Below are 55,964 nucleotides of genomic sequence, written 5' to 3'. Positions count from 1 at the left end.
CAGATAGATGGCGGCGCGACCGACCGGACCCGTGCGCTCGACAACGCCCAGACGGCCGCCGATGGCCAGGGCGTCCCGCCAGGCCTTGGGCGCCGCGGCGACGGCGCCTTCGCAGATGATCACGTCGTAGGAGCCGGCCGGCACGGCCTTCAGGTCGTCGCCCTCCAGGCGGGTGACGGCCAGGCCCATGGTCTCAAGCACGGTCGCGGCGTAGGGCGCGGCGATGGCCAGGGCCTTCTCGCCCTCGCGAGGCTTGAGGGCCTGCAGCAGCTTGCCGACCTCTCGCGGGCGCAGCAACCAGCGGCCGGGCGCGTATTCGATGTCGGCGTCGGCATAGGCCAGATAGGCCTTCGAAGCCGGCACGACGCTCTCGCGCGCCACCACCCGCAGGGCGTCCTGCAGCGGCAGGTCGGTGACGTCGGCGGTGCGAATCTGGCTCTCGACCATGTTCAGCCGCGCGGCGGCGAAGTCGGTGCTCATGGAATCCCTCGAAGGACTGGACTTTCGAGCAGGCTTATAGGTCCGCGCCCGGCCGAAACGCAATGCGATCGGAGGCCGCGCGCGTTCGCCCATCGCCCGGTAAGCGCCTTAAAAGCGTCATCGCCTTGTGGAGATATGCTTCCAAAGATCAAAAGGCGGTCATCGGCGCCTATGACGGCGACTGTCACGTAACCTCGATTGATCAGCTTCGCCGCATGGTAAATAAGCGGCTCTCGGCGGTTCGCCCGCCGTATGGGGAGGAAGCCTGAACCTTAGGCTTCATAGGAAACCACCATGTTGAGTGCGCCCGTTGTGATCGTGGCGACGATCTGCGCTCTGATCGTGATCTATTTCCTGCCGCGGCTGACCTCGATCGGCCGCAAGCTCTATGGACGCTATCGTCGGCGCCAGCGCGCCTTGCGGCAGGAGCGCGAGCGTCAGGAGCAATTGCAACGCCGCGCCCAGCAGCATTGAGGCCGCAAGAGGGCGAGCTTTGGAACCAATAGCGGCGATCGGAACTGATCTGTGGCGGACCCGCGCCGCGTTCCAGTTCCCTCCCCGTCAAGGTCCGCGCCATGAAGATCGCCCAGGTCACCCCCCTCTACGAAGCTGTTCCGCCGCGTCTTTACGGCGGCACGGAACGCGTTGTCGCCCACCTCACCGACGCCCTGGTCGACCTGGGTCACGAGGTCACCCTGTTCGCCAGCGCCGAGGCCCAGACCAAGGCTCGGTTGATCGCCGTTCGTGACCAGGCCATCCGCCTGGACCCCGCGCCGCTCAAGTCGGATCTCGCCTCCCACCTGACCCAACTGGCCGAAGTCCGCGCCCTGGCCGACCAGTTCGACATCGTCCACTTCCATACCGACATGGTGCAGTTCCCGTTCTTCGCCGACCGGGCCGAGAACACCCTGACCACGCTGCACGGGCGCCTGGACCTCAAGGACCTGCCGGCCGTCTACAAGCGCTGGCCCCAGTTCCCGCTGGTCTCGATCAGCGACGACCAGCGCCGCCCCCTGCCCTTCGCCAACTGGGCCGGCACGGTGCACCACGGCATGAACGCCGACATCTACGCCTTCTCCGAGAAGAGCCAGGGCTACCTGGCCTTCCTGGGCCGCATCTCGCCCGAGAAGCGCCCCGACCGCGCCATCAACCTGGCCAAGCGCCTGGGCAAACGCCTGAAGATCGCCGCCAAGGTCGACTCCGCCGACCGCGCCTATTTCGACGACGTCATCGCGCCGATGATGCGCGGCGAGCCCTTGATCGAGTTCGTCGGCGAAATCGGCGACAGCGACAAGTCGGCCTTCCTGGGCGGCGCCGACGCCCTGCTCTTCCCGATCGACTGGCCCGAGCCCTTCGGCCTGGTGATGATCGAGGCCATGGCCTGCGGCACGCCCGTCGTGGCCTATCGCTGCGGCTCGGTGCCCGAGGTCATCGAGGACGGCCTGACCGGCTTCATCGTCGAGAATGACGACCAGGCCGCCGACGCCATTCTCAAGGTCGAAAACCTGGATCGAAAGCGTGTCCGCGCGCGTTTCGAGGAACGGTTCTCGTCCGAGGCGATGGCCCGCCGCTATGTCGCCCTCTACGAGCGGCTATGTGATGGCGCGGCCGTCTACCCGTCCTTGGTCGATATGGCGGCTAGCGCATGAATTGAAGGAGGGGCCATGGAGAGTCTTGCACCGGCCATGGAGGCGCCGGTCGACTACGGCGTGACGGCGGAGGTCCGCGCGCCGCAGAATCTCTATGCGCTCAAGGACAAGGACACCTTTCTCGTCGCCGATGAGTTCGGGGACATCGCCGGCCAGGGCGACGGGTTGTTCCACAACGACACCCGCATCCTGTCGCTGTATCGGCTGACCCTGGGCGGCCGCATGCCATCGCTGCTGTCGGCGGCGGTCGCTCACGACAACGTCTTCTTCACCTGCAACAGCACCAATCAGGCCCTGCCCTATCCCGGCGAGCGCATGGGTCCGCCCGGCGTGCTGCACATCGAGCGCAAGCGCTTCCTGTGGGGCGAGCGCCTGTTCGAGCGCATCCGCTGCGTCAACTACAGCCGCGACACCGTGCTGCTGCCGATGACCATCGAGTTCGACGCCGATTTCCGCGACATGTTCGAGGTGCGCGGCAGCCATCGCGCCAAGCGCGGAACCAAGGGTCCGCCGCGCGTCGATGGCCGGCGGGTGGCCTACAGCTATCTCGGCCTCGACGACGTCGAGCGAACCTCGTTCATCGCGTTCTCGGACGCGCCGTTCCGCCTTTCGGCCCACAAGGCCGAGTTCATGTTCTCGCTGCACGCCGAGGGCCAGACCGACCTCTATATCGAGATCGGCGTGGTCGATGGCCATATTCCCAGCCGCGAGCGGTTCCGCGACGCCGCCGCGCGGGCCCGCTGGGACATGCGCGCCCGCCGCCGTCATGGCGCGCGCCTGAACAGTTCGGGCCGCCTGTTCAACGAGTGGCTGGGCAAATCGCGAGCGGATCTGGCCCTGCTGACCACCAAGATGGAGACCGGCCCCTATCCGTATGCCGGCATCCCCTGGTTCTCGACCGCCTTCGGGCGCGACGCGATCATCACGGCCTGGCAGATTCTGTGGTTCGAGCCGTCGCTCGCCAAGGGCGTGCTGCGCTATCTCGCCGCCCACCAGGCCAATGAGCGCTCGACGTTCCGCGACAGCGCGCCTGGCAAGATCATGCACGAAACCCGCAAGGGCGAGATGCCCGCGTTGGGCGAGGTGCCGTTTGGCCGATACTACGGCGGGGTCGACACCACGCCGCTGTTCGTGGCCCTGGCCGGCGCCTATCAGGAGCGGACCGGCGACGACAGTCTTATCGAGGAACTGTGGCCCGCGCTCGAAAAGGCCATGCGCTGGATCGAGAACGACGGCGACAGCGACGGCGACGGCCTGATCGACTACGCGCGCGGCCAGGACAGCGGCCTGTCCAACCAAGGCTGGAAGGACAGCGAGGATTCCGTCTTCCACACCGACGGCCGATACCCCACGGGGCCTATCGCCCTCGTCGAGGTGCAGGGCTACGCCTTCGCCGCCTATCGCGGCATGGCCCGGCTGGCCGAACGCCGGGGCGAGATCGGCCAGGCCGCGATCTGGCGGCAAAAGGCCGAGACGCTGCGCGAGAAGGTCGAGACGCTGTTCTGGATGGAGGAGCGCGGCTTCTACGGCATCGCCGTCGACGGCCAGGGCCAGCTGTGCCGGACGCTGTCGTCCAATCCGGGCCACCTGCTGTTCTGTGGCCTGCCCTCGCCTGAACGGGCCCGCAAGGTCAGCGACCAGTTGCTGTCGGCCAGCTTCAACTCCGGCTGGGGCGTGCGGACCCTGGCCACCGGCGAGGCCCGCTTCAATCCGATCAGCTATCACAATGGATCGGTCTGGCCGCACGACACGGCGCTGTGCGTCATGGGCCTGTCGCGCTACGGCGAGCGCGACGGCGTGGTGAACCTGACGGCCGACCTGTTCGAGACCGCCAGCCGCATGGGGATGCGCCTGCCCGAACTGTTCTGCGGCTTCCCGCGCTCGCCCGGCGAGCCGCCCGTAGCCTATCCGGTCGCCTGCCTGCCCCAGGCCTGGGCGGCGGGTTCGGTGTTCATGATGCTGCAGGCGTGCCTGGGGATCACCATCGACGCCAATCGCGGCCAGATCGTCCTGGTGGATCCGCGCCTGCCGATCGGCATAGATCGTCTGGCCGTGGAACGATTGCGCGTCGGCGCCCTCACCGTCGACCTGATCTTCGAACGCCAGGGAGAACGCGTCGCCGTGCGCACCGAGGGCGACGTGCCGCTGATCATCCGGTCAAAGCCCTCGTGGGACTGACGCTTGGCTTGAGCTTTATGGAAGTCTTCGCATGCGACCTAGACTTGCCAGGACCGAACATCGCCGGTCGCAAGTCTGGAAAGAGTGGCTCCGCGGGTAGGATTCGAACCTACGACCAGCCGGTTAACAGCCGGCTGCTCTACCACTGAGCTACCGCGGAACAGGTCGCTCTTCAGAAGAGGCCGGGTGATAGCCTTCGCTTCGAGTCGATGCAAGCGATGACTTCGACGCGTTTTGGGCTCGAGGCGCGCGACCGCAGCGTTGCGAAACGCCAAGCTGATTTTGTCGAAAGCTTCCGAGCGAACAGAAGAAAGAGTGGCTCCGCGGGTAGGATTCGAACCTACGACCAGCCGGTTAACAGCCGGCTGCTCTACCACTGAGCTACCGCGGAACAGGTCGCTCTCAGAAGAGGCCGCGTGATAGCCGCCTCCCCTCGCCGATGCAAGCGCCGAATTTCAAAAAAGCAGCCCGGCTTGCGGCCGGGCTGTTGAAAGTCAGTGATGGTGGGCGCCTTCAAAGAAGACACCCCGAAACTCGGACTTTATGGTGAACGAGATCTTAATTCTTAACACCCCGGCCATTTGGTCGCAGGAGTCGCACCCTCGCGACCGAGAGCCCGCCTAGGGACGCTTGGGGATCTCCAGGCCGCGCCGCACGGCCGGACGGGCCAGCCCCGCCTCCAGCCAGCGCGGCACGTGCTTGAGCGACGCCCAGTCGACCAACTCGCCCGCCCCGTAGAAGCCCACGAGGTTGCGCACCCAGCCCAGGGTGGCGATGTCGGCGATGGTGTACTCGTCGCCCATGATCCAGGCGCGGGTCGCCAGGCGATCCTCCAGCACGCCCAGCAGGCGCTTGCTCTCGGCGACGTAGCGATCGCGCGGGCGCTTGTCCTCGTAGTCCTTGCCGGCGAAACGGTGGAAGAAGCCCAACTGGCCGAACATCGGGCCGATCGCGGCCATCTGGAACATCACCCACTGCAGGGTTTCATAGCGGGCCGCCGGATCGGCGGGCAGGAACTTGCCGGTCTTCTCGGCCAGGTAAACCAGGATCGCGCCGCTCTCGAACAGGCCAAGCGGCTTGCCGCCCGGACCGTCGGGATCGATGATCGCCGGAATCTTCCCGTTCGGATTCAGCGACAGATACTCGGGGACCCAGGTCTCGTTGGCGCCGATGTCGATCAGATGCGGCTCATAGGCCAGACCCGTCTCCTCCAGCATGATCGAGACCTTCACCCCGTTGGGCGTCGGCAACGAATAGAGCTGGATACGGTCGGGATGCTGCGCCGGCCAGCGCTGGGTGATTGGAAAGGCGGACAGATCCGACATCGGAAACCTCGTTCACGGCGCTCGTAACGGCGCCGGTTGCATTTGGGGCGTCCGCCCCGGTTTTCCAGAGCCCCCCAAAACGAGGAAGCGACGCATCGGGCCATTTGATCCGAGCGCGAACATCGCTATCCGAGGTGCGAGAGGCGCTCGGGGGGGCGAAAACGACATCATGACCACCGCGGACGATCATTGGCCGACCACTCTGGCGCGTGTGACGGGAGCGCTCGATTTCGAAGCGGGGTCGAAGAACGGCGTCCATGCCAGGCCTCGCGGCGACATCAGCCAGTTGCCGGCCCTGGTGAACCTGGCCGTCCACGCGGCGATCGCGCTCGACAAGCGCGTCGCGGCCTCCGACACCGAGGCGCCGGTCGACCGCAAGGCCATCCTGGCCCGCAAGGACCTCAGCCGCGCGATGCTGGACGGCCTGGCGGCGACATTCATCACCGGCTACGCCGCCGCCTATCGCGTGGAGCTGGCCCGCATCCTGTGGGCGGGCATCGCCGACGCGCCGCGCCGGCGACTGGAAGAAATGGCCCGCCCCCGGCCCTAGAGCATTTTCCGATAAGCGCGAAGCCGCCATCGGATCGAAAAGGGCTCTAGGACCTACCAGGCGCCCGTGTTGGGCATCGAGGCCCACGGTTCGGCGGCGGGCAGATTGCCATCCTGCAGCAGCTCGATCGAAATGCCGTCCGGCGAACGCACGAACGCCATATGGCCGTCGCGCGGCGGGCGGTTGATCGTCACGCCCATGTCCATCAGACGCTGGCAGGTCTCGTAGATGTCGTCGACGCGATAGGCCAGGTGACCGAAGTTGCGGCCGCCCAGATACTCCTCGTCGTCCCAGTTGTACGTCAGCTCGACCAGCGGAGCCTTGCGCTCCTTGGCCAACTCGACGTCCTCGGGCGCGGCCAGGAAGACCAGGGTGAAGCGCCCCTTCTCGTTCTCCATGCGGTAGGCTTCCTGGAGCCCCAGGCCTTCGCAATAGAACCGCAGCGAGGCGTCCAGATCGCGGACGCGGACCATGGTGTGCAGATAGCGCAAGGCGAAGCTCCTTCAGAGAAACCGATGTCGGTATAGCCCCCGGGCGGGACCGGAGAAATCCACTAAACGGGCTCTCGCTCGCGGGTCTGGCGACGCCACAGGGCGGCGTATTCGCCGCCGGCCTCCAACAGGGCCTCGTGACGGCCGCGCTCGACGATCTTGCCCCGCCGCAGCACCACGATCTCGTCGGCGTCGGCGATGGTCGAGAGGCGGTGGGCCACGACCAGGGTCGTGCGCCCCGCCCGGGCCTTGCGCAGGGTCGCCTGGATCGCCGCCTCGGTGCGGCTGTCCAGCGCGCTGGTGGCCTCGTCCAGGATCAGCACGCGCGGCTGGGCCAGCAGGGCCCGGGCGATGCCCACGCGCTGGCGCTCGCCGCCGGACAGCTTGAGGCCGCGCTCGCCGACCTTGGTGTCCATGCCCTCGGGCAGGTTGCGGATGAATTCGCCGAGCTCCGCGGCCTCCGCCGCCGCCCATACCTCGGCCTCGCTCGCGCCCGGACGGGCGAAGGCGATATTCGACGCCAGGGTGTCGTTGAACAGCGCCACGTCCTGCGGGACCAGGGCCACGGCCCGGCGCAGGGAGGCCTGCTTGAGGTCGCGCAGGTCGTGGCCGTCCAGGGTGACGCGGCCCGCCTGCGGATCGATCATCCGCAGCGCCAGGCGCACCAGGGTGGTCTTGCCCGCGCCCGAGGGCCCGACAATGGCCACGGTGGTTCCCGGCGCGACGGTCAGGGACACGTCGGAGAGGCCTTCGGAGCGCGCGCCATGACGGAACGAGACATTCTCGAAGGCCACGGCGCCGCCGCGCTGGTCGGCGCAAGGCGGCAGGTCATGAGCGTTGGGCGCATCCGCGACGTCGGCCGTCTGGCGACGCAGCTCCAGCATCGCTTCCATGTCGATCAGCGACTGGCGGATCTCGCGATAGGCGAAGCCCAGAATGTTCAGCGGGGCGTAGAGGTTGATCAGGATCAGAACGGCGGCGGTGACGTCGCCCGGGCCGATCTTGCCCGCGGCGGCCTGCGCGCCCGCCAGCACGGCCATGGCCCCTAGCCCCAGGCTCATCACCGCCGACTGGACGATGTTCAGCAGGTTCAGCGAGTTGGTGGCCTTGATCTGGGCCTGGCCATAGATGTCCAGCGCCTTGCCATAGCCCTCCACGGCCCGCGTCTCGCCGCCGAACGACTTGACGGTCTCGTAGTTCAGCAGGGCGTCGACGGCCCGTCCGGCGGCCTCGGCGTCGGCCTCGTTCAGCACCCGGCGATGGCCGATCCGCCAGTCCGAAATGGCGAAGGTCGCATAGCCGTAGACGGCCACCGTCAGCAGGGCCACGGCCGCGAACCGCCAGTCATAGGCCTTGGCCAGGACGATGGCGGCCATGATCAGCTCGACGCCGGTCGGGGCGACGTTGAACACCAAGCCCCGCAGCAGAAAGTCCATCGATCGCGCTCCGCGATCGATCGTCCGCGACAGCGCGCCGGTCCGCTTGGACTGGTGAAAGTCGATCGACAGCGACAGGGCGTGGGAGAAGGTCTCGACCGCCGCGCGGTTCTGGGCGGCCTGGGCCACGGGCGTGAACACCGCGTCGCGCGCCTGAGGCGCGGCGGCGGAGATGAAGCGGACCAGGGCCCAGCCGCCCGCCAGGCCCGCGAAGGCCCAGGTGACGGCCACCGCGGCGCTTTGCCCGGCCGACAGCTGGTTCACGGCCTTGCCCAGCATCAGCGGGGCCAGCACGCCCAGCGCCTTGCCGGCCAGGGTCAGCAGCAGGGCCACGGTCACGCGCCAGCGCAGACCCGGGGCCTCGGAGCGCAGCACCAGTTGCACGAGGTCGCCCATGGCCCGCCAGAAGCGGACCGGCTGGTCGGCCTTGGCGATGCCGCCCGAGACCGCGGCGCGACCGGCCGATGGCGGCCCGCCCATGCCCCTCACGAGGCGGCGCCAATCAGGTAGGTGGTCTGGATTCCGCCGCCCGGCGTCATCCAGTCGACCCGCCAACCGGCCGCCGTGCGATCCGCGCGGACGGGACCATTGACCAGAGGCGCGGCCGGCGAGACCGCCACGGCGATGGCGGTCTCGCCGCCCTCCCCGGCCACCTGGATGTCGTGAACGCCCGGCGCCAGCGCATCGGTCAGGGAAATATCGAAACGACCGTCGTCGCCGGTGCGGGCGCCGCCGCGCGTGACGCGGTCGACGCGGACGTTCAGGCCCGCGCCGGGGCTGGCGACGCCGGACACGACCGCCCCGCCCTCACGGTCGACATCGACGGTCAGGATGCGCGGCGAACTGGATTCGGCGGCCAGGCGACGCGCGCCCGCACCGGCCCGCAGCAGCGCGACCTCACCGCCGTCGGCGACCATCACATAGCCCTCGGCCTGGACGGTGCGGCCGTCCTGGATGGACGAGAGGCCAAACAGGCGAACGCCGGGCGCGTTGGGCACGGTCACGCTCCACTGTCCCAGGGCGTCGATCTTGCCCATCACCACCTCACCCGTCGGCGCGCCCAGGCGCAGGTCGGCGTCCGGCGCCCCTTGGCCCGAGATGGCGATGCCGTTGGCGACACGACGCGCGGCCTCCAGGGTTGGCGGGGCCAGATAGCCGGCCTCGGCGCTGTCGGGCTTGTCGGCCGCTTTGGACGCCACCGGCGCTCCGGGTTCGCAGGCCGCCAGCAGCAGCGCGGTCGCACTCACGGCGAGGATCGGCGACTTGAAAGCCCGGAGGCGTATCCTGATCATGCGGCCTCAGATAGGAACGGGCGCGCGAAACCGCGCGCCTTTTTGTGGAGTGGACGACGATGCCCAACGAGTCTAGCCGCCTGGGCTCCGTCTGCGTCTATTGCGGATCATCCAACGACGCCGATCCCGGCTATATCGCCGACGCCTTCACGATCGGAGAGAGCTTCGCGCGCGCGGGGCTGAAGCTGATCTATGGCGGCGGCGGCGTGGGGCTGATGGGCGCATCGGCGCGCGGCGCGCATTCGGCCGGAGGCAAGGTGCTGGGCGTCATCCCGGACTTCCTGCGCGGCCGCGAGCAGCCGTTCGACGATGTCGAGACGGTGATCGTCGACAACATGCACGAACGCAAGATGATGATGTTCGAACAAGCGGACGCGTTCGTCGTACTGCCGGGCGGCATCGGCACGCTTGAAGAAATCGTCGAATTGCTATCTTGGCGTCGTTTAGATCTTCACCAGAAGCCAATCGTGTTCCATAACCCCGGCGGCTTCTGGGATCCGTTCTTCGCGCTGATCCAACACACGATCGAAGCGCGCCTGACCCCGCCCGCCCTGGCCGACGCCTGGCGTTCGGTCGAGAAGGCCGAGGACGTCACCCCGGCCCTGCTGGCCTGGGACCAGGAAACCTACCTGACTGGCGCGCCGGCGACGCTTCGCCCATTGACTTAGTTTTCAAAAGAAACGCACTATAGGCTTGAGCCGCTGTTCGCCGAACGGCGCGCTCGTGCGTCGGAACTCCCATCCGGCGCGGGGATAGGAGACCAAGGATATGCGTACCGCTGTTTTCGCGGGCCTGACGGCCTGCGCCCTGATGTTCGCGGGTTCGGCCAACGCCGCCGACACCCAGAGCGCCTCGCTGAAGCTGAAGGCCGCCGCCACCACCGAGCAGTTCATCCACGAAGGTTCGGTCTGGCGCTGCAAGGACGACTCCTGCAGCGCGCTGACCGTGCCATCGCTGCCGATCGCTCGCGCCTGCCGCCGCCTGGCCGGCCAGGTGGGCGAACTGACCGCGTTCAGCTATCGCGGCAAGACGCTGGACGAAGCTGGCCTCGCCGACTGCAACACGGCCGCCAAGAAGAGCTGAGGCGCTCACGGGGCGTCGAAAAGCAAAGGCCTCCGCCGTTCGATGGCGGAGGCCTTTTTCTTGGGGTGTGGGACCCTTTACGCGCGTGACCGCCTAAAGTGGACGCCGGTTTCGGCGACCGTCACGCGCCGACGCTTCAAGCACTCACTTCCGTCCAGACTTCGCGGACGACGACTTGGGCGGCTTCGTACTGGGCCGACCTCCCACCAGCATGCCGCCCATCAGGGCGAACGAGAACATGGCGTGGTTCATCTTCGATACGTTCATGGCGGCGTCTCCCAGACATAGCCGTTAGGACCAGGAGACGCGCGCGGCTTACAGGGGCTCTCACCCTCCTAGTCGTCAGCGCGTCGACGACAAAGGTGGTCTCAATAGCGGCGTTCGCAAGCGATTTTTATCCGTATAAGGATCATATCAGCGTGCAGACAAACCCGGTTTCGGCACGTTACATTTAGTCCTTATACAGATAATTATCGCCCAGCGCCTTGTGCACAAAGCCTTTGCGGACAAGGATTAACGCCGCGAGGCCGATTTCCAGAATGTCGCGCGCCGAACGGGCGGAAGCATAAAAAAATCGCCCGCGTCGGCGTGACGCAGGCGATTTCCCTGGGTTGGATCGATCGTCCGTGGGCGTCGCCGCCCCAGGCTTACGCCGCGGCGTCGAACGACAGCGATTCGTAGCGCTTCAGGTGATGATCGACCGAGCCGAACAGGCCTTCGATCAGGGTGGCGCGCTTGAAGTAGTGGCCGATCGCCAGTTCGTCGGTCATGCCCATGCCGCCATGGATCTGGATGGCGTTCTGGCCCACGAACTTGCAGGCGCGGCCGATGCGGACCTTCATGGCCGAGACGGCCTTGGCGCGCTCGGCGGCGCTCTCCTCGACCTTGATGGTGGCCATGTAGGTCATCGACACCGACTGCTCGACCTCGATGAACATGTCGACCATCCGGTGCTGCAGCACCTGGAAGTTGGCGATGGCCGTGCCGAACTGCTTGCGCTGCTTGGCGTAGTCCAGCGTGCCCTCGTGCAGCTTGCGCAGCACGCCCACGGCCTCGGCGCCGACGGCGGCGGTGGCCTCGTCGATCACCTGGTTGACCAGGTCCAGGCCGCTCTCCGAGATCAGGGCGTCAGCCGGGACCGAGACGTTCTCGAAATAGACTTCCGACGCGCGGTTGCCGTCGACGGTCGGATAGTCGCGGGTGACCACGCCCGGCAGGCTCTTGTCGATCAGGAACACACCCACGCCGCCGGCGTCGCGCTGAGCGCCGCCGGTGCGCGCCGTGACGATCAGGTGGCTGGCGAACGGCGCGCCGACCACCACGGCCTTGTGGCCGTTCAGGACCCAGCCCGAGCCGTCCTTCTTGGCCGTCGTCTTCAGATCCTGCCAGGTGTAGCGCGCCTGCGGTTCGGCATAGGCGAAGGCGATGGTGGTGGTCCCACCGACGATGCCCTCGATCACCGAGGCCGCGCCGGCGTAGCCGGAATGCTTCATGAAGCCGCCGCCGATCACCACCGTGCCCAGATAGGGCTCGATGACCAGCGCCTTACCGAACTCCTCCATGATGATCATGTTGTCGATCGGACCGCCGCCCAGGCCGCCCAATTCCTCGCTGAACGAAGCGCCCAGGATGCCCAGCTCCTCGGCGAAGGCCTTCCAGTAGTCGGCGCGCCAGCCAGCGTCGGAGCTGACGATCTTGCGGCGGGTCTCGAAGTCGTACTTGTCCTGCAGGAAGCTCGCGACCGTGTCGCGGACCATCGACTGCTCTTCGGTGAAGTTGAAATCCATCCCTGGGTTTCCGTTCTTCTGTCGCCCGGCATCAGGGCCGGGTCGTTGAAATCATGAGAAAGCGAAAGTCCAGGCCGCTCGGCGGCCTGGAACGTTATCGCGGGCGCTAGAGCCCCAGCACCATCTTGGCGATGATGTTGCGCTGGATCTCGTTGGAGCCGCCGTAGATCGACGTCTTGCGGACGTTGAAATAGGTCGGCGCCGCGCGGTGGGCGAAGTCGGGCCCGATCGGATGGGCGTTGTCGCCGTCCTTCGGAAAGCCGCGGAAGTACGGTGCGCCGTAGTGGCCGGCGGCTTCCAGCACCAGTTCGGTGATCCGTTGCTGGATCTCGGTGCCCTTGATCTTCAGCACGCTCGACTCCGGACCCGGGCCCTTGCCGGCCGCTTCGCCGGCCAGGGTGCGCAGCTCGGTGTATTCCAGGGCCGTCAGGTCGATCTCCAGCTCGGCGACCTTGCGCTTGAACATCGGATCCTTGATCAGGGCGTCGCCGTCGTCCGACAGCTCGACCGAGGCGATCTGGCGGATGCGCTCGATGCCGCGCTTGGAGCGGGCCACGCCGGCGATGCCGCTACGCTCGTGGGCCAGCAGGAACTTGGCGCAGGTCCAGCCCTTGTTTTCCTCGTAGATGCGGTTCTCGACCGGCACCTTGACGTTCTCGAGCCAGACTTCGTTGACCTCGTGCTCGCCGCCCAGGGTGATGATCGGCCGCACGGTCACGCCCGGCGACTTCATGTCGATCAGCAGGAACGAGATGCCTTCCTGGATCTTGGCGTTCGGGTCGGTGCGAACCAGACAGAAGATCCAGTCGCCGTGCTGGGCCAGGGTGGTCCAGGTCTTCTGGCCGTTGACCAGGTAGTATTCCTTGCCGTCATCGCCGGTGAAGCGCTCGGCCTTGGTCTTCAGGCTGGCCAGGTCGGAACCCGCGCCCGGCTCGCTGTAGCCTTGCGACCACCAGATGTCGCCCGACAGGGTCGGCGGCAGGAAGCGTTCCTTCTGCTCGGGCGTGCCGAACGTGTAGATCACCGGGCCGACCATGTTGATGCCGAACGGCAGGATCGGCACGCAGTCGGCGCGGGCGGTCTCTTCCGACCAGATGTAGCGCTGCACCGAGGTCCAGCCCGGACCGCCGTACTTCTCCGGCCAGGCCGGGGCGACCCAGCCCTTCTTGGCGAGGGTGCGGTGCCAGGAGAGGAAGTCCTCCTTGGCCATCTCCTCACCCTCTTCCTGCTTTTCCCGCAGGCCCGCCGGATAGTTCTCGGCGATAAAGGCGCGAACCTCGTCGCGGAAGGCGAGGTCCTCGGGCGAGAAGTCCAGATTCATGGCGGGCTCCCGTTCAATCGGCCCCTCTGAGGGAGGCCGTTATTGCGTTTCAGGCGCCACGATAGATGTCGAACGGACGTTTGGAAAGATGACGTTAGCGTCAACGGAAGCGAATGTTATCCGCGTTCACCTAACACCCGGAAATCCAGCCTAACGCACCTCGCAGGCCAGCTTGACGAGCGCCAGGGCCGAGGCGCCGCCGACCCCTTCCTCGTCGACCGTATCGAGCGCCAGAAGCGGTCGCTTGTCGAGGATTTCGAGCAGGCGCGCGTGCCCCTTGTTCGGACTGACGTGGGCGGCCAGACAGTGGTCGATGGCGCCCGGCTCGACGGCGCGGACGATGGCGGCGGCGGCGCAGGCGGCGTAGCCGTCCAGCAGCACCGGCACCTTCTGGACACGCGCGGCCAGGATGGCGCCGGCGACGGCGGCGGTTTCGCGCCCGCCCAGCTGACGCAGGATCTCCAGCGGGTCGGAGCCCATGCCCTCTTCCCTGGCCCGCGCGACGGCGGCGGCGATCGGCTCGGGATCGTCGCTCCAGTCAGAGGCCTCGCCGCCGAACAGGGCCAGGCAAATGGCGGCGGCGGTGCGGGCGGCCTCGGCGACGATGACGCCGGGAATCAGCAGGTCGGGCTGCTTGGCCAGGGCCTCCATGCCGAAGGCCATGGTGGCGGCGGCCTCCTTCTCGCTCATCGAGGGCTTGTCGATGAAGTCCGGCGACGGGCGGTCGATGGCGAGGTCAAAGGCTTCCAGGCCCGCGCCCTGCGCGCCGGCCAGGCGCGAGACGGTGGCCCCGCCCGAGGCGATGGCTTCCAGACGGTCGCGGGCGTAGCCGCGCGGTCCCACGCCCTGGCGCGCGCCCGCATAAAGCGCCACCACCGGACGGTTCACGACCGGCGGGGTCTTGCCGCTCCACGCGGTCAGCCAGGCGGCGATCTCGGCCAGGCGCCCGCCCTGCTCAAGCGTCGGAGACGGCCCCGGCGTGGGCGGCGAGATGGCGAGTTGGCGGATGTCGGCGAAGGGAGAAGCGGTCATGGTCGCGGACTTAAACCCGTCCACGGCCAAAGCAACCCCCGAGGGCCACGCTTGCGCGCCGCCGCCAGAGCGGGGATGCTGAAAAGGATGAGCACCGACGCCCCCATGAGCGCGCCAGCCAAGCCGCCCCGCCCGATCGCCACGCCCTGCGTGAAGGTCTGCGCGGTCGACGGCGCCAGCGGCTATTGCCTGGGATGTCGGCGGACCCTGCCGGAGATCGCCGGTTGGGCCAGACTCACCGACGCGGAAAGGGCGGCCATCATAACCGCCCTCCCCGATCGTCCGGATCCGATGATCGCCTTGATGGCGGCCTCCGGGACCCGGCCTTGACGTAGGGCCTTAGCGCGAGGCCTGGGCCGCGCCGATGAACGGCGCGCAGACCTGATCACGCTCGGCGATCAGCTTCAGCTTGGCGTTGCCGTTGGCGGAGTCGGCCTTCTTGCGGGCGTTGTTCATCTTGGTGACGGCCTCGATGCGGGTCGACTGCTTCTGCTCGGCGGCCGAATTGCGCAGGAAGGCGTCGACGGCCGAGGTGTCCAGCTTGCCCAGGTTTTCCGAGGCCGCCAGGGCGCTGCAGCGCGAGGCTTCGACGAACTGCTTGTCGGTGGCGCCGGCGTGAGCAACGCCCGCGATGGAGCCAGCGGCGACGAGCGCGATAAGGACGGCTTTCATGGCGATAATCCCTCTTTAGCCATTTGTTCTATGGCCGGGAGAGATAGCGCCAAGCGAAAGCTTTCCGAAGTTAATTCCAAGACATGAAAAGCATTACGTCGACGTAATGTTTAATATTAAATCGATGTAATGCAGGCGATATTCAGTACAGAGATATACTTGTTACGATATTGGTAACCATGACGTGAAAATCGCCTTGTCGATTCACGCCTTGAAAACGCCTGCCCGGTAATGATCTAGGCAACGGCCGCAGAAGCGGTCTCAAAGCCGAGACGGCAGGGTGTCTTTATGTTGAGGTTCGCGGCGATCGCACTCGTGGGGGCCCTCTCGGCGGTGGGGGCGGCCAAGGCCGTCGTCTCGCTCGACGATCTGCGCCATCCGGAGCTGCGCGCCCCCTCGGCCGCGGCGGCCACGCTCGGCGGCGCCGAAGGCGGCGCGGCTCAGCTGACCAAGGACCGCGACGGCCACTTCTGGGCCCAGGGCTCGGTGGACGGCAAGGCCGTCCGTTTCCTGGTCGACACCGGCGCCACCGCCGTCTCGCTCAGCATGGCCGACGCCCAGCGCCTGGGCATCGACACCAGCAAGCTGAACTACGACTACAACGTCATCACCGCCGACGGCCGCACCCGCGCCGCCTCGGTCAAGCTGGCCACCGTCGCCATCGCCGGCGCCAAGGTCCGCGACGTCGACGCCCTGGTCATCGAGAAGGGCCTCGAGAACTCGCTGCTGGGCATGAGCTATCTGGGCCGCCTGTCGCGCTTCGAAGCGACGCCGACCTCGCTGATCCTGCATCCTTAAGACTAGGACCCGGACCTAGGCCGCCGGAACTTCCGCCCGCTCCTCGCGCGCCGCCCGCGCCAGACGCACGGCGTCCAGCGCCCGATCCACGACATCCAGGCCCGCGCCGGCCTTGACGCCCTCGACCGTGAGGATGCGCCGCCACGCCCGCGCGCCCGGCAGGCCGTGGAACAGGCCCAGCATGTGCCGGCTCATCGCCGCCAGATGCGTCCCCGCCGCCAGCTCGCGGGCCAGGTACGGCTTGTAGCGCTCGACCGCCTCGAAACTGTCGACATCGGCGACATCCAGGCCGAACACCCGCCGATCGACCTCGCCCAGCAGGCCGGCCTCATGATAGGCCGCGCGCCCCAGCATCACCCCGTCGACGCCGTTGGCCAGATGCTCCAGCGCCGCATCGACGCCGGGCACGCCGCCATTGATGGCGATGGTCAGGTTCGGCCGCTCGCGCTTGAGGCGGTAGACCAGCTCATAGTCCAGCGGCGGGATGTCCCGGTTCTCCTTCGGCGACAGACCTTTCAGCCAGGCCTTGCGCGCGTGGACCACGAAGCCCTCGATCCCCGCCGCGGCGCTGCGGTCGACCAGGGTGAACAGCGCCTCTTCGGGGTCCTGGTCGTCGACGCCGATCCGGCACTTGACCGTGGCGGGGACCTTCACCGCGCCCTTGATCGCCGCCATGCACTCGGCCACCAGGTCGGGCTCGCGCATCAGGCAGGCCCCGAACCGGCCGCTCTGCACGCGATCCGATGGGCAGCCGACGTTCAGATTGATCTCGTCATAGCCGTAATCCTCGGCGATCCGCGCCGCCTGGGCCAGCTCGGCCGGATCCGATCCGCCCAGCTGCAGCGCCACCGGGTGCTGCGCGGGGTCATAGCCCAGCAGCTTTTCGCGATCGCCATGTACGACGGCCCCGCTGGTCACCATCTCGGTATAGAGCAGCGCGCGGCGCGACAGGACCCGATGCAGCGACCGGCAGTGCCGATCGGTCCAGTCCATCATCGGCGCGACGGACAGTCTATGCGGCTGAAATTCATGCATTTCTATAGCAACACCACGAGACCAAGCCGCTCACATACGCATCAATGTTGGGGCCAGATTTCGGGCGTGTTCCCGAAAATCGATCGCTGGCCGCGCGCATAGAGCACACGAAATTGGCCACCCTCCAAAACAGAAATCAGGACGCTGTTGCGCCCAAGTCCCTCGCAAGGGTCGCTATCTGGGGGAGAGCTTCACCCTACGCAAGGACGCAGAAAGCCGGGCCGGCCGGAAGGAGCGGCGCCGCTCGGCATGGATCGAAGCGACAATCGCATCTGATGATCCGCGACGCTGCGGCGCCCAGCCCCTTTTGGAGCTGGCGCGCGCGCTCGCGCATGCGGGTCCGCTCCCTCAATTCCCGCCCGTGGAAGAACTACCGGGAAAACCGCGCGGCGATGAAGTCGTCGACCGCATCCGTATAGGCGCCGGGCAGCCCCAGCGTGCGATTGACGTCGGCATGGGTCAGATCCAGAGGCAGAACCGGCATGTCGCGCCCCGCCGCTTGCGCCTTGGCCTGGAACCGGCGGGCATCGGCGCAGGGATCGTCTGGTCGCCTGGTCGAGCAGGTCAGCATCATGGGCACGGCCCGCGGCGTCCACTGGTCCATCGGAGAGGCCTTGGCCCAGTAGGCGGGATCGGCGCCGAAGGCTTCGTCATAGAAGCGAGGATGGCGTCCCGCCATGGTCGTCGAGACCTGCATCGTGGCGGAATCCAGCACCACCGTCCCCGCCCAGGCCTTGCCGACCATGTCGGGGCGCGAGGACAACAGCGCCACCAGATGGGCTCCGGCCGAGTGACCCATCAGGATCACCCTGTTCGGATCGCCGCCCCAGCCGTCGGCGTGTCCCTGCACCCACCGCACGGCCTGGGCGACATCCTGAGCCTGCTCATAGGCCATGGCGTCGGGCAGCATCCGGTAGTTGACGCTCACCACGATCCAGCCCTTCGTCAGCCAGTGCTTGAGCTTGTTCTCGACCGGGCCTGTATTGGCCTTGTCGCCGATCTTCCACGCGCCGCCATGCACCATGATCAGAATCGGCGCGTTCCGAGCGCCCGGCGGGAGGTAGACATCCAGCCGCTGGGCCGCGTCGCTCCCGTAAGCGTCGGTCTGCTTTCGAGCGCCCGGCATAATAGCCCGCAGGTCGATGGGCCGCGCCTCCTCGGCCTTCCTTTCCAACAGGCGCTGGCGAAGCTGTCCGCGCATGCCGAGTCCCAGTTGGCGGGCCTCAACGACGCCGGCGCCCATCACGGCCAACGCCGCCACGGCGATCGCCGCTGTGGTCAGGGGTTTGATTTTCATTTCAGGGCCTCGAACTGGTCGCGGGCGGCGGCGATCTCGTCCCGGGACAGGCGCCCATCGTGGTCGCGGTCCGCGCGATCGAACAATGGGGCTGGTCCGTCCACGAACTCGGAGCGGGTCACGCGGCCGTCGCCGTTGCGGTCGGCGTGGGTGATGACCGTCTTCAGCGCCTTGGCCTTGGAGCGGTTCGACTTGGCCAGGCGGGGGAACTCCGACAGCGTCACCAGGTCATCGCCGTTGCGATCGAGGCGGTCGAACTGGGTTGATCGAGCGGCCTTGAACTCCTCGGGGGTGACATAGCCGTCGTGGTTGGCGTCGGCCTTTTCCAGCCCGCCGCCGAACGTACGGGGAGCCGCATGGGCTCCCGAGACGGCCAGGGCCAGGGCGGCCGACAGGATCAAGATCTTCACTTTCAAACTCCGGAAAGAGCGGCCCGCCGCGCGGTTTGGGGGCAATGGCGCGGCGGGCCGGGACGCGTTCGGTCAGGGGTGGGTGATCAGGGGCGGTTCACCGTTCCGCTGACCGACCGCGTGGCGCCGTCATAGCCGGTGCGCGAATGGTCGTAGCTCACCGTGCCGTCATGGTTGTCGACCACATGGGTGCTGCGGCTGGCCGAGGCGCCGTTGTTGAAGGTGCGGGTCGCCCCGCCCTGATAGGCGCCCTCGCCCCAGCTGGCGCTGCGATTGCTGGCGACGCCGCGGCCCGAATTGGTCTGGGTTCCGCGCGACACGGCGATCGCGCCCGGCTGACGGCTGACATCGCGGCTGTGGACATAGCCGTGGCCGCGCGCGCCCTGAACGCTGACGAAGCGGCCGTGCTGGCCGGCCTGGGCGGGCGCGGCGATCATCGCGGCCAGCACGGTAAGGGTCGAAAGGCCTGCCGCCAGGATGGAAGTCTTGCGCATGATAGCTCCGTTGATTGTGTCGGTGTCCCTCGACGCCGCCACCTGACCATGGTCGTGCAATCGCCTGTTTGCGCCTGTCCGACGAACTGTATCGAAGTGTAAACGGGCCTGGTGGCGACTTCCGCCCAACCCGGGCTTGGGGCATTGGCTTGTCATGGCCGACAACACGCTGATCGCGGTCGTGGAAGACGACGCCGAAATTCGGGACCTGACCCTGGGGCTGCTGCGCCGAGAGGGCTACGAGGCGGTCGGCTGCGAGGACGCGTCCGCCTTCGACCGGCTGGCCGCCCGCCGTCGGGTCGACCTGGTCCTGCTGGACATCATGATGCCGGGCGAGGATGGCCTGTCGGTGTGCCGTCGGCTGCGGGCGGGCGGCGAGGTCGCGATCCTCATGGTCACCGCCAAGGGCGATGATATCGACCGGGTGATCGGGCTCGAGATCGGAGCCGACGACTATCTGGCCAAGCCCTACAATCCGCGCGAACTGCTGGCGCGGGTGAAGGCGATCCTGCGCCGCACGCGCGAGATCCATCGGGTGGCCAGCGCCCCGTCCGGCGAGGTGCTGGCCTTCGCGGGCTGGCGACTGGACACCGCCAGCCGCGACCTGACCGATCCCGAAGGCCAGGCCGTGGTTCTGACCGGGGGCGAGCATGACCTTCTGATGGCCTTCCTGCGCCATCCCCAGCGGGTGCTCAGCCGCGACCAGCTGCTGGACTGGACGCGCGGTCGCAGCGCCGAGCCATTCGATCGCGCCATCGACGTCTTGCTGAGCCGCCTGCGTCGCAAGCTGGGCGCGGGCGCTGGCGGATCGGCCTTGATCAAGACCGTGCGGGGCGGCGGCTATCTGTTCAGCGCCCCGACCGAGCGGGTCTGATCATGCTGCTGGCCGACAATCTCTCGACCCGAATGACGGCGATCCTGCTGACCGGCCTGGCGGTGATGCTGTTGATCGGCGCGACGCTTCTCGTCTGGCCGCAAGGCGGCGGCGAAGGCGGCGTGCGCTTCTATCAGCTGCCTCGCCCGTCGGAGGCGCGGGCCATCGTCGAGGCGGTGGAAGCCAGCCCGCCGGCGGCCAGGACCAAGGTGATCACGGCCCTCGACACCGGGGTGATCCGCACGACCCTGCGGCCCGACTTCCCTCCTCTAAGGCTTCGCGCCCGGATCGCCGACGACCGCGACCCCGGCTATCAGGCCTATCGCGCCGCCCTGGGCGGTCGCGAACTGCGCATCGACATCCGTCGCGGCGGCCGGCTCAGGGACGGCGCCCTGCCCGGTCGCCACGCGCTGCTGCTCTCGGTGCGGCTGACCGACGGCGAGGTGCTCGTCCTGCGCCGCCGCGCGCCCGAGACCGCCCGCCTGTTCTTCGGTCGCGTCTCGCTGGCGGCCGCCGCCCTGCTGGCGGTCACCCTGCTGATGCTGACCCTGGCCGTGCGCCAGACCACCCGGCCCGTCACCCTGCTGGCGCGCGAGGTAGCCCGGTTCGGTGACGACCTGAACGCCAAGGTCCTGCCGCTGCGCGGTCCGCGCGAGCTTCGCGAGCTGTCGGCGGCGTTCAACACCATGCGCGACCAGATCCGCGGCCTGATGGACGAGCGCACCCGGATGCTGGCCGCCATCGCCCATGACCTGCGCACCTATCTGACCCGCCTGACGCTGCGAGCCGAGTTCATCGCCGACGAGACCCAGCGGGCCAAGGCCGGCGCCGACCTGGCCGAGATGGCCCAACTGCTGGACGACACCCTGCTGTTCGCGCGCCAGGACGCGGGTCGCGGCGACGGGGCTCGCGCGATCGACCTGCGTCGCGAACTGGAAACCCTGGTCGCCCTGCGCCGAGAGATGGGCCAGACGGTCGTCCTCGCGCCAGATATCGCCGCCAGGGTCTGGTCATCGCCCCTGGCTCTGCGGCGGATGCTGGACAACCTGATCGACAACGCCGTCCGCTATGGCGGCGCGGTCACGCTCGACGTTCGCCGCCAGGAAGGCCAGGTCGAGATCATGGTGCTGGACGATGGTCCGGGCCTGCCAGCCGAGGCGCTGGCGACCCTCACCGCCCCGTTCGAGCGCGGCGAGTCCTCCCGCAACCGCCGCACCGGCGGCGCCGGCCTTGGCCTGTCCATCGTCCAAGCCCTAGCCAAGGGACAAGGGGGGCGGCTGATCCTGAGCAACCGACCAGAGGGCGGCTTGGCCGCGACAATCACTCTCCCGTCCGACACGCCCTGATCCGCGGGTCGGCCCTGGGCGCCCAAGCCGCGCCCGGCCAGGAAGCGCCGCCTCATTGACCGTGCAGCAGCGCCTCGAGCCGATAGGCCGAGACCGTCACCTCGCCACGCGTCGCGACCAGGGCGCTTTGCGCGGCCAGGGCCTCGCGCTCGGCGTCGAGAAGATCCAGAACGGGTTTTTGGCCCACCCGCACTTCATTGCGGACGCTGTCGAGCGCGCTGGTCGCGGCGCTGGCCTGGTCGGTGGCGGCCAGCATCACCGCGCGCGCGGTGACCACATCGCCCCAGGCGCCGATCACCGCCTCGCGCACCTGAGCCCGCGCCGCGTCCACGCCCGCCTGGGCGCGGCGAAGTTCCGCATTGGCCTCGTCGACGCGGCCGCTCACCGCGCCGCCTGAAAATAGCGTCCATCGCCCCTGCACCCCGACGGTCACGCCGTCGGCGCGGTAGCCGGGAAAGAACTGATCGCGCGCCGTGCTGGCGGTCGCGGTCAAGGCCAGGCTGGGCAGGCGTTCGGCGCGGGCGTAGCGGACCCCGGCCTGGGCCGCGCGCTCGGCCGCCTCGGCGGTCAGCAGTATGGGGCTGGACCGGGAAGCCATCGCGATCGCCTCGTCGAGCGAGGCGGGCGTCGCGGGAGGCGCGATCGCCGCCTCCAGGCTGTCGGGCTCCGCGCCGACCACCGAGACGAAGTGGGCCCGGCTTCTGGCCAGTTGTCCTTCGGCCCGGGCCAGCGCCGCACGGCTCTCCGCCTGACGGGCCACGGCCTGGTCGAGCTCGGTGCGGGGGATCTCGCCGCCCTTGAAGCGAAGCTTCGCCTGGGCCGTGATGGTGTCCATCTGGACGACCTGGGCCCGGCTCAGAGCCAAGAGGTCCTGGGCGCTGAGGACGCCGACATAGGCGGCCGCGACCTGCGCGCTCAGCATGGAGGTCGCACCGCCAAGCTCGGCCCGGGCGGCGGCCTCGCCTTCGCCGGCGCGAGCGATGGCGGCGCTGACGCCGCCGCCGGTGAACAGGGGCAGGCGCAGTTGCAGCGACGCCGCGCGGGGCGACACATCGCTCTGGCCAAAGCCGAAGAAGCCGCCCAGATCGGTCGTTCCGCTAGCGCCCTCGCCGGACAAGATCAGACTGGGCAGGCGGCCGGCCCGAGCCTGAGCGAGGCGCGCCGAAGCCACGTCGGACCGCGCCCGCGTCTGGGCGAGGTCGGCATTGGAGCGTCGCGCCAGGGCGATGGCCTCGGGAAGCGTCATGGCCGACGCGCCCCACGGCGCGGCGACACTGGCCAGCAAGGTCAGAACCAGGACGGCGCGCACGGTGCTCACCGGAACGCGACACCCGGCTTGACGCCGAGCTTCTTGAAGATCATCGCGGCCGGGCAAAAGCCGGTGAAAGCCGCCTGGATCATGTTGAGACCGGCGAAGATCGAGAGGGCGATCCACCAGGGGTGAACGAAATGGGCCAACCCGACGCCCAGGAGAACGACAAAGCCGGCGAACGCCAAAACCATACGGTCGATAGTCATGATCAACCTCCTCTAGCGGCTCAGGCGCTTGCCTGGGCCAGGGCCTGGCGCGTCCAGGCGACGATCTGGGCCGCGCTCATCGGCCCGGCGGACCGGGCGATGACGGCCTCGGCCAGCCCTCAGGGCTTGATTTTGTGGATGCCCATGACGTCCAGGGCGAGCTTCTCGTAGAAGGGCTCGCTCTCGCCGCGCTTGACCTTGGCCAGGAAGTATTTCTCGAACCCGACCTTGGCCAAGTGCACCCACTTGCCGCTGGCCGACCAGTTGACGTTGCGCGGCGGGATCTGGGGCTGGGCGACAAAGGCCACGCCGCCGTCGCCGAAATCGGCCAGGCAGATGGCGTTCCAGGTCGCCTCGCGGGTGGCGGGGTGACCGTTCACCATGTCCTTGAGATTGTGCGCGATGGCCGTGACCATGCTCTCGATCATGAAACCGGTCTTGGGCACGCCCACGGGCACGGGCGTCTTGCCGGTGGGCGCGATGGCCACGCAGACGCCCAGGGCCATGACGTTCTGATAGGTCGGATTGCGCTGGTGCTTGTCGACGATGATGAAGCCGCGCGGATTGGTCAGGCCGTTGACCCCGTGAACGGCCGCCACGCCTCGGAAGGCCGGCAGCATCATCGAATAGGCGAACGGCAGATCATGGGTCGCCTTGACCGCGCCGTCCTCGGCGATCTCCTCCACATGCATCACGCCCGCCTCGACCGAGGCGACCTTGGCGCTGGTGATCCACTTGATGTGCCGCTGGCGCATCTCGCTTTCCAGCAGTCCCTTGGTGTCGCCCACCCCGTCCAGGCCCAAATGGCCGACATAGGGCTCGGAGGTGACGAAGGTCATGGGAACCTTGTCGCGGATCTTGCGGCGCTTGAGCTCGGTGTCGAGGATCATCGCGAACTCGTAGGCCGGACCAAAGCATGAGGCGCCCTGCACCGCACCGACGATGATCGGCCCGGGGTTTTCGACAAAGCGATCGAAGGCGGCGGCGGCGGCCTCGGCATGGTCGACATGACACACCGACTGGGTGAAGCCGCCGTGCGGGCCAAGACCCGGGATCTCGTCGAAGGCCAATTCCGGCCCCGTGGCGATCACCAGGTAGTCGTAGTCGAGCAGTACGCCGTCGGTCAGTTCCAGCTGGTTGCGCTCGGGCATGACCTTGGCCGCCCCCACGCCTCGAAAGGCGATACCCTTCTTCTGGAACACAGGCGGCAGCTTGACCTCGATGGCCTCGCGCTTGCGCCAATGAACGGCGACCCAGGGGTTCGACGGCACGAAGTGGAAGGTGTCGCCTTGGGAGACAACCTCGACCTGCGCCTTGTCGCCGACGGCCTGCTTGATCTCGAAGGCGGCGATCGCGCCGCCTAGTCCAGCGCCCAGAATGACGATGCGCGGCTTAGCCATGATCTCGTTCCTCCAACGCCCTGGTTTGGAGCCGAGACTGGCTCATTCCGGGCGGCTCACTTTGACGAGGATCAGGTCCGGCCCCGAACGCTCGGGATAGCGTCATCCTGATCGATGCTTGACTAAATATGCATAAAGTCGCATATACGCAACCATGAATTTTGAACCTCACGCCCTCAAGGCTTCCGCGGATGACGCCTGCGCCCTGCTCAAGGCGCTGGCCAATCCGCATCGGCTGATGATCGTCTGCGCGCTGGTCAACGGCGAGCAGTCGGTGGGCGCGCTCGCCCAGGCTCTGGGGGTGCGCGAAACCTTGACCTCGCAACACCTGGGGCTGCTGCGCCGCGACGGCGTCGTCTCGGCCCGTCGCGAGGGCCAGACCATTTTCTACGACCTTCGCAGCGGCCAGGCCCGCGCCCTGGTCGAGACCCTGTCGCGTCTGTTCTGCGCGGTTCCCGAGACCCCCGCCTCGCCCGCCCCCTTCAAGGAGACCCATTGATGTTCGGATCGCCCAAGACCAAGGACCTCACCGCCCACCAGGTGAAGGCCGCCCTCGACGCCGACAAGATCCTGCTGGTCGATGTGCGCGAGCCCGCCGAGTTCGCCGCCGAGCGCATTCCCGGCGCGGTCAATGTCCCGCTCTCGAGCTTCGACCCCAACGCCCTGCCCGACGCCGGCGACAAGGCCGTGGTCTTCAGCTGCGGCTCGGGCAAGCGCTCGGCGACCGCCGTGGGCCACTGCCAGAAGGCCGGCCAGGCGCTCGACACCCACCTGACCGGCGGGATCATGGCCTGGAAGGCCGCGGGCCTGCCGACCGTCCGCTAGTGTGCTGGATTTGAAGTTCGCCCGCACTTGGATCAGGCTCCGAGCGAACTTCAAATCCAAAAAAGCACATTAGAAACATAAACTTACTAGTGCCCCCATCGATTCCGAAGTTCGTCGGAGCTTGCCACGAACGCTTGCGAACTTCGGAATCGGGACACTGGCCGACCATCACAAGAACATCTGGAGGGGACGCCATGACGGCCCGGCCATATCTGATCAGCGCCTTGGGCGCGGCCTTGCTGCTCAGCGCCTGTGGCGAGCCCAAGGAGGCGGCCACGCCGACGATCAGGACGGCGCCCGCCGCCGGACGCCTGACCATCCGCGCCCAGACCGTGGCGGACCTCAAACCCGTGCCCGGAACCCTGACCACGCGGGACATGGCCGAGGCTCGGGCGCGGATCTCCGGGACCTTGGCGGCCTTGAGCGTCAAGGAGGGCGACATCGTCCGCCAGGGCCAGATGATCGGCCGGATCAAGGATGACCGGCTAGCCCTGCAGACCGGGGCGTTCGACGCCCAGGTCGCCGCCGCCGCCGCCGAGGCGGCGCGCGCCCAGGCCGATCTGGCCCGCACGCGCGATCTCTTCTCGCATGGCGTCTACGCCCAGGCGCGCCTGGATCAGGTCGAGGCCCAGGCCAAGGCCGCCAACGCCAATCTGACGGCGGCCCGCGCCCAGCGCGGCGCCAGCGCCGAACTGGGCGCCCAGGGCGCGATCCTGGCTCCGGCCGCCGGCCGGGTCCTGGTCGCGGACGTACCGGTCGGTTCGGTGGTCATGCCCGGTCAGTCGGTCGCCAAGATCACCGCCGGCCCGCTCGTCGTGCGTATCGAGCTGCCCGAAGGCCAGGCGCGCGCGCTCAAGGTCGGCGACCCCGTCGACCTCGCGGCCGATGACCTTCACGGCGTCGCCGCGGGCGGAACCATCGCCCAGATCTACCCCGCGATCACCGCGGGCCAGGTCACCGCCGACGTCACCGCGCCCAACCTGCCCGGCGACCTGATCGGCCAGCGCGTGCGCGCCGCCATCAAGATCGGGGAGCGCCAGGCAATCGTCATTCCACGACGCTATGTCGCCACCCGATTTGGCGTTGACTACGCCAGGCTGGTCGACGCCAGCGGCGCGATCTCCGAAGCGCCGATCCAGACCCGCCCCGCCGCCGCGGCGGACGCGGTCGAGGTTCTGTCCGGCTTGCGCATAGGCGACGTTCTGACCCCGGCGGAGCGCGCGCGATGAACCTGGGCCTTTCCGGGCGCCTGACCAAGGCGTCGATCAAGTCGCCCCTGACGCCCCTGATCCTGCTGGCGGCGATCGCCGTGGGCCTCTTGGCGCTCGTCTCGATCCCCCGCGAGGAGGAACCGCAGATCAGCGTGCCGATGGTCGACATCATGGTCGCGGCCCCCGGCCTGCGCGCGCCCGACGCCATCGAACTGGTCGGCAAGCCGCTGGAGACCATCGTCAAGAGCGTCGCCGAGGTCGAGCACGTCTACACCTTCGCCGACGACAACCAGGTGATGGTCACCGCCCGCTTCAAGGTCGGGGTCGACCCGGACGCCGCGGCCGTCCGCATCCACGAGAAGATCCGCGCCAACTATGATCGCATCCCCGCCGGCATCGCCGAGCCGCTGATCCAGACCCGCGGCATCAATGACGTGCCCAGCCTGGTGCTGACCCTGTCGCCGAAGTCCGGCGCGGCCGGCCAGTGGACCGATCAGGCGCTCCATGAACTGGCGGGCAAGCTTCGGACCGAAGTGGCCAAGGTCGACAATGTCGGCCTGACCTTCATCGTCGGCGGCCGGCCCGAGGAGATCCGCATCGCGCCCGATCCGGCGCGCCTTGCGCAACACGGCGTGTCGCTTGGCGCGCTGATGGATACGGTGCGCCAGGCCAACCGCGCCTTTCCCGCCGGCCAGGTGCGCGGAGGCGGCCAGGCGATCGACGTCACGGCCGGCCGCAGCCTGACCAGCGCCACCGACATCAGCCTGCTGGCCCTGCCCTCGGCCAGCGGCCAGGCGGTCTATGTCCGCGACGTCGCCGACGTCGCACAGGCTCCTCGCGAGGATCAGGCGCGCGTCTGGCGCTACGCCCGCGTCGATGGGGTTTGGAACCAAGCGCCCGCGGTCAGTCTGGCCATCGCCAAGCGCAAGGGAGCCAACGCCGTCGTCGTCTCGCAGGCGGTTCTGGCCCGGGTCCAGACCCTGAAGGGCTCGCTGCTGCCCGACAGCCTGGACGTGGCCGTCACCCGCGACTATGGGGCCACGGCCAACGAAAAGGCCAATGAGCTGCTGTTTCACCTGGGCCTGGCGACCCTGTCCATCGTGGTGCTAATCGGCCTGGCGATCGGCTGGCGCGAGGCGGCGGTGACCGCCGTGGTCATCCCCACCACCATCCTGCTGACCCTCTTCGCCTCCAATCTGATGGGCTACACGATCAATCGGGTCAGCCTGTTCGCCCTGATCTTCTCGATCGGCATCCTGGTCGACGACGCCATCGTCATGATCGAGAACATCGCCCGCCATTGGGCCATGAACGACGGCCGAAGCCGGATCGACGCGGCGGTCGACGCGGTGGCCGAGGTGGGCAATCCCACGGTGGTGGCCACCCTGACCGTGGTCTCGGCCCTTCTGCCGATGCTGTTCGTCTCGGGCCTGATGGGCCCCTACATGGCCCCGATCCCGGTCAACGCCTCGGCAGCCATGGTGTTCTCGTTCTTCGTCGCCGTGGTCATCGCGCCCTGGCTGATGGTACGCTTCGCCCGCAAGACCCTGGCGGCTGGCGGTCATGACCATGACGGCGAAGGCAGGCTCGGCGCGCTCTATCGCCAAGTCGCCGGCCGGGTGATCGCCACGCGCAGGAGCGCCTGGACGTTCCTGATCGGCGTGGGCCTGGCCACCCTGCTGGCCTGCGCCATGTTCGCCACCAAGACCGTGACGGTGAAACTGCTGCCGTTCGACAACAAGTCCGAACTGCAGGTGGTGCTGGACATGCCGGAAGGAACCTCGCTGGAGGCGACCAGCCGAGCGTTGTCCGACGCGGCCGCGATCACCCGCACCCTGCCCGAGGTCACGGCGATCGACGCCTATGCCGGAACCGCCTCCCCGTTCAATTTCAACGGTCTGGTCCGCCACTACTATCTGCGCGGTCGCCCGGACCAGGGCGATCTGTCCGTCGCCCTGGCCGAGAAGGGCGAGCGCAAGCGCTCCAGCCACGTCATCGCCCTGGACCTGCGCGAGCGACTGGCCAAGGTCGCCCTGCCCCCCGGCGCATCGATCAAGGTGGTCGAAGCCCCGCCCGGACCGCCGGTGATGGCCACCTTGCTGGCCGAGATCTATGGACCCGACGCCCAGACGCGACGCGCCGTGGCCGAACGGGTCAAGGCCATCTTCAAGGCCGTGCCCTACATCGTCGACGTCGACGACAGCTACGGCCAAGCCCGCCCCGGCCTGCGTCTGGTCCCCGATCGCGATCGGCTCGAAGCCCTGAAGGTCGATGACCGGCAGGTGCTGGACTCGATCGGCGCGGCCTTCGGCGGCCAGGTCGTCGGCTACGCCCATCGCGGCGAGGGGCGCGACCCTCTGGAGATTTCGGTGCGCCTGCCGCAATCGGCGCGCAGCTGGGGCGAAGGCCTGGCGGCCCTGCCCGTGGCCCAGAGCCAAAGCGGCCGCCTCGTCGAACTGGGCGAGGTCGTCACCGCTTCCCAGGAGCCCGGATCGACCCACATCTTCCGCCGCGATGGCCGCGACGTCGACATGGTGATGGCCGAACTGGCCGGCGCCTACGAGGCGCCGATCTACGGCATGATGGCTGTCGACAAGGCCATCCGGACCGCCGATTGGGGCGCGCTACCCAAGCCCGACATCCGCATGAACGGCCAGCCGACCGACGAGCGCAGGCCCACGGTACTTTGGGACGGCGAATGGGAGATCACCTGGGTGACCTTCCGCGACATGGGCGCGGCCTTCGGGGTGGCGATCCTGGGCATCTATGTGCTGGTCGTCGCCCAGTTCAAAAGCTTTCGCCTGCCGCTGGTGATCCTCACCCCCATCCCCCTGACCCTGGTCGGCATCGTCATCGGCCACATCCTGTTCAAGGCGCCCTTCACCGCCACCTCGATGATCGGCTTCATCGCCCTGGCCGGGATCATCGTGCGCAACTCGATCCTGCTGGTCGACTTCATCCGCCACAGCCAGACCGGCGGACGGCCGCTGCGCGAGGTGCTGCTGGAGGCCGGGGCCATCCGCTTCAAGCCCATCGTCCTGACCGCCCTGGCGGCCATGATCGGCGCGGCGGTGATCCTGTTCGACCCGATCTTCCAGGGCCTGGCGATCTCGCTGCTGTTCGGCCTGGCCTCATCGACGGTGCTGACCGTGCTGGTCATCCCGGCGATCTACATCGTCCTGCGCGATGACGGGCGGCCCGGACACGCGGAGGCCTCTCGACCTTGAGCCAGGTCGCCTTGAACCTGCATGCGTATCTTCTACATTAGGCAGATGACCAGCCTTACCATCTCCGCGCCGGCCGACGATATCCAGGATCTGGCCGCCAGCGCCCATTCCGCGGCCAGACTTCTGAAGCTCCTGGCCAGCGAGCAACGGCTGCTGATCCTGTGTCGCCTGATCGATGGCGAGGCCTCCGTTGGCGATCTGGCGACTCATGTCGGGCTGGCCCAGTCGGCGACCTCGCAGCATCTGGCCAAGATGCGCGCCGAGGGCCTGGTGGCCACGCGCCGCGAGGCCCAGACCATCTTCTACCGGCTGGACGATCCGGCCGCGATGCGCGTGCTGGAGACCCTCTGCGACGTCTATCGCGGGTCGAGCAAGACCTGATCGCGACCGGACGTCGCCCCCAGGCCGGTCCCGGCTATTGGGCCCGCCGCAGGGCGGGAACACGCCAGGTCCGCGCTCTGAGCTCAGGACGTGGCAGATAGGCGCGCAAGGCCAGGCGCATGCGTCCGGGAGGCGCGGGCAGCCAGTTGGCCGCCATGGCGCCCGACGGGCGATCGCGCTGGATCAAGATCTCGAACCCACCGTCGGCGTCCTTGATCAGCCCGGGCGTGCGGTCGCCGATCGCGTATCGGCCGATCGGATTTTCGGTGAAGAAATAGCGTCCTTCGGGCGTGACTTCGTACATGGTCAGCGACCAGAACGCGTCGACGGGCACGCCGCCGGGCGGAACGCGCCAGCGATACGGCGTCGAGCCCATCAGAGGCTCTCCCGCGCCGTCGAAGTTGGCGTGGAAGTACATGGCCTCTTCCTCGCCCAGCGCCGCGATGCCCCCGAGGGCGACGGCCGCCCGCAGCTGATCGTTGGTCCCGAAGTCTCCGATCCCGGGCGGCTGGTAGCTCCAGCCGTCAACGGCGTAGTCTCGGAAGCGAAAGGTCTCGCGCAGGGTTTCGAGAGCGCCGGGGATCATCGTCCGCCAACGGTCGAGCACCGCCTGCGACGGCAAGCCGGGCCCGCCGATCCCTTCGGCGGTGAACTGGCTCGCGCGGCCGAACTGGCCGCCGCCGCCCGCAGTGCGGGCGATGACCTCGTTCACGAGCGACAGGAACTTGACGGGATCGTTCACGTCTCCAGCCGCCGCGTCGAAGCCGCGCGGGGGCGGACGATCCGCCGCGACGCTCAGCGTCAGAGCGTTCTGGAAGGCTTGGGCTGCGGCCAGGTCGGCGGGACCATCCACGAGCGTGCGCATCAGGGCCCAGACGTCGTTGCTCGGCGCGTGGATCAGCTTGACGTCCCCCGGCGCGACGCCCTTCCAGCCTGGCCCGACGATCCAGTAGCGGCCGCCCCGTCCCCTGGTCGCGCGGGTGCCGACATAGGCGAACACGTCCGTGAACGCGCTCATGAAGGCCAGGGAGAAGTAGCGATCCGTCGAACTGGGCACATTCAGCTCGACCGGGCCGCCGGACAACTCCAGGAAGATCGACGAATAGACCGTATCGTTGTTCGGCGCGGTGACCTGGTGGGAGGTGTGGTCCATCAACTGGGACCGGTGCGAAATGACGTTGAGCTTTCCCGGCTTGCCGACGGCGCCGGTGCGCTCCTGCTCGATGCGCGCCTGCTCATACAGCGGGAAGGCGAAGAAGAAGGCCCGTTCGAACGGATCCCGCGTCTCCGCAGCCAGGGCGGCCAGGGCGCGCCCGGACGGCAGGAACGCCGAGGCGACGAGCGCGGACTTGATCAGGCGACGGCGATGCATCGGTGGGAACTCCTACGAAACCTGTCTCAACGGGCGTGGCGACTGAAGAACCGCCAGATGGTCTCGGTCGCGTCGATCTGGTCATAGCGGGCGCGCTCCAGGCCGCCGACATTGCGGGCCGGTCCCGGCCAGCCGTGCCCCGCGGACTTCAGACGGTAGAAGACCACCTCGCCGCCCTTCGCGCATCGAGCGTAGGTCTCGACCGTGATGTCGCCCTTGGGCTCGACGGCAGGCTTGTCCGCGCAGCCGTCGGCGCGCCGCCAGAAGTCGACCGCGTAGGCGACCTCCCGGAACGGTTTCGACTGGGAGCGGGCCACCAGCGCCATCGGCGAGGTTCCGCCCTTGAATGGCACGATGTCGTCCTGCTCTCCGTGCATAATCAGCACCGGCACGGGCGTCGCCGGCGGCGTCTCCCCGCCGAACATCGCGCCCGAGACGACAGCCATGGCCGCGATGCGCGGCGCGAGCGCGGCGCCGATGCGATAGGTCAGCATGCCGCCGTTGGACAGGCCCGTCACATAGACCCGGGCCTGATCGATCCGATGCTGGCGGGCGATGTCGTCGATCATCGCGGCGATGAAGGCGATGTCGTCGCTGCCCGAGGTCATCGCGAAGCCGCAGCACCCTTCGGCGTTCCACGTCCCCATGTTGGCGTTGCGCCCAACACCATTCGGGAAGGCCACGGCGAAGCCTTCCCGGCGCGCCGTGTCCAGCCAGCGCGGCGTCATGGTGCGGGCGTTGCCGCCGCCCCCGTGCAGAACGATGACCAGCGGAACCGGACCGGAAGCCTTGGCTGGCGTATCGAGCAGATAGTCCCGGTCCACGCCGCCCACGCGGACGCTTCGCGCCATCGGAGCAGCCTCGTCCCGGGCCCAAGCTGGCGTAACGGCCAGCGCCAGCACGGCGGCGATGATGGCGGTCAAGATGGATCTCATCGCTTTGGTCCTCGCTCCGGCGTTCAATAGCGCAGCGTCAGTTCGGCGCCGTAGACGCGCGGCTGGTTCCAGAATTCGGCGGTGCCGACCACATTGAGCACATAGCGCTCGTTGGTCAGGTTTCGCCCGGTGACGGAGAAGCGCCAGCGCTGTCCTTCGACGCCAAGGCGAGCGTCGTAGAGCGTGTAACCGGCGTAGGGGCGACTGTTGTCCGGGGTCTCGAAGCCGCCGTGGGCGTACTGGGCGCTGACACCCGCGAAGCCGCGCAGACGGCCGATCGGCTGGGTGTAGAGCAGGCTGGCGGCGACCTGGTTGTCGCGCAGGCGCGGCACGTGCTTTCCGTTCAGGTCGACCGTGACGCCCTGGCTGATAAGGCTGGCGCCTTTCTCGAACGCGCCGTCGGACGTCGAATAGGACACCCGCGCCACCACGCGGCCGGGTCCGACACGGAAAATCCGGCGCGCCTCGGCCTCGAAGCCATAGACGTGCGCGTCGCCGGCGTTGGACAGGATGAAGCCGCTCGAACCCGCCGCCGGCGCGGTGACCACCTGAACCTGATTGGTCCAGGTGTAGTAGACCGCCGCCTCGGCGTTGAAGCCGAACAGACGCCCTTTCCAGCCGGTTTCGTAGTTGTAGGCGTATTCGGCGTCGTAGCGCAGGATCCGCGGCAGCAGGGCGCGGGTCACCGAGGGCGGCAGGTTGGTGTTGAAGCCGCCCGACCGGTAGGCCGTGGCGAAGCGCCAATAGATGTTCTGCTCGTCGGCGAGGTTCCACCGCAAGGATACGGTCGGCGTATAGAAGGTGTTGTCGAAACCGGTGCGAATGGTCGCCGTCTCGTTCCCGGCCGCGCAGGCTGGCGCCGCCAGGGTCGGCGGACAGAACTGAACCGTGGTGGCGCCGGAGCCGCCGATGGGCGCGAGCAGACCGGTCGGGACAGCCCCCGACCCGAAATAGACCAACGGATCCTCCGACCATCGCTGGAAGTCGTAGTCGCGGCTGTCATGCTGCGCCCGCAGTTCCAGCCCGAGCAGCCAACGCTCGGCCAGCTTCGCCTCGACCGCGCCGAACAGCGAGACCGAGTCGACCTTCTCGTCGAAGGCGTCGTGGTTCATCGTGCCGCGCCCGGCCTGGCGAGCCGCCGCCGAGAAGGTGGTCGCCGCGCCGACGGCGGCGGTCCCGACGAAGCAGCCGGGCGTCGCGGGTTGCGCCGCCCCCGTATAGGCGGGGCAATCGAGCGGTTCGGTGACGACCTTGTCCCTGGAATTGAGGTACTCCGCCCCGAACAGCCAGGAGACGCGTCCACCGGGCTTCGACGCGAAGGTCGCCTGAAGCACCTCTCGGCGGTAGTCCTCGAACTGTGGGCGCGAATAGTCCGGATAGGCGACCGCCGCGCCGGGGGCCACGTCCGACAGCGACAAGCCCACGAAGTGATCGTCATCTTCGTTCGTGCGCGCGCCGTCGCGCTCGCGATGCGAAGCGCGCAGAGCCATATCGGCCCAGCCCAGGTCGACATCGGCGCGCAGCGACAAGCCCTTCTCCTTGATGTCGGTCCGCCCTTCCCGGTTCTGGTTGGCGCGCGTGTCGGGTCCGGGATCGAGCGTCGGACTCCGGGCCAGGCCGGTGAAGCCCGCGGCGCTGCTGTCGTAATATTCGGCCATGGCGCCCAGCGTGACCTTGGACGAGGGACGAGCCTCGATCGTCAGCCGCGCGCCCTTGGAGTCCTGGGTGTCGGTGAAGTTTCCGGTCGTCGTGTTGACGATGAAGCCGTCGTGCTGGTCGCTGATGAACCCGCCCAGCCGCGCGGCGACCTTGTCGGTCAGCGGCAGGTTGACGATCGCCTCCAGGTCGGTGCGATCCGGATCGGACCGGCGGACCGTCGCCGTCCCGCCGAAATCGGGCTTGGGCGTGTTTGAGATCACGTTCACGGCGCCGCCGACCGCGTTGCGTCCGAACAGCGCGCCCTGCGGACCGCGCAGCACCTCGACCCGAGAATTGTCGAACAGGTCCATGCGCGTCAGCGACCGGCCGCCGAAGCCGCCGCCCGAGCTGTACAGCCCGTCACGATAGAGCCCGGTCGCGGTCTCGGTGAACCCGACCCGGCCGCTGCCCTGCCCCCGGATCGAGATGTCGTTCAGATATTCCGGACCAGAGGTCACCAGGGTCACGCCCTGGATCTGGCGCAGGTAGTCCTCCATCCGGTCGAGCACGAGGCCCTGGCGGTCGGCCTCGGTGATCGCAGTCACCGCCGCGGGGACATCGCGCAGCTGCTCGGCCCGGCGGCGCGCGGTGACCACCACCTCGCCGACATCGCCCGCCGCCTGAGCGCGGGCCGCGCCCGCCGCCATGAGCTCCGCCAGCACGGCGATGGCGACACCGCCCATCATGGCCAGTCTGTTCGCCGCGCGCTGGCGGCGCGCGCTCTTGCCGGTCGTAGCCGTCAAAGCTCGTCCCATCGTTACCCTCCCTCACGGCGTCTGCGCGCCTTTTGTCAGGGGGAGGCTATGCCGAGACGATCGTCATTGTCTACAGATTGTCGACAATTTATGCCGTGACCTTCAGGGCAGCGGTTAAGGAGTCATCGTGGGTCAGCTGCGCCTGTCGATCGGCCTCGTCCTGATCGCCGCGCGCAATCGCCTCGATGAGATCCCGCCAGCGCTGGGCGGCGCGAACCCGCAAGGCCTCGGTGGTGAAGCCATAGGGGCCGAAGTTATGGGCGGCGCCGGTCCGGACATCCAGGATCAGGGACCGAAGCCGGCTGCCCCTCGCGGCGTCGAGCACGACAAGACCGGCTCGCAGGGTCTGGCGAAAGAATTCCTGAGGCTCGACGCCCTCGCCCGTCATCGCCTCCAGGCGCTCCACCTGCCGCCAAAGCGCTGTTATATCTTCATCATTTCTGGCGGCGGCGGCCTTGCGCGCGGCCAGACCGAAAAGCACCGCGCTGATTTCGACGCTCTCGCGCGCCTCCTGGTCGGAGAGGCGGGCGACCGCCGCGCCCTTCATCGGCTCGATATGCACCACCGAGCGCGTGGCGAGGATGCGCAGCGCCTCGCGCACGGGCGCGCGGCTGACCTTGAACCGTTCCGAAAGCTCGACTTCTCGAAGGCGATCGCCCGGCTTGTAGACGCCCGTTTCGATCAGGTACGCCAGATCCAGCGCGACCCGGTCGGCCACGGATCGATTTCGCTTCTGCTGCAGGTGTGGGGGTGGCGCTTTGGACATTGCTGACAATCTTGAATCGCTCCTGATCGTAGCAAGGTTCTTCTTCAGAGCGTAGCATCGGTCGAAACCACCCGGCGGCGGACACTTTCGGCTCGAGCGAATCGCCATTTTCCCACGCCGGTCTCCGCGCTGGACCGTCGATCGTCAGTATTGCGCGCGGATCTCAAGAGAGATCGTCCTTGGCCTCTGCGGCGTGCTCTGCGGCGACAGCTTCAAGGTGAATGGATTGCCATAGGCGAACGTATCGCCCGCGCCGTCGAAGAGATTGTCGACCGCCAGGCCCAGGCTCAGGCGTTCCGAGCGAAGCCGCGCGGCGACGCGGGTGGTGGCGTAGCCCCCCATGGACGGCGCGGTCGCCCCGTCGAAGCTCAGGCGCGAACGGCCGATATAGGCCGCCCGGACGTCAAGGCTCGCGCGCCACCCCTCGCCCACGGGTCGCTCATAGTTCGCCGCGAGCGAAACCGAGCCTTGCGGCACGCCCGCCAGCCCGAGGTCCTTGCGGCCGGGAAAGGCGGCGTTGACGGTTTCGAGTTCCGGATGGTTCAGCAGGAAGCTGGCGTCCAGCCGCAGCCCCTCGTGGACATAACTCCCCTCGAACTCCAGCCCGACGTTGCGGCCGTCGCCCAGGTTCGCCGTGTACGGCAGCCCCGAGGGCAAGAGCTGATCGCTCTGGATGTTCTTCCACGACGCCAGGAACGCGGCGGCCCGCAGGCGCAACCGGCCGTCCAGCCACACGCCCTTCGCCCCGGCCTCGTAGCTCCACAGCTCGTCGCCGTCGTATTGTCGCTGCGGTTCGCCGCCGGCGCTATCGAAGGTCTGGCTCGGGATCACCGCCGTGTTGAAGCCGCCCGAGCGATAGCCTTCGGCCGCCTGGACATAGATCAGCGTCGCGGCGCTCGGCGCGAACGACATCACCGCCTTGGGCGCGAAGCCGACATAGCTCCGTGCGTCGCGGAACGTGGCCTCGGCGCCCGTCGTTGTCATCGCCGCGCGACTGGACGCCTCCGACCGCGTCGCGAACAGTCGACCGCCCAACGTCAGGCTCCAGCCGCCGCCGAGATCGCCGATCGCCTCGCCGAAGAGCGCGCCCTCGCCCAGCACGTCACGGCGCTTTTCGCGGACCAGCGGCGCGGAAGGCCGATCGGCCAGGAGGATCAGGCCATCGCGTCCCTGTCGCGTACGGGCGAGGAAGGCGCCGACCTGCCATTGGATCCGCCCCTCCGGCCGCGACGCCAGCGACGCCTCGGCCACGACCGCGCCGACATGGTTGTCCTCGTCGAAGGCTATCGCCGCGCCGGCGGGAACCGCGACGGGCGGCGCGGCGCTGGCGTCGTAGCGGCTGGACAGATCATGCCGCACGGCGGCGAGGGTGAACTTCGCGTCCTGTCCGAAAAGAAGACCTTGGGCGCCGACATGAACCTCGACAAAATCGTTGTCGTGCGGCTCGGCGATCCGATTGCGGCGCGCATAGGCCCCACCCCCCCGATCGGCGTACTGCGTGTCTTCGGAATCGATCGCCTGAGCGGCCAGACCGGCCTCGGCGCTCCAGTCGGGGCCGAGCATCGTCCGCGCGGTCAGGCGGACGCCCGTGCGACGCGTGGCGTTCACATCGGCGCGCCCCTGGCCGAGATCGTCGACATAGCCCCCCTGGCGTTCGGCGTAGCCGACAAGCCGGACCGCGGCGCGGCCATGCAGCAGCGGCATGTTGATCATCGCCGACGCCAGCCCCCCCGCCTCGCCGCCGCGGGTGGTCGAAGCCGAGACGGAGGCCCAGGCGTCGAAGGCCCCGGGGTCCGGACGATGCGTCGTCAGATGCAGGACGCCCCCCAGCGAACCCGCGCCGTAGAGAGCGCCCTGGGGACCGCGAAGCACCTCGACCTGCCCGATATCGACCATCAGCAGATCGGGGTCGGGAGCGTTGTAGGTCAGCCGCACGTCATCGAGATAGATGCCGACCATCGACTGGGTCTGGCCGGTCAACGGTCCGTCGGACAGGCCGCGCAGGATGACCTTGTCCCGTCCGGGGCCCAGGTTGGTCACCGTCATGGAGGGAACGGTCAGCGCCAGATCGGTGGCGTCGCGCACGCCCCGGGCCGCCGCGGCGCGCGCGTCGAGGACGCTGACCGAATAGGCCAGACGGTCGGCGACCGCCAGTCGACGGGTGGCGACGATCACCAGTTCGGACAGCGGAAGCGGCGTCTCGGTCGACGCCTCGACCACCGCCGTGACGCGCGACCGTGTCGCTGTCGGCGCCGGCGGCAAGAGTACGACCCTGTAGGTCCTCGGCGCGATCCGGCGAGCATCGCACCCGGTGCCGCGCAACAGCGCTCTCAGCGCCGTGTCGGGAGACGCGCGTCCCGAAAAGCCCGGCGAGGGCCCGCATCCCTCGGCCGCGCTCAGATCGATCGAAACATGCGCTTGCAACGCGAACGCCGTGGCCGCCGCCCTGAAGGGCCCCGCGGGCGCCGAGAAGACCACCTTTTCGCCTGCGTGGGCGCATAGCGGCGGCGCGACGGTCAGGCCGATCGCCGACGCCATCCCTAGGCGGCGCCACGCGCGGTTACGCAAAGTCACGCCCCTCCAAGACGGTCAGGAGGTCACCTTAGGATGATTTCCCCGTTCGCGCGATCAATGCTCAAGCCTGCATAGGCGGCGATCGCCCGGATCGCGGTCTCCTGGTCGTCCAGGGCGATCACGCCGGAGAAGCGCCGGGTCGCCGCCCCTGGCGAGATACGCACCGGCGTCGCGAAACGACGATTGAGGTCGGCGACGATATCGCCCAGCGTCTCATTGTCGGCGATCAGCTGCCCCTGGGTCCAGGCGAACGCGCCATCGGGCTCCACGCGCCGCACCTCCGATCGCGCCGCGCCCTGATCGTGACGCAGTTCCTGACCCACGGTGAGACGGCTCGGCGGCCCTCCCCGTCCGTCCCGCTGGGCGACCTCGACGACGCCGCGGCGCACGGTGACCCGGACGCCGCCGACATCGTGGCGGATGTTGAATTCGGTGCCGACCACCCGCACGCGCTGGTCGCCCACCCCGATCACGAACGGCCGGGAGGGATCCTTCGCGACGTCGAAACTGGCCTGCGCCAGGCCCATTTCGACTCGGCGGGTTCGCCACCCCAGTCGAACGCTGAGCCGGGAGCCGCCGTCCAGCGTGATCCGGGTGCCGTCCGAAAGGTCGATCCGACGCATCTCGCCCGGCCTGGTCTCGTAGGTGACCTGCTCGCCCCGCGCGGATTGCCAGAGCGCCGGGCCGCCGACCAGGACCGCCAGCGAGGCGGCGATCGCGCCGCCGATCCAGACGCGCCGGGCCGGCCGCGCCGACCGTCTTGGAAACGCGATGACGTTCGGTCCCTCGGGCGCGAGCCCCGCCGCGATCTCGGCCTTCCTGAGATCGACATCGGCCATGATCAGTTCGGCGTCCTCGAAGGCGGCAAGCCGCGCTTCGGAGCCCTCGAGCCAGTCGGTCAGAGCCATCCAGTCCTCGGCCGTCGCCGCGTCGGACTGGACGCGGAGCAGCCACGCGACGGCTTCGTCGCGCAGCGCCTCCTTCGTCTCTCGATCCTGACCGTTCATAGGACTTCGCCGTGTCTTGGAAGGCCGTCAGCCTTCCCGTTCGCCCCAAAGACGCCATAAAGCGGCCGGCGCCTCAAAGAAATCTCGCGCGTCGATCTCATGGCCATCGCCCGACCTTGGCGACGATCAGCTTGAGACTGGCCATCATGTATTTCTCGATGCTGGACCGCGAGACCCCCATCGCCGCCGCGGTCTCGGCATGGCTCAAGCCCTCCAGCTTGTGCAGGCGGAACGCCTCCCGCGCGGCCGGCGGCATCGCCTCGACCGCCTCCAGGACCCGGGAAAGCTGCTGCTTGGCGGCGGTGGCCTGGTCCGCGGGAACCTCGTCAACGACCTGGTCGCCGCCGATGTCCGACACATGCGCTCCGCGCCATTGGGCGTCGCGCGCCTCGGCCCTTCGCCGGACCTTGATCCGATCCAGCATCAGGTTCGTCCCCAGGCGGTAGAGATAGGCCACGGGGTTGTCGATGGTCTCGGCGCGCCGATCGACGATCTTGAGATAGATGTCCTGCACCAGATCCTCGGCGGCCTCGTCCGACCGCAGACGCACGCGGAAATACCGCAGCAGGCTCTCGCGCCGCTCCAGATAGGCGGAAAGCAGGGGATGGACGTCTGTGTCGTCCAAGGCGCGGTCGCGCTCCTCGAGGGGTCAGCGCAGAATCCGCGCCTGCGACAATCTTTCCGAACCGCGGACGCCGCGCAACCGTCGAAAGCTTTGAGGCGCCCCTCGAAGGACGTCGTCCTTGCCGGTCGAAGCGCTCGATCATGCGCCGGACAGGAGATCCCCTTGCTGGAAGTGATGATGATGAACGACGGCGCCCGCGTCGGCAGCCTGTGCTTCGACGCCGACCGCGTGCGCCGGTTCACGTCCGTCGAGCCGCGGATCATCTCGATCCACAACCATTTCCGTCCCGAGCGTCTGCGGGTGGAAGCCTATATCGAGGCGACCTACGCCGAGGCGTTCGGCAGCCGGATCCGATCCCACTATCCGACCCTGATGAGCGTGCAGGACGCCGCGGGCCGGATCCACGCCGCCGTCGGCTTTCGGCTCGCGAGCGAGGCGCCGTTGTTCCTCGAACGCTATCTGGACGAGCCGATCGAGACGGCCCTTCGCGCGGCGACCGGCGCGGCCGCCCGTCGCGACGAAGTGGCCGAGATCGGCAGCCTGGCGTCCCAGAGCGCCGGTGCGTCCCTGTTCCTCTTCATGGCCCTGGCGCGCCATCTGCACCACGCGGGATGCGAGCACGCCGTGGCCACCGCGACGCGACAGCTGCGCCGGACCTTCAGTCGCGTCGGCTTTCCAACCCGGCGGCTGACGCCGGCTGACCCCGCGCGACTGGGCCCGGAGGTCAAGGACTGGGGCGGCTACTACGAACGCGATCCGGAGGTGTTGGCCGGCGCCATCGCCCCCACACTCGAACCGCTCGCTCAACTGCTGATGACCCAGCCGCCGCCGATCCAAGGCGCCTGCTCCCGTTTGCATCCCCGCCTGGGAGATCGTCCATGAGCCTCGTCCTCGCCGCCATCGCTCAGCGCGCGCGTCTCGGTGACGGCGCCATCGCGCTCAGCGACCAGACCAGCGCCTTCAGCTACGGCGCGCTCGAGACCGCCATCGCCGCCGCGGCGCGGGATCTCTTCCTTTGGGCTCCGCTCGTCAGGCCAGGCTCGCCGATCGCCGTACGCCTGCCGAACGGGGCGGCCTGGGTCATTCTGGACCTCGCCCTGGCCCGCCTGGGCTGGGCCAGTCTTCCGCTGCCGGGCTTCTTCACCGACGCCCAGCGCCAGCACGCCATGGCCGACGCGGGCGCCAGCCTGCTGGTCGAGCTTTCCGACGCCGCCAATGGCGACCTGAGCATCGCCGGGTCGCCGCTGCGCGTGACGCCGCTGTCCCTGCCGGACCGGCGACTGCCCGCCGGAACCGCCAAGATCACCTACACATCCGGTTCCACCGGCCAGCCGAAGGGCGTCTGCCTGTCGCGCCAGCACATGGAGGCGGTCGCCAGCTCCCTGGTTCAGGCCATCGGCGCGAACTATGCCGGCCTGCACCTGCCTCTGCTGCCGCTGTCGATCCTGCTGGAGAACGTGGCCGGTCTCTACACCACCCTGCTGGCCGGCGGCCGCTATCACATATTGCCGCCCGACCAACTGGGCTTGGCCGACCCCTTCCGTCCGGACCTGCCCAAGCTGGCCGGCGCGATCGCCGAACAGCGGGCCAACAGCCTGATCCTCGTGCCCGAACTGCTGCGCGCCCTGATGATGGTCATGACCTTCACCGGCGTACGCCTGCCCGACCTGACCCTGGTCGCCGTCGGCGGCGCCAAGGTCGCGCCGTCGCTGCTGGCCCGGGCCGATGAGCTGGGTCTGCCGGTCTACGAGGGCTACGGCCTCAGCGAATGCGCCTCCGTCGTCGCGCTCAATACGCCGTCGGCGCGCAAGGCGGGAACGGTCGGACGCCCCCTGCCCCACCTGGGCGTCGCCATCCGCGAGGGCGAGATCGTCGTCGAGAACTCCGGCTTCCTCGGTTACGCGGGCGGCTCTACGCACGACGGCCCGGTTTTCACGGGCGATCTCGGCGAGATCGACGAGGACGGCTTCCTGCGCATTTCCGGCCGACGCCTGAACACGATCATCACCAGCCACGGCCGCAACGTCGCGCCCGAATGGGTCGAGAGCGAGCTGACCGCCCAGCCCGAGATCCGCCAGGCCGTGGTGCTGGGCGAGGCCCAGGCCGAGCTCTCGGCGCTGATCGTGCCCCTCATCCCAGGCATGGACGAAGCGGCGATCGCGGGCGCCGTCGCCCGCGCCAACGCCAACCTTCCGCCCTACGCCCGGATCGGCCGCTGGCTCGCACGCGACGCCTTCGACCCCGCCGCTGGCGAATTGACCAACAACGGACGTCCTCGACGCGCGGTGCTCGGCGCCCGCTACCGGGACTTCATGGAAGCTTCCACGACAGGAGATCTCGCGTGAATTTCTATCAACGCCTCGTGACCGAAACGGTCGACGGACAGATGGAGCTCGCCTCGACGCCGCAGATTCAGGACGGCCTGACGGGCCGCATCTCGCGCGAGACCTACATCGCCTACCTGACCGAGGCCTATCATCACGTGAAGCACACCGTGCCGCTGATGCGCGAGGCCCGCGCCGGCATGGACGAGGCTCACCGACGCTTCGTGGAGGCCCTGGACGAATATATCGCCGAAGAGACCGGCCACGAACACTGGATCCTCAGCGACATCAAGAACTGCGGCGGCGATCCGGAAGCCGTTCGCGCCGGCGCGCCACGTCCGGCGACGCTGGCGATGACCGACTACGCCTACGACTATATCCGCAACGCCAACCCGATGGGCTTCTTTGGCATGGTCTTCGTGCTGGAAGGCACCAGCGTTCGGCTCGCGACGCAGGGCGCCGAGGCGGTCGCCAAGAACCTTGGCCTGGGTCCGGAGTGCTTCAGCTACCTCACCTCACACGGAGCGCTGGACATCGAGCACCTGAGCTTCTTCGAGACGCTGATGAACCAGGTCGACGATCCCGCCGACCAGGCCGCGATCATCGAGGTCGCCAAGGCGATCTTCCAGCGCTTCGCCGCGGTGTTCCGCTCGATCCCGCACGTCCGGGAAACGGCCCATGCTTGAGAACAAGACCGTTCTCGTCACCGGGGCCTCGGGCGGCCTCGGCGCCTTGGTGGCCCGGCAACTGGTCGACGAAGGCGCGCGTGTCACGGCGCTCGGACGAAACCGCCCGGACGCCGACGTGGACTTTCTGCCCCATGACCTTTCGACGCCCGCCAGCATTGAAGCGGCCGCCAAGGACGTTGGCCAGCGCCGTTGGGACATCCTCGTGAACCTCGCCGGCGTCCAGCATTTCGGCCCGGTCGAGACGGAGGATTCTGAGAGCCTGGTGGCCGGCTACATGGTCAACCTGGTTGCGCCCGTCCGGCTGACTCAGGCCGTGCTGCCCGGCATGAAGGCGCGCGGGGCGGGGCAGATCGTCAACATCGGCTCGATCTTCGGCTCGATCAACTTCGCCCACTTCGCCAGCTATTCCAGCGCCAAGGCCGGACTGCGCGGGTTCAGCCAGGCCCTTCGGCGCGAGGTGGCTGGGACGGGCGTGGATGTGACCTACATCGCGCCCCGCGCGGTGCGGACGGCGATGGTGTCGGATCGGGTGCTGGAGTTCGCCAAGCTCACCCAGATGCAGATCGACCGGCCCGACGCCACGGCCAGACGGATCGTCTCGGCCATCCGGGCGCGACGCCGCGACGTGTATCTGGGCTTCCCCGAAGCCTTCTTCGTTCGCCTGAACGCCCTGCTGCCCGGTCTCGTCGACCGCGCCCTCTCCGCCAACGACCGCAAGGCCGCGCAGCTGTTCGCGCGCTGATCACTCCAGGACATCGCCATGATTCAGAAATCCCTCGTCGCCTTCGGCCTGGCCCTCTCGCTGGCGGCCGGCGCCGCCCGGGCCGATGCGCTCGACCCCCGCCTGGACGGCCTCGCCCGCGCCTGGGCCCACGCCAACTATGAGATCGCCGACAAGGGCGCCCAGGGCGCGGCCGCCGCGCAGGTGGCCGCCGACGCCGACGCCCTGGCCAAGCAGATCCCCGGCCGCGCCGAGCCCCTCGTCTGGGAAGCCATCGCCAAGGCCACCCAGGCCGGCGCCAAGGGCGGGCTCGGCGGACTGGCCCTTGCCAAGGAGTCGAGGTCCCTTCTGGAACGCGCCGAGAAGATCAATCCCAACGCGCTGGGGGACGGCTCCGTTTACACCAGCCTGGGCTCGCTCTACGCCCAGGTGCCGGGCTTCCCGATCGGCTTCGGCGATCCCGCCAAGGCGCGGAGCTATCTGCAGAAGGCCCTCGCGGCCAATCCCAACGGCGTGGACTCCAACTTCTTCTACGGCGATTTCCTGATGCGCCAGAACGACTATGCCGGCGCCAGCAAGGCGCTGCAGAAGGCGCTGGCCGCGCCGCCGCGTCCGGGCCGGGAGATCGCCGACAAGGGCCGCAAGGCCCAGGCGTCGGCCCTTCTCAGCCAGGCCCAGGCCAAGCTGCGCTAGATAGCGTGGGCGTGGCGATCAGATCGCCGCGCCCACGAAGCGCCCTATGACGGCCGTCACGGCCATCGCCACCGCGCCCCACAGCGTGACACGAACGACGCCCCGCCAAGGCGACGCATCGCCGGCCTTGGCGCCGACATAGCCGAGGATCGCCAGGCCGCAGAGCGAGGCGATCGTCACCGCGCCGCTCAGCATCGCGCGCGGCGCCGCCACCGCGACCACGAGGGGCAAAACCGCCCCGGCGGCGAAACTGGCGGCGGACGAGAACGCCGCCTGGACCGGCCGGGCGCCGGTCAAGTCCGAAAGGCCCAGCTCGTCGCGGGCGTGCGCCGCGAGCGCGTCCTTGGCCATCAGCTGCGTCGCGACCAGGCGCGCGGTTTCCGGTTCGACGCCGCGGCTGATATAGATCTGGGCCAGTTCCTCGTGCTCGGCTTCGGGCAGATCACGGAGTTCGGCGACCTCACGGGCCAGCTCCGCCTTTTCCGTATCGGCCTGCGAGCTCACCGACACATATTCGCCCGCGGCCATCGACATCGCGCCGGCCACAACAGCGGCGACGCCCGCGACGACCACCTCCCCCGGAGACTTCGCGGCCGACGCCACGCCGACAATCAGGCTCGCGGTGGACACCAGACCGTCGTTGGCGCCAAGCACGGCGGCGCGCAGCCAGCCGATCCGCGACACGCGGTGACGCTCAACATGGCGATAGACAGCGCGCATTCTAGGCCTCCTGGCCGAGTCCCCCCGGACGTCGACTCGCCGGATGGACGAGCTTGGCCCCGACATTCACCGACTCCATGACGAAGATCAAAGCCCGCTCGCATCGCACGGCCCGCCTCCTGAAAGCGCTGTGCGTTTTTCATCCGCGCCGGGAGACTTCGCTTCAACGACGGCGGATGGGATTGGCGCGGGGGTGGTCCTCGGCTCTGAGATGATCGCGCGATCCGGAACCCCCGAGATCGCAATCATTTCCCCGCTTCGGGGCTGTCCGTGCTACGAGCTCCCCGAGGCGCGAAGTCACGCCATTCGGACAGGTTCCTCCGCGAACGGTCCAAGGTCCCGAAGCCGGGGACGCCCACCACACCACCAGCAAATTGCCGGGCGGCCCAAGGGTTCGGACCGACGCTCTCCGCGGTTTTCCGCCTCCGCCAGAATTGGAATGTCGACGTGGTCAGCCGAAAGCTTCTGATGGCGCTGTGCGCGATGGCCTATGTCGGCGCCGTAGGCTTTTCCGTCACGGACCTCCTGCGCGACCCGCCCTTGAAGTCCTACGCCATCGCCCTCGGGGGGGATTGGACGCGGTGCGTCGAAGTGCGCGCCACCAGCGAGCGCCTGGCCCGTCTTGAAGCGCTCAAGGGTCCGTCCCCCGTGAAGGCGGAAGGCCGCTGCACCACCCTCCCCGCCATCAAGGCCGTGGACCAACGCCTGATCTGGGAGCGCGGCTTCAACGCCCTGCTCGTCGTCTCGACGATCCTGGCGGCGCTGTGGAGCGTCGAATTCGCTACGCGCGCCTGGCGTCAAAGCGCCGCGCCGTCGACCTGAGGCCCGATGGCGACAGGCCCGGCGGCGGTCCCTAGGCCACCACGACCTCGGCATGGGAAAAGGCGTCCTGGAACGCCGGGCTCAGCGCGGCGTCCGTGACCAGGATGTCGACATCCTTCAACGAGGCGGTGTGGACCAGGCCGATGCGGCCGAACTTGCCCTCATCCACCGCCAGCAGCACGCGGCTGGCCGTCGAATAGGCGATGCGGCTCATGATCGCCTCGCTGGGCGAGTGGTCCATCAGGCCATGCTCCAGACTGACCGCGCCGACGGTCAGCACCGACAGGCTGGGCCGGAAGCCCGCCAGGAAGTCCTGGGCGTAACGATCGGAGAACGACTGGTAGGCCGCGTTCAGCTCGCCGCCGGCCAGGAACAGGGTGTGGCCGCGATCCTTGCGCACCGCCTGGGCCACGGCCAGGGAATTGGTGATGATCTTCAGCTGGCGATGCTCGCCCAGGGCCTTGGCCACGAAGCAGGACGTCGAGCCGCTGTCGAGGAACAGGGTGTCGCCGTCCGAGATGAACTTGACGACCGCCTCGGCGATGCGGGTCTTGCCGGCGACGTTCTTCTGCATGCGCAGATCGAACGGGCCTTCGATCTCCTGCGGCGGCAGGCGGACGGCGCCGTGCAGGCGCACGATCGTCCCGGCCTCCTCCATCACCCGCAGCTCGCGCCGGATCGTCTCTTCCGAGACCGACAGCGCCTTGGCGATGTCGGTGATGGCGCGCGTCTGGTTCGGCTCCAGCAGATTCAGGATATCGCGCTGACGATCGTAGCGTTTGAGCATTCTCTGTCCGTCTCCGCGGGCCGCGCGACACTATGCCGTGAGTCCCGATAGATGAAGTGCGCCCCCGGCCGGCGGGGATTGGGGAGACCGGCCGGGGACGCGCGCGTCCTAGAAGGCGACGCGCAACTGGATCCGCGCGTAGCGCGGGGTCTGGTAATCGACCGGCTTGCGGAAGTTGGTGTCCGCCGCGCCGCTGCCGCCCACGTCGCCGAACTCGTGATAGGCGGTCACCGCGTGCGAGTTGAACAGGTTGAAGACGTCCAGCCGCAGCGAGGCGTCGAACCGGTCGCCCGGCGTCGGCAAGGTCACCACCGCCGAGGCGTTGAACTGGGTCACCCAGTCGCCCTCGAAGGCCGAGCCGCGCTCGACCACCTTGCCCTGGCAGTAGAAGCCGTAGCCCTGATAGCCATAGGCGGTGGCGTCGACGGCCTTGGGCACGATGCCGATGCAGCTGTACTTGCGCGGCGACTGGACCAGGCCGTTGCCGCCCAGGGTCAGCCAGTCGTTGACCTTGTAGCTGCCATAGGCCTTGAACGTGTGGCGGCGATGGTTGGGCAGGTAGCCGTCGGCGCCGTTCAGGAAGCCCGGCGAGTCGAAGTCGGCCGTGGTGTTGATCGCCAGCTGGCCGTTCTCCGAGCGCACGCCGCCCTCGTAGTTCCCCTTCAGGCTGGCCCAGGTGTACGAGCCCGACACCGACCACTGGCCGTCGTAAGCCCGGTCGAAGGTGAAGGTCATGGCGTTGTAGTCGCGCTTGGGCTTGGGATAGGTCAGGTCCGCCGCCGACAGGGTGACGACCGGCTTTGAGCCGTCGGGCAGGCTGTTGAGGCGGATCTTCACGTCCTCGCCCGGGTTGACGATCACCCACTGGCGACCGCCGCCGAAGCTCGACTGGCACTGGGCGGCGCTGAAGCCGGCTTTCACGCAATAGGCGCGCGCGCCGGTGTCGATGGCCACGTCCTCGACGATGTTGTTCAGCTCGCGATGGGTGAAATAGGCGCCTACCTTGATCAGGTCGCCGACCCGGCGCTCATAGCCCAGCACGAACTCGTCGGCCGACTGGGGCTTGAGGTTATGGGCGATCGACTCGGCGGTGTCGGCCACTAGGCCCGAGGCCGAGACCAGGCAGTTCGACACGCCCGTATCCGGGCAGGCCGAGACGCCGTTAGCCGTGGTGATCGCCGCGCCGATGGACGGGTCGCCATTGGCGCCGACGCCGTTGAGCAGATTGTAGCGGGTGTAGGTGACCAGCGAGCCGGCGAACTTCAGCGACAGGTCGCTGGGCAGCGGCAGGTAGTAGCGGCCGAAGAAACCGTACAGCTTTGACTTGCCGTCGCCGAAGGGATCGCCGGAGACCGACAGGCGCGGCGCCCACTGGTCGCCCGGATCGTAGAAGCTCTTGTTCTCGGCGTTACGGTTGTCGAAGCGGTCGTTGCGGACGCCCGCCTCGACCTGCAGGCGGTCGTTGAACAGCGACCATTGATCCTGGGCGTAGAAGGCCTGGTTGACGGTGCCGAAGCTGCCGCTGTTGCGATAGACGCGGGTCGTCACGTACTCGACGCCGGCGGGCAGATTGCTCTGGTCCGAACCGTTCGAGCGGTACAGCTTGAAGGCCCCCCGTCCGATCGTCTCGAAGAACTGGGTCGCCGTATTCTTTTCGTGGTCGTAGCCGATGCGCAGGTGGTGGGCGCCGAACAGGTCGAAGTTGAAGTCGGCGTCGGCGCGATAGAACGTGCGCTTGTCGTCATTGAACGACTGGGCGTCGGTGACCTTGTTCAGGCCGATATTCACCCCGGCGGTGTTGGTCCGGTAGTCGACGACCTGCTCGTGGGTCGTATCCAGCGGCAGTTGGCCGTCGCGGAACTTGTTGACGCCATAGGCCGCCGACAGGGTGAACCAGGGCGTGAAGGTGCCGGTGTAGCGGCCGATATAGTTCTCGCCGCCCGAGCGCTGATTGGTGCCGCCCGTCTCCGCGCCGACCGTCTTGGTCGTCGGATCGTAGTTCAGGCTGCGGTTACGCACGTCCTTGGTGGTGTCGAAATAGGTGAACTCCAGGTGCTGCTTGGAGGTCAGCCAGCCGTCCAGCTTGCCGCCCCAGAACGGCGCGTCGTCGCTGACCCGGGTGGCGTTGGCGCCGGTAGCCTGGGGCGTGAAACTCTTCAGCTTGCGCTGGTTGTAGAGGCCGTAGAAGAACAGGCGATCCTTGATGATCGGCCCGCCCAGCTCGGCCACCCACTCCTCGCGGCTGGACGTGGAGTCCTGGAAATTGTTGCGGAAGGTGTTAGGCGCGCTGTCGCGCAGGTCGCCTGGCTCCCAGGTCGCCGTCACGCCGCCGTGGAAGACGTTGGTGCCCGACTTGGTGACGGCGTTGACGAAGCCGCCGGTCGAGCGGCCGAACTCGGCCGGATAGCCGCCGGTCTTCACTTCCACCGACTTGTAGAAGTCGAACGGCACTTCCACGGGCAACAGGCCCATGCGGAAGTTGGTGATGTTCAGGCCGTTCACGAAGAAGGCGTTCTCGATGAAGCTGGCGCCCGAGATCGAGATCTGGTTGGCGAAGCTGCCGTTGGCCGAGGACGAGCCCTGCACGACGCCCGGCGACATCAAGGCGATGTCGCGCAGCGAGCGGCCGACCGGCACGCGCTCGACCAGTTCGCCGATCTCGATCGCCGCGCCGGTGGTGGTGATCTCGAAGTCCGGCGTGCGCATGCGCCCGGCCTTGACCACGATGGCCTCGACCGAGCCGACGGGCGCCAGGGTGAAGAGGTTGGACGCCCCCGCGCGGCTGATCAGCACGCCGCTTTCCGTGTAGGCGTCATAGCCGTCGGCGGACACCGACACCGCATAGCCCCCCGGGGCCAGCTGCGGGATGACATAGGCGCCGCTGGCGTTGGTGGTCGCCGCACGCTTCACGCCCAGGCTTTCCGAGGTCAGTTGCACCACCGCTCCGGCGATCGGCTTGCCTTCGGCCGACTGCACGCGGCCCGAAGCCTGGACGTTGGTGTAGTCCTCGGCGAAGGCCGGCGCCGTCATCAGCGCGACCGCCGTAATGCTCGTGCTGACCAGGGCCAGCGCCCGCAGCGCCATGACGCCGCTCAGGCGCCGCCCGGCTCGAGTGTGTTGCCTCACGACCGACTCTCCCAAAGAGAAATTTGTGCCCGACGAGCGTTGCGACCGTCCTGCCGGCCGCCGCCCCCTCGCCACGGTCTCCCTTAGGCGCGATTTGTGGATGTGATGTGACATTTGTTGATTTCATGTTCATGTCACGCGAGATTGGCTTGCGATTTGCGAGCACCTTGGCCACAAACCTCTCAAATCCCCACACGGAAGGCCTCGCCGGCAGTCAGATCGCCGCCAGCGCGCGGACCTTCATCGGGATGTGTCAGACGTCCGCCAAACAGGGGCGTCTTCAGCCAAGAGGCTTGTCGTGACCAAGACTTCCCTGCCGATCGCCCTGCTGTGCGCAACGATCCTCGGCGGATGCGCCAGCGCCGCCCTGGCCGCGCCGGCGAACCCGACGACACCCTATTTCGCCGACATCGACGTGCGCCGCGACGCGCGGACGGACGACAGGACGATCGCCGGCGTCGTATTCGATGACGTCAACCGCAACGGCCGCCTGGACGCGAGTGAACGCGGCGTGGCCGGGGTGAAGGTCTCCAACAGCCGCGAGGTCGTGCTGACCGACAAGGCGGGCCGCTACGTTCTCCCGGTCCGCCCGGACATGGCGGTGTTCGTGATCCAGCCCAGCGGCTGGCGCGTGCCCACCGACACGCGCTGGGTTCCCCGGTTCGCCTATCAGCACAAGCCGGCCGGCACGCCCAAGGCCCTGCGCTATGGCGGCCTGCCGCCGACCGGCCCCCTGCCCTCGGCGATCAACTTTCCGATCATTCCCACAGAATCCGGTCAGACCTTCGACTGCGCGGTGCTGGGCGACGTCCAGCCGGCGTCCAATATCGAGGTCGGCTATGTCCGCGACTCCCTGGTCCGCGAACTGGTCAACGCGCCCAAGAAGCCGGCCTGCCTGCTGGCCCTGGGCGACATCGTCAGCGACGACCTGCACCTGATTCCGCGCACGGCCGAGGTGATGGGCGCGATCGGCGTCCCGCAATGGTGGGTGCAGGGCAATCACGACTACGACCACGACGCCGACCACGACATCGACAGCTCCGACACGTGGCGGCGGCTGTATGGCCCCAACAACTACGCGTTCGAGATGGGCCAGGCGGTGTTCATCGTGCTGGACAACGTCTCGTTCCCCTGCGGCGAGGATCCCCGCGAGGCGCGCGAGCGGCCGTTCTGCAAGCAGTACTGGAAGACCTATGCCGGCCGCCTGCTGCCGGACCAGATGACCTTCATCGAGAACGTGCTGAAGACCACCGATCCGAAGAAGCTGGTCGTGTTCGCCGCCCACATCCCGTTCGTCGGCTTCGACAACAGCGAGTCACAGCCCCACCAGACGGCCAATCTTGACGAGCTCTACGCCCTGGTGAAGGGGCGACCGGCCCTGTCCCTGACCGGCCATAGCCACACGCTGGAGAACATGGCGCCCGGCGACTCGATGGCCGGCTGGAAGGAAAACGTCGGCGTCTCGACCATCCCGTTCCGCCACCTGGTGGCCGGCGCCGTCGCCGGCGACTGGTGGGGCGGCGACTACGACATCGACGGCGCGCCGATGAGCATCCAGGGCGACGGCTCGCCGCGCGGCTATGTCGACTTCGTGGTCAAAGGGACGACCTACACGCTCGACTACCGCGCCAGCGGCCTGCCGCGCGACCGGGCCATGTGGCTGTCGGTCAGCACTCCGGCCTTCCGCGACTGGGCCGACAAGATCTTCGCCTGGCGCGACGCGCCGGAGGACAAGCGCGACCCCGTGCCGCCGCTCAGTGTCCAGGACCTGCCGGACGTCAAGCTGCTGACCCCGACCGACTTGGCTGGCCAGAGCTGGCTGACCGCCGACGTGTGGATGGGCGACTCCACGACCAAGGTCCTGGTCGCCATCGACGGCGGCGCGCCCCGGCCGATGACCCGCACCCAGGAGATGAAGGGCGAAACCGTCCACAGCGGCGCGACCTGGTCGGATCCGTTCGCCCTGCAGCGCCAGCTGACCATGGCCCGCGCGGCGATCCAGAGCCGCTCGGGCGATCCCGAGACTCAAGGCTACGTCCAAGGCCGCCAGAAGCGCCTGCCCCCGATGCCGCCCCAGCCGCGCGGCTCGCGCGCCGACCACTCTCCGCACATCTGGCGCTACGACCTGCCCAGGGACATGGCCGAAGGGATGCACACGGCGGTCGTCACGGTCACCCGTGACCAGGGCGCGCCGTCCCGCGACACCCTGGTGTTCGAGGTTCGGCCGACCCGTCCGAAGCCGACCTTCGACTTCGAGCACTGGGACAGGTTCAAGAACCAGTAGCGCGTCGGCGGCGTCCGCCGCCGACGTGATACCGACCTCAGCTCGCCGTCGAAGGCGTGTTGAGGAAGCTCTTGCGACGGCCGTAGAGCAGGTAGACGACGATCCCGACCACGTTCCACGCCAGGAAGCGGCCAAGCGTCGCCGGCGGCAGGCTGATCATGAAGTAGAGGCAGCCGACCACCGCCAGCGGACCGACCACCCACACGGCCGGGCAGCGGAACAGGCGCGGCAGGTCGGGCTTGGTCACGCGCAGAACCATCACGCAGACGGCCACGCAGATGAAGGCCAGCAGGGTGCCGGCGTTCGACAGCTCGGCGATCTCGTCCAGTCGGAACAGGCCCGCGACCACAGCCACGAAGGCGCCGACCATCAGGGTCAGCTTCACCGGCGTGCCGCGACGCTCGTGCAGACGGCTCAGGCCGTGCGGCAGCAGGCCGTCGCGCGACATCACGAAGAATACCCGCGTCTGGCCGAACATCATCACCAGGATGACGCTGGGCAGGGCGATGACGGCCGCCGCCGCGATGGCCACCGCCGCCCAGGGGTGGTTCAGGCTGCGCAGGATGAAGGCCAGCGGCTCGCCGCTGCGGGCGAACTCGCTATAGGCCCAGGCCCCGACCGCGCAGGTGGCGACCAGCATGTAGATCAGGGTGCTGACGACCATCGAGCCGACGATGCCGATGGTCAGGTCGCGCTTGGGGTTCTTCACCTCCTCGGCCGAGGTCGAGACCGCGTCGAAGCCGAAGAAGGCGAAGAACACGATGGCCGCCGCCGCCATGACGCCGCGGGTGTGGCCGTTCACGGTCTCGGACGCGAAGCCGTAGGGCATGAAGGGGGTGAAGTTCTCGGGCTTCAGCGCGGTGATGGTCAGCATCACGAACACGGCCAGGGCCAGGATCTTGATGGCCACCAGGGCGATGTTGACCACCGCGCTCTCCTTGGCGCCGCGGATCAGCAGGGCGGTGACCGCCAGCACGATCAGCACCGCCGGCAGGTTGACGACGCCGCCGCCGTGCGGTCCGGCCAGCAGGGCCGCCGGCAGGGTTACGCCCGCGCTCTTCAGAAGCCCGACCATGTAGCCCGACCAGCCCACCGCCACGGCGCTGCAGGTCACCGAATATTCCAGGACGAGGCTCCAGCCGACGATCCAGGCCAGCCCCTCGCCCAGCACGGCGTAGGCGTAGGTGTAGGCGCTGCCGGCCGCCGGGATCATGGTGGCCATCTCGGCATAGGTCAGGGCGGCGAACACGCAGAGCACGCCGCAGGCCGCGAAGGCCAGGATCACGGCGGGACCGGCCCGTTCCGCGCCGATGCCGGTCAGGGTGTAGATGCCCGTGCCGATGATCGCGCCGATGCCCAGGGCGATCAGGTGCGGCCAACTCAGCGTCGGCTTGAGGCGGCGGCTTTCCTCGACGCGGAGCACCGCGTCCAGCGCCTTGCGGCGCGTCCAGAAGGTCATCAGTCCCAGTCCCCTGTTGTTGTCGCGCCCGGCCCCCTCGCCGGTCCGCGCTTTACGAAAACGGCCTGTCGATCGCGGCCGAAGGCTTGGTGAACCAGGCCGCGCCGTCGGGCGTGACATGGAAATGGTCTTCGAGCCGGACGCCGAACTGGTCGGGCAGCACGATCATCGGCTCGTTGGAAAAGCACATGCCGACCGCCAGCGGGGTCGTGTCGCCGCGTACCAGATACGGGCCTTCATGGATGGAGAGGCCGATGCCGTGGCCGGTGCGATGCGGCAGGCCGGGCAAGGCGTAGTCGGGGCCCAGGCCATGGCGTTGCAGCACCTCGCGCGCCGTCTGGTCGATCACTTCGCACGGCACGCCGGGCCGCACGGCCGCGAAGGCTGCGGCCTGGGCCTCGTGCTCGATGTCCCAGATCCGCCGGTGCTCGGCGCTGGGCGTCCCGAAGACGTAGGTGCGGGTGATGTCGGAATGGTAGCCGTCGATCTGACAGCCGGTGTCGATCAGCACGAGATCGCCGTCCGCCAGGCTCTGCTCGCCCGGCACGCCATGCGGATAGGCGCTGGCGACGCCGAACTGCACCGCGCAGAAGGTCGAGCCGTTGTCGGCCCCGCAGGCGCGGTGGGCCGTGTCGATGAAGCGCTTGACCTCGCCGGTGGTGATCCCGGGGCGCAGGATCGCGGCGGCGCGGCGATGGACCTCCAGGGTCAGGCTCTTGGCGTATTGCAGCAAAGCGAGCTCGGCCGGCGACTTGATCCCGCGGCAGCCGTCGACGACGGGCGCGGCGTTCAGCACGGTGAGGTCGGGCGCGGCCCGGCGGACGTCGTCGAAGGCCTGGAAGGACAGGGCCGGGTCGAAGGCCAGGGTCGTGACGCCCAGCGCCTTCAGCATCTCGGCGACCAGCGCGCCCGGCGGCTCGTCCTCCTGCCAGAGACGGATCTCGGCCTCGACGCCCAGGCTGGCTTCCAGCGAGCCCAGCTCGAAGGCCGGGCAGATCATCATCGGCTCGCCCTCGACGGGCAGCAGCATGGCGACCAGTCGCTCGGTCGCACCCCAGGTCACGCCGGTGAAATAGCGCAGGCTGGCGCCGGCGCCGATCAGCAGCGCCTGGGCGCCCAGCGCCCGCGTCAGGCCCCGCGCCTTGGCCAGGCGCGCCCGGCGCTCGGCAGCGTCGATCGGCGCGGGCCGGCCGGGCGGCGGCGCGAGGTCAGCGAGTTCCTGTTCGGCGGAAGATCCGCCAATGCCGGTCGTCATGCGGCGATCTCCTTGGCGCGGCGCGCGGCGCCGGGGGCGAAACGGTCCAGGTCGAACGGCGCCAGGTCAACCGCCGCCGCGCCGCCGCCGGCCAGGGCGGTGACGATCTCGCCGGTCGTCGCCGCCAGGGTCAGACCCAGATGCTGGTGGCCGAAGGCGTAGATCAGGTTGGACGCACGGCGGCTGACGCCGATGGCCGGCAGGTAGTCGGGCAAGGTCGGCCGCGCGCCCATCCACTGGCTGCGCGACGCCGCCATCGGCAGGCCCAGCGCGCCCACATGCCGATGCAGGCGCGCCCATTTGCGTGGATCGGCCGGAGAATCCTGGCGGGCGAACTCGACGAAGCTGGCCGCCCTCAGCCGGTCGCCGAACCGGGTGACGATCATCGACCGGTCCTCGAAGACCACCGGCGGCAGGTCACCCCACGCGCGTCCATCGCCTTCGAGGACCTCGCCCTCGATGTGATAGCCGCGCTCGGCGACGATGGGCGCGACATGGCCCAGGCCTCGCATCAGCCGCCCGCTGCCGACTCCGGCGGCCAGGACGATCTGGTCCGCTCGCGGCGCCTCGCCGTCGTCCAGGGCCACGACCGCGCGACCGCCCTCGAGCCTCAGCGCCGTGACCCTGGCCGAACGAATCGTGCCGCCCAGGGCCACGAAGGCGTCGCGCAGGGTCCGCAGGGCCAGGCCAGGATCGCTGATCTGCCCGCTGTTCTCGAAACGCAGGCCGCCCGCCGGAGCGACGGCCAGACGGCTGGCGACCTCCAGCAGCTCGACGCCTCGCAGGTCGCGCGTTCGCGCCTGGCCGATGTCGGCCGCGCCCCAGGCCGCCCTGCCCTTTTCGGCGCTGGCCAGGCTCTCCCAGACCACGATGTGGCCGCGCTCGCTCAGCAGGTCGGGCCGGCCGGCCGCCGCGGCGAGACGTCGCCAGGCCGGGATCGCGTCGGCGAGCAAGGCGCCCAGCGCCGCCTTTCCGTGATCGAAGGCGTCCGGCGCGCAGGCCTGGACATACCGCCCCGCCCAGCCGCCCCATGAGAGAATGTCCGCGAATCTGAAGTCCAGGGCCCCGCCGCGCGGGAACCAGCGCGTCGGCGCCGATCTCAACGCCTTCATCGAGGCGATCGGTTCGACCTGTTCGATGGCGATATGGCCGGCATTGCCCCAGGACGCCGATGGACCGGCGCCCTCGTCGATGAGCAGCACGTCAGCGCCCGCGCGTCGGAGATCCAACGCGCAGGCAA

The 55,964-nt window shown here is 68.4% G+C and carries 52 protein-coding genes and 2 tRNA genes (2 of these 54 cut by a window edge); 22 read left to right on the top strand and 32 right to left on the bottom strand.

From position 1 onward, the window contains the following. Positions 1 to 480, bottom strand: partial view of a protein-L-isoaspartate O-methyltransferase gene (locus EIK80_RS16205; protein ID WP_125158054.1) — the 5' portion only. 93 nt of this gene lie to the left of the window's left edge; only the first 480 of its 573 coding nucleotides appear in the window; the start codon lies at positions 478 to 480; its stop codon lies beyond the left edge, outside the window. A gap of 294 nt (positions 481 to 774) precedes the next feature. Between EIK80_RS16205 and EIK80_RS16200 the strand changes: the two genes are divergently transcribed. The 3 genes from EIK80_RS16200 to EIK80_RS16190 all read left to right on the top strand — a co-directional run bounded on the left by EIK80_RS16200 (position 775) and on the right by EIK80_RS16190 (position 4,307). Further along, complete coding sequence (locus EIK80_RS16200; protein WP_125158053.1) at positions 775 to 954, top strand: hypothetical protein; 180 nt, start codon at positions 775 to 777, stop codon at positions 952 to 954. A 101-nt stretch (positions 955 to 1,055) separates the two neighbouring features. Then, entirely contained in the window at positions 1,056 to 2,129 is a 1,074-nt protein-coding gene (locus tag EIK80_RS16195) for a glycosyltransferase family 4 protein (RefSeq protein WP_125158052.1), read from the top strand. Between the two features lie 15 nt (positions 2,130 to 2,144). Next, positions 2,145 to 4,307 carry an amylo-alpha-1,6-glucosidase gene (locus EIK80_RS16190; RefSeq protein WP_125158051.1) on the top strand — a complete coding sequence of 721 codons (2,163 nt, stop codon included), beginning with the start codon at positions 2,145 to 2,147 and terminating at the stop codon, positions 4,305 to 4,307. 85 nt (positions 4,308 to 4,392) lie between these two features. Here EIK80_RS16190 and EIK80_RS16185 read toward each other — a convergent pair. The 3 genes from EIK80_RS16185 to EIK80_RS16175 form a co-directional block, all read right to left on the bottom strand. After that, positions 4,393 to 4,467 (bottom strand) — tRNA-Asn (locus EIK80_RS16185). Positions 4,468 to 4,623: 156 nt separating this feature from the next. Then, positions 4,624 to 4,698 (bottom strand) — tRNA-Asn (locus EIK80_RS16180). A gap of 229 nt (positions 4,699 to 4,927) precedes the next feature. Further along, the gene (locus EIK80_RS16175; RefSeq protein ID WP_125158050.1) at positions 4,928 to 5,632 is read right to left on the bottom strand and encodes a glutathione S-transferase N-terminal domain-containing protein; all 705 of its coding nucleotides are present in this window, start codon (positions 5,630 to 5,632) and stop codon (positions 4,928 to 4,930) included. 169 nt (positions 5,633 to 5,801) lie between these two features. On the opposite strand from EIK80_RS16175, the gene EIK80_RS16170 reads away from it, so the two are divergent. Beyond that, positions 5,802 to 6,182, top strand: coding sequence for a hypothetical protein (locus EIK80_RS16170; protein WP_125158049.1), 381 nt, complete (start codon positions 5,802 to 5,804; stop codon positions 6,180 to 6,182). 53 nt (positions 6,183 to 6,235) lie between these two features. On the opposite strand, the gene EIK80_RS16165 is transcribed toward EIK80_RS16170, so the two are convergent. The 3 genes from EIK80_RS16165 to EIK80_RS16155 form a co-directional block, all read right to left on the bottom strand. Further along, positions 6,236 to 6,673 carry a VOC family protein gene (locus EIK80_RS16165; RefSeq protein WP_125158048.1) on the bottom strand — a complete coding sequence of 146 codons (438 nt, stop codon included), beginning with the start codon at positions 6,671 to 6,673 and terminating at the stop codon, positions 6,236 to 6,238. A gap of 62 nt (positions 6,674 to 6,735) precedes the next feature. Further along, entirely contained in the window at positions 6,736 to 8,664 is a 1,929-nt protein-coding gene (locus tag EIK80_RS16160; protein ID WP_125158047.1) for an ABC transporter ATP-binding protein/permease, read from the bottom strand. Further along, positions 8,595 to 9,356 carry a hypothetical protein gene (locus EIK80_RS16155; RefSeq protein WP_370450228.1) on the bottom strand — a complete coding sequence of 254 codons (762 nt, stop codon included), beginning with the start codon at positions 9,354 to 9,356 and terminating at the stop codon, positions 8,595 to 8,597. The genes EIK80_RS16160 and EIK80_RS16155 overlap by 70 nt, the downstream gene beginning before the upstream one ends. Before the next feature lie 104 nt (positions 9,357 to 9,460). On the opposite strand from EIK80_RS16155, the gene EIK80_RS16150 reads away from it, so the two are divergent. Together EIK80_RS16150 and EIK80_RS16145 are read left to right on the top strand one after the other, a co-directional pair. Then, the gene (locus EIK80_RS16150) at positions 9,461 to 10,069 is read left to right on the top strand and encodes a TIGR00730 family Rossman fold protein (protein WP_125158045.1); all 609 of its coding nucleotides are present in this window, start codon (positions 9,461 to 9,463) and stop codon (positions 10,067 to 10,069) included. A gap of 100 nt (positions 10,070 to 10,169) precedes the next feature. Next, positions 10,170 to 10,484, top strand: coding sequence for a hypothetical protein (locus EIK80_RS16145; protein ID WP_125158044.1), 315 nt, complete (start codon positions 10,170 to 10,172; stop codon positions 10,482 to 10,484). Positions 10,485 to 10,628: 144 nt separating this feature from the next. Here the strand turns inward: EIK80_RS16145 and EIK80_RS16140 are convergent, their stop codons facing one another. The 4 genes from EIK80_RS16140 to EIK80_RS16125 all read right to left on the bottom strand — a co-directional run bounded on the left by EIK80_RS16140 (position 10,629) and on the right by EIK80_RS16125 (position 14,624). Next, complete coding sequence (locus EIK80_RS16140) at positions 10,629 to 10,766, bottom strand: hypothetical protein (RefSeq protein WP_125158043.1); 138 nt, start codon at positions 10,764 to 10,766, stop codon at positions 10,629 to 10,631. Positions 10,767 to 11,131: 365 nt separating this feature from the next. Beyond that, positions 11,132 to 12,271 carry an acyl-CoA dehydrogenase family protein gene (locus tag EIK80_RS16135; protein WP_125158042.1) on the bottom strand — a complete coding sequence of 380 codons (1,140 nt, stop codon included), beginning with the start codon at positions 12,269 to 12,271 and terminating at the stop codon, positions 11,132 to 11,134. Between the two features lie 106 nt (positions 12,272 to 12,377). After that, positions 12,378 to 13,592 carry an acyl-CoA dehydrogenase family protein gene (locus EIK80_RS16130; RefSeq protein WP_125158041.1) on the bottom strand — a complete coding sequence of 405 codons (1,215 nt, stop codon included), beginning with the start codon at positions 13,590 to 13,592 and terminating at the stop codon, positions 12,378 to 12,380. Between the two features lie 150 nt (positions 13,593 to 13,742). Further along, a complete protein-coding gene (locus EIK80_RS16125; RefSeq protein ID WP_125158040.1) occupies positions 13,743 to 14,624 on the bottom strand; it encodes a nicotinate-nucleotide--dimethylbenzimidazole phosphoribosyltransferase in 882 nt (293 codons plus the stop codon). Between the two features lie 105 nt (positions 14,625 to 14,729). On the opposite strand from EIK80_RS16125, the gene EIK80_RS16120 reads away from it, so the two are divergent. Beyond that, a complete protein-coding gene (locus EIK80_RS16120; RefSeq protein ID WP_125158273.1) occupies positions 14,730 to 14,954 on the top strand; it encodes a DUF1289 domain-containing protein in 225 nt (74 codons plus the stop codon). A gap of 9 nt (positions 14,955 to 14,963) precedes the next feature. On the opposite strand, the gene EIK80_RS16115 is transcribed toward EIK80_RS16120, so the two are convergent. Next, positions 14,964 to 15,296 carry a hypothetical protein gene (locus tag EIK80_RS16115; protein ID WP_125158039.1) on the bottom strand — a complete coding sequence of 111 codons (333 nt, stop codon included), beginning with the start codon at positions 15,294 to 15,296 and terminating at the stop codon, positions 14,964 to 14,966. 288 nt (positions 15,297 to 15,584) lie between these two features. Here EIK80_RS16115 and EIK80_RS16110 point away from each other — a divergent pair, with 288 nt between their 5' ends. Then, on the top strand, positions 15,585 to 16,094 hold the full coding sequence (locus EIK80_RS16110; protein WP_125158038.1) for a TIGR02281 family clan AA aspartic protease: 510 nt from the start codon (positions 15,585 to 15,587) through the stop codon (positions 16,092 to 16,094). A 15-nt stretch (positions 16,095 to 16,109) separates the two neighbouring features. Here the strand turns inward: EIK80_RS16110 and dusA are convergent, their stop codons facing one another. The 4 genes from dusA to EIK80_RS16090 form a co-directional block, all read right to left on the bottom strand. Further along, positions 16,110 to 17,129, bottom strand: a complete 1,020-nt coding sequence (dusA, locus tag EIK80_RS16105) for a tRNA dihydrouridine(20/20a) synthase DusA (protein ID WP_125158037.1) — start codon at positions 17,127 to 17,129, stop codon at positions 16,110 to 16,112. 370 nt (positions 17,130 to 17,499) lie between these two features. Continuing rightward, positions 17,500 to 18,426 (bottom strand): alpha/beta hydrolase, encoded by a 927-nt coding sequence (locus EIK80_RS16100; protein WP_125158036.1) that lies wholly within the window; start codon positions 18,424 to 18,426, stop codon positions 17,500 to 17,502. Beyond that, the gene (locus EIK80_RS16095; protein ID WP_125158035.1) at positions 18,423 to 18,836 is read right to left on the bottom strand and encodes an EF-hand domain-containing protein; all 414 of its coding nucleotides are present in this window, start codon (positions 18,834 to 18,836) and stop codon (positions 18,423 to 18,425) included. The genes EIK80_RS16100 and EIK80_RS16095 overlap by 4 nt, the downstream gene beginning before the upstream one ends. 86 nt (positions 18,837 to 18,922) lie before the next feature. Further along, entirely contained in the window at positions 18,923 to 19,330 is a 408-nt protein-coding gene (locus EIK80_RS16090; protein WP_125158034.1) for a hypothetical protein, read from the bottom strand. Positions 19,331 to 19,484: 154 nt separating this feature from the next. Here EIK80_RS16090 and EIK80_RS16085 point away from each other — a divergent pair, with 154 nt between their 5' ends. Continuing rightward, on the top strand, positions 19,485 to 20,204 hold the full coding sequence (locus tag EIK80_RS16085; RefSeq protein ID WP_125158033.1) for a response regulator: 720 nt from the start codon (positions 19,485 to 19,487) through the stop codon (positions 20,202 to 20,204). A 2-nt stretch (positions 20,205 to 20,206) separates the two neighbouring features. Next, positions 20,207 to 21,550 (top strand): ATP-binding protein, encoded by a 1,344-nt coding sequence (locus EIK80_RS16080; RefSeq protein ID WP_125158032.1) that lies wholly within the window; start codon positions 20,207 to 20,209, stop codon positions 21,548 to 21,550. A 52-nt stretch (positions 21,551 to 21,602) separates the two neighbouring features. On the opposite strand, the gene EIK80_RS16075 is transcribed toward EIK80_RS16080, so the two are convergent. The 3 genes from EIK80_RS16075 to EIK80_RS16060 form a co-directional block, all read right to left on the bottom strand. Next, positions 21,603 to 22,868 (bottom strand): TolC family outer membrane protein, encoded by a 1,266-nt coding sequence (locus tag EIK80_RS16075; protein WP_199743507.1) that lies wholly within the window; start codon positions 22,866 to 22,868, stop codon positions 21,603 to 21,605. After that, positions 22,865 to 23,068 carry a DUF2892 domain-containing protein gene (locus tag EIK80_RS16070; RefSeq protein WP_125158031.1) on the bottom strand — a complete coding sequence of 68 codons (204 nt, stop codon included), beginning with the start codon at positions 23,066 to 23,068 and terminating at the stop codon, positions 22,865 to 22,867. The genes EIK80_RS16075 and EIK80_RS16070 overlap by 4 nt, the downstream gene beginning before the upstream one ends. A gap of 119 nt (positions 23,069 to 23,187) precedes the next feature. Further along, on the bottom strand, positions 23,188 to 24,468 hold the full coding sequence (locus EIK80_RS16060; RefSeq protein ID WP_125158030.1) for an NAD(P)/FAD-dependent oxidoreductase: 1,281 nt from the start codon (positions 24,466 to 24,468) through the stop codon (positions 23,188 to 23,190). A gap of 154 nt (positions 24,469 to 24,622) precedes the next feature. Here EIK80_RS16060 and EIK80_RS16055 point away from each other — a divergent pair, with 154 nt between their 5' ends. The 5 genes from EIK80_RS16055 (at position 24,623) to EIK80_RS16035 (ending at position 30,112) form a co-directional block, all read left to right on the top strand. After that, the gene (locus tag EIK80_RS16055; RefSeq protein ID WP_125158029.1) at positions 24,623 to 24,967 is read left to right on the top strand and encodes a helix-turn-helix transcriptional regulator; all 345 of its coding nucleotides are present in this window, start codon (positions 24,623 to 24,625) and stop codon (positions 24,965 to 24,967) included. Continuing rightward, entirely contained in the window at positions 24,967 to 25,293 is a 327-nt protein-coding gene (locus EIK80_RS16050) for a rhodanese-like domain-containing protein (RefSeq protein ID WP_125158028.1), read from the top strand. The genes EIK80_RS16055 and EIK80_RS16050 overlap by 1 nt, the downstream gene beginning before the upstream one ends. 194 nt (positions 25,294 to 25,487) lie before the next feature. After that, the gene (locus EIK80_RS16045) at positions 25,488 to 26,522 is read left to right on the top strand and encodes an efflux RND transporter periplasmic adaptor subunit (protein ID WP_125158027.1); all 1,035 of its coding nucleotides are present in this window, start codon (positions 25,488 to 25,490) and stop codon (positions 26,520 to 26,522) included. Further along, positions 26,519 to 29,731, top strand: a complete 3,213-nt coding sequence (locus tag EIK80_RS16040) for an efflux RND transporter permease subunit (protein ID WP_125158026.1) — start codon at positions 26,519 to 26,521, stop codon at positions 29,729 to 29,731. The genes EIK80_RS16045 and EIK80_RS16040 overlap by 4 nt, the downstream gene beginning before the upstream one ends. Positions 29,732 to 29,776: 45 nt before the next feature. Beyond that, positions 29,777 to 30,112, top strand: coding sequence for a metalloregulator ArsR/SmtB family transcription factor (locus EIK80_RS16035; protein WP_125158025.1), 336 nt, complete (start codon positions 29,777 to 29,779; stop codon positions 30,110 to 30,112). Between the two features lie 34 nt (positions 30,113 to 30,146). Here EIK80_RS16035 and EIK80_RS16030 read toward each other — a convergent pair whose 3' ends face one another. From EIK80_RS16030 to EIK80_RS16000, 7 genes are all read right to left on the bottom strand, one after another. Then, complete coding sequence (locus EIK80_RS16030; RefSeq protein WP_125158024.1) at positions 30,147 to 31,484, bottom strand: DUF1254 domain-containing protein; 1,338 nt, start codon at positions 31,482 to 31,484, stop codon at positions 30,147 to 30,149. A 26-nt stretch (positions 31,485 to 31,510) separates the two neighbouring features. Then, complete coding sequence (locus EIK80_RS16025) at positions 31,511 to 32,407, bottom strand: PHB depolymerase family esterase (RefSeq protein WP_158624707.1); 897 nt, start codon at positions 32,405 to 32,407, stop codon at positions 31,511 to 31,513. Positions 32,408 to 32,442: 35 nt separating this feature from the next. Then, entirely contained in the window at positions 32,443 to 34,872 is a 2,430-nt protein-coding gene (locus tag EIK80_RS16020) for a TonB-dependent receptor (protein WP_125158022.1), read from the bottom strand. A gap of 88 nt (positions 34,873 to 34,960) precedes the next feature. Continuing rightward, complete coding sequence (locus tag EIK80_RS16015) at positions 34,961 to 35,590, bottom strand: GntR family transcriptional regulator (RefSeq protein WP_158624706.1); 630 nt, start codon at positions 35,588 to 35,590, stop codon at positions 34,961 to 34,963. A gap of 192 nt (positions 35,591 to 35,782) precedes the next feature. Beyond that, positions 35,783 to 38,176: a TonB-dependent receptor domain-containing protein gene (locus tag EIK80_RS16010; RefSeq protein WP_233586709.1), complete on the bottom strand. Its 2,394-nt coding sequence runs from the start codon at positions 38,174 to 38,176 to the stop codon at positions 35,783 to 35,785. A 59-nt stretch (positions 38,177 to 38,235) separates the two neighbouring features. Further along, positions 38,236 to 39,219, bottom strand: a complete 984-nt coding sequence (locus EIK80_RS16005; protein WP_125158019.1) for a FecR domain-containing protein — start codon at positions 39,217 to 39,219, stop codon at positions 38,236 to 38,238. A gap of 97 nt (positions 39,220 to 39,316) precedes the next feature. Further along, entirely contained in the window at positions 39,317 to 39,844 is a 528-nt protein-coding gene (locus tag EIK80_RS16000; protein WP_125158018.1) for an RNA polymerase sigma factor, read from the bottom strand. A 171-nt stretch (positions 39,845 to 40,015) separates the two neighbouring features. On the opposite strand from EIK80_RS16000, the gene EIK80_RS15995 reads away from it, so the two are divergent. The 5 genes from EIK80_RS15995 to EIK80_RS15975 are packed head-to-tail and all read left to right on the top strand — an operon-like array spanning position 40,016 to position 44,271. Then, entirely contained in the window at positions 40,016 to 40,726 is a 711-nt protein-coding gene (locus EIK80_RS15995) for a thermostable hemolysin (RefSeq protein WP_233586786.1), read from the top strand. Then, positions 40,723 to 42,189, top strand: a complete 1,467-nt coding sequence (locus EIK80_RS15990) for an AMP-binding protein (RefSeq protein WP_125158016.1) — start codon at positions 40,723 to 40,725, stop codon at positions 42,187 to 42,189. The genes EIK80_RS15995 and EIK80_RS15990 overlap by 4 nt, the downstream gene beginning before the upstream one ends. Then, positions 42,186 to 42,854 (top strand): TenA family transcriptional regulator, encoded by a 669-nt coding sequence (locus EIK80_RS15985; protein WP_233586708.1) that lies wholly within the window; start codon positions 42,186 to 42,188, stop codon positions 42,852 to 42,854. Before EIK80_RS15990 ends, EIK80_RS15985 begins: the two co-directional genes overlap by 4 nt. Next, entirely contained in the window at positions 42,847 to 43,599 is a 753-nt protein-coding gene (locus EIK80_RS15980; RefSeq protein ID WP_125158015.1) for an SDR family NAD(P)-dependent oxidoreductase, read from the top strand. The genes EIK80_RS15985 and EIK80_RS15980 overlap by 8 nt, the downstream gene beginning before the upstream one ends. Positions 43,600 to 43,617: 18 nt before the next feature. Further along, positions 43,618 to 44,271, top strand: coding sequence for a lipopolysaccharide assembly protein LapB (locus EIK80_RS15975; protein ID WP_199743506.1), 654 nt, complete (start codon positions 43,618 to 43,620; stop codon positions 44,269 to 44,271). Between the two features lie 18 nt (positions 44,272 to 44,289). Here EIK80_RS15975 and EIK80_RS15970 read toward each other — a convergent pair whose 3' ends face one another. After that, the gene (locus EIK80_RS15970) at positions 44,290 to 44,991 is read right to left on the bottom strand and encodes a VIT family protein (RefSeq protein WP_125158014.1); all 702 of its coding nucleotides are present in this window, start codon (positions 44,989 to 44,991) and stop codon (positions 44,290 to 44,292) included. 447 nt (positions 44,992 to 45,438) lie between these two features. Here EIK80_RS15970 and EIK80_RS15965 point away from each other — a divergent pair, with 447 nt between their 5' ends. Beyond that, the gene (locus tag EIK80_RS15965; protein ID WP_125158013.1) at positions 45,439 to 45,813 is read left to right on the top strand and encodes a hypothetical protein; all 375 of its coding nucleotides are present in this window, start codon (positions 45,439 to 45,441) and stop codon (positions 45,811 to 45,813) included. Between the two features lie 31 nt (positions 45,814 to 45,844). Here the strand turns inward: EIK80_RS15965 and EIK80_RS15960 are convergent, their stop codons facing one another. Further along, positions 45,845 to 46,600, bottom strand: a complete 756-nt coding sequence (locus tag EIK80_RS15960; RefSeq protein ID WP_125158012.1) for a DeoR/GlpR family DNA-binding transcription regulator — start codon at positions 46,598 to 46,600, stop codon at positions 45,845 to 45,847. A gap of 108 nt (positions 46,601 to 46,708) precedes the next feature. Continuing rightward, the gene (locus EIK80_RS15955) at positions 46,709 to 49,726 is read right to left on the bottom strand and encodes a carboxypeptidase regulatory-like domain-containing protein (RefSeq protein WP_233586707.1); all 3,018 of its coding nucleotides are present in this window, start codon (positions 49,724 to 49,726) and stop codon (positions 46,709 to 46,711) included. A gap of 298 nt (positions 49,727 to 50,024) precedes the next feature. On the opposite strand from EIK80_RS15955, the gene EIK80_RS15950 reads away from it, so the two are divergent. Beyond that, positions 50,025 to 52,010, top strand: a complete 1,986-nt coding sequence (locus tag EIK80_RS15950; protein WP_125158011.1) for a calcineurin-like phosphoesterase C-terminal domain-containing protein — start codon at positions 50,025 to 50,027, stop codon at positions 52,008 to 52,010. A 37-nt stretch (positions 52,011 to 52,047) separates the two neighbouring features. Here the strand turns inward: EIK80_RS15950 and EIK80_RS15945 are convergent, their stop codons facing one another. The 3 genes in view from EIK80_RS15945 to EIK80_RS15935 are tightly spaced (at most 52 nt apart) and all read right to left on the bottom strand, a layout consistent with a single transcriptional unit that may run on beyond the window. After that, positions 52,048 to 53,469 (bottom strand): amino acid permease, encoded by a 1,422-nt coding sequence (locus EIK80_RS15945; protein WP_125158010.1) that lies wholly within the window; start codon positions 53,467 to 53,469, stop codon positions 52,048 to 52,050. Positions 53,470 to 53,521: 52 nt separating this feature from the next. Continuing rightward, the gene (locus EIK80_RS15940) at positions 53,522 to 54,724 is read right to left on the bottom strand and encodes a Xaa-Pro peptidase family protein (RefSeq protein WP_125158009.1); all 1,203 of its coding nucleotides are present in this window, start codon (positions 54,722 to 54,724) and stop codon (positions 53,522 to 53,524) included. Then, positions 54,721 to 55,964 carry the 3' portion of an FAD-binding oxidoreductase gene (locus EIK80_RS15935; protein WP_125158008.1) on the bottom strand. 37 nt of this gene lie beyond the right edge of the window, so the window shows 1,244 of its 1,281 coding nt (coding positions 38–1,281); its start codon lies beyond the right edge, outside the window; its stop codon occupies positions 54,721 to 54,723. The genes EIK80_RS15940 and EIK80_RS15935 overlap by 4 nt, the downstream gene beginning before the upstream one ends.

Origin of the sequence: Caulobacter sp. 602-1 (genome assembly GCF_003931565.1) — a bacterium.
Taxonomy (GTDB): domain Bacteria; phylum Pseudomonadota; class Alphaproteobacteria; order Caulobacterales; family Caulobacteraceae; genus Caulobacter.
The sequence above is the reverse complement of the archived record's forward strand: the minus strand, read 5'-3'. Positions and strand labels throughout refer to the sequence as shown.

What these genes read in the sequence shown, in the direction of transcription:
- EIK80_RS16200 (WP_125158053.1), top strand. Translation starts at nt 775, where the DNA reads ATGTTGAGTGCGCCCGTTGTGATCGTGGCGACGATCTGCGCTCTGATC.
- EIK80_RS16195 (WP_125158052.1), top strand. Translation starts at nt 1,056, where the DNA reads ATGAAGATCGCCCAGGTCACCCCCCTCTACGAAGCTGTTCCGCCGCGT.
- EIK80_RS16190 (WP_125158051.1), top strand. Translation starts at nt 2,145, where the DNA reads ATGGAGAGTCTTGCACCGGCCATGGAGGCGCCGGTCGACTACGGCGTG.
- EIK80_RS16175 (WP_125158050.1), bottom strand. Translation starts at nt 5,632, where the DNA reads ATGTCGGATCTGTCCGCCTTTCCAATCACCCAGCGCTGGCCGGCGCAG.
- EIK80_RS16170 (WP_125158049.1), top strand. Translation starts at nt 5,802, where the DNA reads ATGACCACCGCGGACGATCATTGGCCGACCACTCTGGCGCGTGTGACG.
- EIK80_RS16150 (WP_125158045.1), top strand. Translation starts at nt 9,461, where the DNA reads ATGCCCAACGAGTCTAGCCGCCTGGGCTCCGTCTGCGTCTATTGCGGA.
- EIK80_RS16145 (WP_125158044.1), top strand. Translation starts at nt 10,170, where the DNA reads ATGCGTACCGCTGTTTTCGCGGGCCTGACGGCCTGCGCCCTGATGTTC.
- EIK80_RS16135 (WP_125158042.1), bottom strand. Translation starts at nt 12,271, where the DNA reads ATGGATTTCAACTTCACCGAAGAGCAGTCGATGGTCCGCGACACGGTC.
- EIK80_RS16130 (WP_125158041.1), bottom strand. Translation starts at nt 13,592, where the DNA reads ATGAATCTGGACTTCTCGCCCGAGGACCTCGCCTTCCGCGACGAGGTT.
- EIK80_RS16125 (WP_125158040.1), bottom strand. Translation starts at nt 14,624, where the DNA reads ATGACCGCTTCTCCCTTCGCCGACATCCGCCAACTCGCCATCTCGCCG.
- EIK80_RS16120 (WP_125158273.1), top strand. Translation starts at nt 14,730, where the DNA reads ATGAGCGCGCCAGCCAAGCCGCCCCGCCCGATCGCCACGCCCTGCGTG.
- EIK80_RS16115 (WP_125158039.1), bottom strand. Translation starts at nt 15,296, where the DNA reads ATGAAAGCCGTCCTTATCGCGCTCGTCGCCGCTGGCTCCATCGCGGGC.
- EIK80_RS16110 (WP_125158038.1), top strand. Translation starts at nt 15,585, where the DNA reads ATGTTGAGGTTCGCGGCGATCGCACTCGTGGGGGCCCTCTCGGCGGTG.
- dusA (WP_125158037.1), bottom strand. Translation starts at nt 17,129, where the DNA reads ATGCATGAATTTCAGCCGCATAGACTGTCCGTCGCGCCGATGATGGAC.
- EIK80_RS16100 (WP_125158036.1), bottom strand. Translation starts at nt 18,426, where the DNA reads ATGAAAATCAAACCCCTGACCACAGCGGCGATCGCCGTGGCGGCGTTG.
- EIK80_RS16090 (WP_125158034.1), bottom strand. Translation starts at nt 19,330, where the DNA reads ATGCGCAAGACTTCCATCCTGGCGGCAGGCCTTTCGACCCTTACCGTG.
- EIK80_RS16085 (WP_125158033.1), top strand. Translation starts at nt 19,485, where the DNA reads ATGGCCGACAACACGCTGATCGCGGTCGTGGAAGACGACGCCGAAATT.
- EIK80_RS16080 (WP_125158032.1), top strand. Translation starts at nt 20,207, where the DNA reads ATGCTGCTGGCCGACAATCTCTCGACCCGAATGACGGCGATCCTGCTG.
- EIK80_RS16070 (WP_125158031.1), bottom strand. Translation starts at nt 23,068, where the DNA reads ATGACTATCGACCGTATGGTTTTGGCGTTCGCCGGCTTTGTCGTTCTC.
- EIK80_RS16060 (WP_125158030.1), bottom strand. Translation starts at nt 24,468, where the DNA reads ATGGCTAAGCCGCGCATCGTCATTCTGGGCGCTGGACTAGGCGGCGCG.
- EIK80_RS16055 (WP_125158029.1), top strand. Translation starts at nt 24,623, where the DNA reads ATGAATTTTGAACCTCACGCCCTCAAGGCTTCCGCGGATGACGCCTGC.
- EIK80_RS16050 (WP_125158028.1), top strand. Translation starts at nt 24,967, where the DNA reads ATGTTCGGATCGCCCAAGACCAAGGACCTCACCGCCCACCAGGTGAAG.
- EIK80_RS16045 (WP_125158027.1), top strand. Translation starts at nt 25,488, where the DNA reads ATGACGGCCCGGCCATATCTGATCAGCGCCTTGGGCGCGGCCTTGCTG.
- EIK80_RS16040 (WP_125158026.1), top strand. Translation starts at nt 26,519, where the DNA reads ATGAACCTGGGCCTTTCCGGGCGCCTGACCAAGGCGTCGATCAAGTCG.
- EIK80_RS16035 (WP_125158025.1), top strand. Translation starts at nt 29,777, where the DNA reads ATGACCAGCCTTACCATCTCCGCGCCGGCCGACGATATCCAGGATCTG.
- EIK80_RS16030 (WP_125158024.1), bottom strand. Translation starts at nt 31,484, where the DNA reads ATGCATCGCCGTCGCCTGATCAAGTCCGCGCTCGTCGCCTCGGCGTTC.
- EIK80_RS16020 (WP_125158022.1), bottom strand. Translation starts at nt 34,872, where the DNA reads ATGGGACGAGCTTTGACGGCTACGACCGGCAAGAGCGCGCGCCGCCAG.
- EIK80_RS16010 (WP_233586709.1), bottom strand. Translation starts at nt 38,176, where the DNA reads ATGGCGTCGGCGATCGGCCTGACCGTCGCGCCGCCGCTATGCGCCCAC.
- EIK80_RS16005 (WP_125158019.1), bottom strand. Translation starts at nt 39,219, where the DNA reads ATGAACGGTCAGGATCGAGAGACGAAGGAGGCGCTGCGCGACGAAGCC.
- EIK80_RS15990 (WP_125158016.1), top strand. Translation starts at nt 40,723, where the DNA reads ATGAGCCTCGTCCTCGCCGCCATCGCTCAGCGCGCGCGTCTCGGTGAC.
- EIK80_RS15980 (WP_125158015.1), top strand. Translation starts at nt 42,847, where the DNA reads ATGCTTGAGAACAAGACCGTTCTCGTCACCGGGGCCTCGGGCGGCCTC.
- EIK80_RS15975 (WP_199743506.1), top strand. Translation starts at nt 43,618, where the DNA reads ATGATTCAGAAATCCCTCGTCGCCTTCGGCCTGGCCCTCTCGCTGGCG.
- EIK80_RS15970 (WP_125158014.1), bottom strand. Translation starts at nt 44,991, where the DNA reads ATGCGCGCTGTCTATCGCCATGTTGAGCGTCACCGCGTGTCGCGGATC.
- EIK80_RS15960 (WP_125158012.1), bottom strand. Translation starts at nt 46,600, where the DNA reads ATGCTCAAACGCTACGATCGTCAGCGCGATATCCTGAATCTGCTGGAG.
- EIK80_RS15945 (WP_125158010.1), bottom strand. Translation starts at nt 53,469, where the DNA reads ATGACCTTCTGGACGCGCCGCAAGGCGCTGGACGCGGTGCTCCGCGTC.
- EIK80_RS15940 (WP_125158009.1), bottom strand. Translation starts at nt 54,724, where the DNA reads ATGACGACCGGCATTGGCGGATCTTCCGCCGAACAGGAACTCGCTGAC.